Annotated in this window: 44 protein-coding genes and 1 other RNA gene (1 of these 45 running past the window's edge); 18 read left to right on the top strand and 27 right to left on the bottom strand. The window is 72.0% G+C overall.

Features of this window, described 5'->3' with window-relative positions; all coding sequences use genetic code 11:
- From M5362_RS22975 to M5362_RS22945, 7 genes are all read right to left on the bottom strand, one after another.
- Positions 1-1,553 carry the 5' portion of a UvrD-helicase domain-containing protein gene (locus M5362_RS22975; protein WP_260229776.1) on the bottom strand. The gene continues 787 nt to the left of window position 1, outside the view, so the window shows 1,553 of its 2,340 coding nt (coding positions 1-1,553); it begins with the start codon at positions 1,551-1,553; the stop codon falls past the left edge of the window.
- 89 nt (positions 1,554-1,642) lie between these two features.
- Positions 1,643-2,509, bottom strand: a complete 867-nt coding sequence (locus M5362_RS22970; protein ID WP_260229602.1) for a zf-HC2 domain-containing protein — start codon at positions 2,507-2,509, stop codon at positions 1,643-1,645.
- Positions 2,506-3,093, bottom strand: a complete 588-nt coding sequence (locus tag M5362_RS22965; RefSeq protein WP_260229775.1) for a sigma-70 family RNA polymerase sigma factor — start codon at positions 3,091-3,093, stop codon at positions 2,506-2,508. Before M5362_RS22965 ends, M5362_RS22970 begins: the two co-directional genes overlap by 4 nt.
- Positions 3,094-3,187: 94 nt before the next feature.
- Positions 3,188-3,739 carry an ABATE domain-containing protein gene (locus M5362_RS22960; RefSeq protein ID WP_260229601.1) on the bottom strand — a complete coding sequence of 184 codons (552 nt, stop codon included), beginning with the start codon at positions 3,737-3,739 and terminating at the stop codon, positions 3,188-3,190.
- A gap of 223 nt (positions 3,740-3,962) precedes the next feature.
- Positions 3,963-5,099 carry a uroporphyrinogen-III synthase gene (locus M5362_RS22955; protein ID WP_260229600.1) on the bottom strand — a complete coding sequence of 379 codons (1,137 nt, stop codon included), beginning with the start codon at positions 5,097-5,099 and terminating at the stop codon, positions 3,963-3,965.
- A gap of 75 nt (positions 5,100-5,174) precedes the next feature.
- Positions 5,175-6,539: a NarK/NasA family nitrate transporter gene (locus M5362_RS22950; RefSeq protein WP_260229599.1), complete on the bottom strand. Its 1,365-nt coding sequence runs from the start codon at positions 6,537-6,539 to the stop codon at positions 5,175-5,177.
- 202 nt (positions 6,540-6,741) lie between these two features.
- Positions 6,742-7,707, bottom strand: a complete 966-nt coding sequence (locus M5362_RS22945; protein ID WP_260229598.1) for a LysR family transcriptional regulator — start codon at positions 7,705-7,707, stop codon at positions 6,742-6,744.
- A gap of 82 nt (positions 7,708-7,789) precedes the next feature.
- Here M5362_RS22945 and M5362_RS22940 point away from each other — a divergent pair, with 82 nt between their 5' ends.
- A complete protein-coding gene (locus M5362_RS22940) occupies positions 7,790-9,085 on the top strand; it encodes an MFS transporter (RefSeq protein ID WP_260229597.1) in 1,296 nt (431 codons plus the stop codon).
- A gap of 29 nt (positions 9,086-9,114) precedes the next feature.
- Here M5362_RS22940 and ssrA read toward each other — a convergent pair.
- The 5 genes from ssrA to ftsE all read right to left on the bottom strand — a co-directional run bounded on the left by ssrA (position 9,115) and on the right by ftsE (position 13,098).
- Positions 9,115-9,507, bottom strand: a transfer-messenger RNA (tmRNA) gene (gene ssrA, locus M5362_RS22935).
- Positions 9,508-9,633: 126 nt separating this feature from the next.
- On the bottom strand, positions 9,634-10,173 hold the full coding sequence (gene smpB, locus M5362_RS22930) for an SsrA-binding protein SmpB (protein WP_260229596.1): 540 nt from the start codon (positions 10,171-10,173) through the stop codon (positions 9,634-9,636).
- 18 nt (positions 10,174-10,191) lie between these two features.
- The gene (locus M5362_RS22925) at positions 10,192-11,391 is read right to left on the bottom strand and encodes a S41 family peptidase (protein ID WP_260229595.1); all 1,200 of its coding nucleotides are present in this window, start codon (positions 11,389-11,391) and stop codon (positions 10,192-10,194) included.
- A 78-nt stretch (positions 11,392-11,469) separates the two neighbouring features.
- Positions 11,470-12,387, bottom strand: a complete 918-nt coding sequence (gene ftsX / locus M5362_RS22920) for a permease-like cell division protein FtsX (RefSeq protein ID WP_260229594.1) — start codon at positions 12,385-12,387, stop codon at positions 11,470-11,472.
- 21 nt (positions 12,388-12,408) lie between these two features.
- Positions 12,409-13,098 carry a cell division ATP-binding protein FtsE gene (gene ftsE, locus M5362_RS22915; protein WP_260229593.1) on the bottom strand — a complete coding sequence of 230 codons (690 nt, stop codon included), beginning with the start codon at positions 13,096-13,098 and terminating at the stop codon, positions 12,409-12,411.
- 247 nt (positions 13,099-13,345) lie between these two features.
- Here ftsE and M5362_RS22910 point away from each other — a divergent pair, with 247 nt between their 5' ends.
- The gene (locus tag M5362_RS22910; protein WP_260229592.1) at positions 13,346-13,531 is read left to right on the top strand and encodes a hypothetical protein; all 186 of its coding nucleotides are present in this window, start codon (positions 13,346-13,348) and stop codon (positions 13,529-13,531) included.
- A 103-nt stretch (positions 13,532-13,634) separates the two neighbouring features.
- On the opposite strand, the gene M5362_RS22905 is transcribed toward M5362_RS22910, so the two are convergent.
- From M5362_RS22905 to M5362_RS22890, 4 genes are all read right to left on the bottom strand, one after another.
- Positions 13,635-14,315, bottom strand: a complete 681-nt coding sequence (locus tag M5362_RS22905; RefSeq protein ID WP_260229591.1) for an LPXTG cell wall anchor domain-containing protein — start codon at positions 14,313-14,315, stop codon at positions 13,635-13,637.
- Positions 14,316-14,737: 422 nt separating this feature from the next.
- Positions 14,738-15,841, bottom strand: a complete 1,104-nt coding sequence (gene prfB, locus M5362_RS22900; protein ID WP_260229590.1) for a peptide chain release factor 2 — start codon at positions 15,839-15,841, stop codon at positions 14,738-14,740.
- A 95-nt stretch (positions 15,842-15,936) separates the two neighbouring features.
- Positions 15,937-17,178: a serine/threonine-protein kinase gene (locus M5362_RS22895; protein ID WP_260229589.1), complete on the bottom strand. Its 1,242-nt coding sequence runs from the start codon at positions 17,176-17,178 to the stop codon at positions 15,937-15,939.
- A gap of 107 nt (positions 17,179-17,285) precedes the next feature.
- Positions 17,286-19,001, bottom strand: coding sequence for a serine/threonine-protein kinase (locus tag M5362_RS22890; RefSeq protein ID WP_260229588.1), 1,716 nt, complete (start codon positions 18,999-19,001; stop codon positions 17,286-17,288).
- A gap of 428 nt (positions 19,002-19,429) precedes the next feature.
- Between M5362_RS22890 and M5362_RS22885 the strand changes: the two genes are divergently transcribed.
- The 4 genes from M5362_RS22885 to M5362_RS22870 all read left to right on the top strand — a co-directional run bounded on the left by M5362_RS22885 (position 19,430) and on the right by M5362_RS22870 (position 26,849).
- The gene (locus tag M5362_RS22885; protein WP_260229587.1) at positions 19,430-22,951 is read left to right on the top strand and encodes an FHA domain-containing protein; all 3,522 of its coding nucleotides are present in this window, start codon (positions 19,430-19,432) and stop codon (positions 22,949-22,951) included.
- A gap of 268 nt (positions 22,952-23,219) precedes the next feature.
- Positions 23,220-24,593 carry an ABC transporter substrate-binding protein gene (locus M5362_RS22880; RefSeq protein WP_260229586.1) on the top strand — a complete coding sequence of 458 codons (1,374 nt, stop codon included), beginning with the start codon at positions 23,220-23,222 and terminating at the stop codon, positions 24,591-24,593.
- Position 24,594: 1 nt separating this feature from the next.
- The gene (locus tag M5362_RS22875; RefSeq protein WP_260229585.1) at positions 24,595-25,899 is read left to right on the top strand and encodes a carbohydrate ABC transporter permease; all 1,305 of its coding nucleotides are present in this window, start codon (positions 24,595-24,597) and stop codon (positions 25,897-25,899) included.
- Positions 25,896-26,849, top strand: coding sequence for a carbohydrate ABC transporter permease (locus M5362_RS22870; RefSeq protein ID WP_374214508.1), 954 nt, complete (start codon positions 25,896-25,898; stop codon positions 26,847-26,849). The genes M5362_RS22875 and M5362_RS22870 overlap by 4 nt, the downstream gene beginning before the upstream one ends.
- 156 nt (positions 26,850-27,005) lie before the next feature.
- Here the strand turns inward: M5362_RS22870 and M5362_RS22865 are convergent, their stop codons facing one another.
- Positions 27,006-27,611, bottom strand: a complete 606-nt coding sequence (locus tag M5362_RS22865) for a TetR/AcrR family transcriptional regulator (RefSeq protein WP_260229584.1) — start codon at positions 27,609-27,611, stop codon at positions 27,006-27,008.
- Between the two features lie 145 nt (positions 27,612-27,756).
- On the opposite strand from M5362_RS22865, the gene M5362_RS22860 reads away from it, so the two are divergent.
- Genes M5362_RS22860 through M5362_RS22850 form a run of 3 tightly spaced genes read left to right on the top strand, consistent with a single transcriptional unit; the run spans position 27,757 to position 31,015 of the window.
- On the top strand, positions 27,757-28,665 hold the full coding sequence (locus M5362_RS22860; protein WP_260229583.1) for an ABC transporter permease: 909 nt from the start codon (positions 27,757-27,759) through the stop codon (positions 28,663-28,665).
- A 34-nt stretch (positions 28,666-28,699) separates the two neighbouring features.
- The gene (locus tag M5362_RS22855) at positions 28,700-29,509 is read left to right on the top strand and encodes an ABC transporter ATP-binding protein (protein WP_260229773.1); all 810 of its coding nucleotides are present in this window, start codon (positions 28,700-28,702) and stop codon (positions 29,507-29,509) included.
- Between the two features lie 45 nt (positions 29,510-29,554).
- Positions 29,555-31,015 (top strand): glycosyltransferase family 87 protein, encoded by a 1,461-nt coding sequence (locus M5362_RS22850; RefSeq protein ID WP_308354897.1) that lies wholly within the window; start codon positions 29,555-29,557, stop codon positions 31,013-31,015.
- 59 nt (positions 31,016-31,074) lie between these two features.
- Here M5362_RS22850 and M5362_RS22845 read toward each other — a convergent pair whose 3' ends face one another.
- Positions 31,075-36,033, bottom strand: coding sequence for an NAD-glutamate dehydrogenase (locus M5362_RS22845; protein WP_260229582.1), 4,959 nt, complete (start codon positions 36,031-36,033; stop codon positions 31,075-31,077).
- 414 nt (positions 36,034-36,447) lie between these two features.
- Here M5362_RS22845 and M5362_RS22840 point away from each other — a divergent pair, with 414 nt between their 5' ends.
- The gene (locus tag M5362_RS22840) at positions 36,448-37,002 is read left to right on the top strand and encodes a DJ-1/PfpI family protein (RefSeq protein ID WP_260229581.1); all 555 of its coding nucleotides are present in this window, start codon (positions 36,448-36,450) and stop codon (positions 37,000-37,002) included.
- A 297-nt stretch (positions 37,003-37,299) separates the two neighbouring features.
- On the opposite strand, the gene M5362_RS22835 is transcribed toward M5362_RS22840, so the two are convergent.
- Together M5362_RS22835 and M5362_RS22830 are read right to left on the bottom strand one after the other, a co-directional pair.
- Positions 37,300-37,959, bottom strand: coding sequence for an HAD family hydrolase (locus tag M5362_RS22835; RefSeq protein ID WP_260229580.1), 660 nt, complete (start codon positions 37,957-37,959; stop codon positions 37,300-37,302).
- A gap of 40 nt (positions 37,960-37,999) precedes the next feature.
- On the bottom strand, positions 38,000-38,506 hold the full coding sequence (locus tag M5362_RS22830; protein ID WP_260229579.1) for a hypothetical protein: 507 nt from the start codon (positions 38,504-38,506) through the stop codon (positions 38,000-38,002).
- Between the two features lie 277 nt (positions 38,507-38,783).
- On the opposite strand from M5362_RS22830, the gene M5362_RS22825 reads away from it, so the two are divergent.
- On the top strand, positions 38,784-39,299 hold the full coding sequence (locus tag M5362_RS22825) for an Rv3235 family protein (RefSeq protein ID WP_260229578.1): 516 nt from the start codon (positions 38,784-38,786) through the stop codon (positions 39,297-39,299).
- An 89-nt stretch (positions 39,300-39,388) separates the two neighbouring features.
- On the opposite strand, the gene secA is transcribed toward M5362_RS22825, so the two are convergent.
- The gene (gene secA / locus M5362_RS22820; protein WP_260229577.1) at positions 39,389-42,190 is read right to left on the bottom strand and encodes a preprotein translocase subunit SecA; all 2,802 of its coding nucleotides are present in this window, start codon (positions 42,188-42,190) and stop codon (positions 39,389-39,391) included.
- 275 nt (positions 42,191-42,465) lie between these two features.
- Here secA and M5362_RS22815 point away from each other — a divergent pair, with 275 nt between their 5' ends.
- Both M5362_RS22815 and M5362_RS22810 read left to right on the top strand, forming a co-directional pair.
- Positions 42,466-43,047 carry a GNAT family N-acetyltransferase gene (locus tag M5362_RS22815; RefSeq protein ID WP_260229576.1) on the top strand — a complete coding sequence of 194 codons (582 nt, stop codon included), beginning with the start codon at positions 42,466-42,468 and terminating at the stop codon, positions 43,045-43,047.
- Positions 43,048-43,117: 70 nt separating this feature from the next.
- Complete coding sequence (locus M5362_RS22810) at positions 43,118-44,281, top strand: winged helix-turn-helix domain-containing protein (RefSeq protein ID WP_260229575.1); 1,164 nt, start codon at positions 43,118-43,120, stop codon at positions 44,279-44,281.
- Between the two features lie 37 nt (positions 44,282-44,318).
- Here the strand turns inward: M5362_RS22810 and M5362_RS22805 are convergent, their stop codons facing one another.
- From M5362_RS22805 to mtrA, 6 genes are all read right to left on the bottom strand, one after another.
- The gene (locus M5362_RS22805) at positions 44,319-45,074 is read right to left on the bottom strand and encodes a response regulator transcription factor (RefSeq protein WP_260229574.1); all 756 of its coding nucleotides are present in this window, start codon (positions 45,072-45,074) and stop codon (positions 44,319-44,321) included.
- A 208-nt stretch (positions 45,075-45,282) separates the two neighbouring features.
- Complete coding sequence (hpf, locus tag M5362_RS22800) at positions 45,283-45,963, bottom strand: ribosome hibernation-promoting factor, HPF/YfiA family (RefSeq protein WP_260229573.1); 681 nt, start codon at positions 45,961-45,963, stop codon at positions 45,283-45,285.
- Between the two features lie 295 nt (positions 45,964-46,258).
- Complete coding sequence (locus M5362_RS22795) at positions 46,259-47,062, bottom strand: ComF family protein (RefSeq protein WP_260229572.1); 804 nt, start codon at positions 47,060-47,062, stop codon at positions 46,259-46,261.
- 68 nt (positions 47,063-47,130) lie between these two features.
- Complete coding sequence (locus tag M5362_RS22790; RefSeq protein ID WP_260229771.1) at positions 47,131-48,948, bottom strand: LpqB family beta-propeller domain-containing protein; 1,818 nt, start codon at positions 48,946-48,948, stop codon at positions 47,131-47,133.
- A gap of 85 nt (positions 48,949-49,033) precedes the next feature.
- Entirely contained in the window at positions 49,034-51,052 is a 2,019-nt protein-coding gene (gene mtrB, locus M5362_RS22785) for an MtrAB system histidine kinase MtrB (protein ID WP_260229571.1), read from the bottom strand.
- Position 51,053: 1 nt separating this feature from the next.
- Positions 51,054-51,731 carry a two-component system response regulator MtrA gene (mtrA, locus tag M5362_RS22780; RefSeq protein ID WP_009333493.1) on the bottom strand — a complete coding sequence of 226 codons (678 nt, stop codon included), beginning with the start codon at positions 51,729-51,731 and terminating at the stop codon, positions 51,054-51,056.
- Positions 51,732-52,193: 462 nt separating this feature from the next.
- Between mtrA and M5362_RS22775 the strand changes: the two genes are divergently transcribed.
- From M5362_RS22775 to M5362_RS22755, 5 genes are read left to right on the top strand one after another with little or no spacing between them, the layout of a single operon-like run.
- Entirely contained in the window at positions 52,194-53,420 is a 1,227-nt protein-coding gene (locus tag M5362_RS22775; RefSeq protein WP_260229570.1) for a glycerophosphoryl diester phosphodiesterase membrane domain-containing protein, read from the top strand.
- Positions 53,421-53,424: 4 nt separating this feature from the next.
- Entirely contained in the window at positions 53,425-54,114 is a 690-nt protein-coding gene (locus tag M5362_RS22770) for a DUF4129 domain-containing protein (protein WP_260229569.1), read from the top strand.
- Positions 54,111-55,322 carry a DUF4350 domain-containing protein gene (locus M5362_RS22765; RefSeq protein WP_260229568.1) on the top strand — a complete coding sequence of 404 codons (1,212 nt, stop codon included), beginning with the start codon at positions 54,111-54,113 and terminating at the stop codon, positions 55,320-55,322. Before M5362_RS22770 ends, M5362_RS22765 begins: the two co-directional genes overlap by 4 nt.
- A complete protein-coding gene (locus M5362_RS22760; RefSeq protein WP_260229567.1) occupies positions 55,319-56,302 on the top strand; it encodes a MoxR family ATPase in 984 nt (327 codons plus the stop codon). The genes M5362_RS22765 and M5362_RS22760 overlap by 4 nt, the downstream gene beginning before the upstream one ends.
- Positions 56,303-56,314: 12 nt before the next feature.
- Positions 56,315-57,625, top strand: a complete 1,311-nt coding sequence (locus M5362_RS22755; RefSeq protein ID WP_260229566.1) for a DUF58 domain-containing protein — start codon at positions 56,315-56,317, stop codon at positions 57,623-57,625.
- Positions 57,626-57,671: the final 46 nt, after the last annotated feature.

Raw genomic sequence — 57,671 nt, 5'->3', positions numbered from 1 at the left:
GGCCGGGCCGGGGCGCCGAGGAGGGTGTTCAGCTCGTCGAGGAGCGCCACGTCGTGCACGGAGAGACCGTCGCGGCGCAGCGAGCGGGCGAGCCGACGGACCTCGCCCTGGTTGAGGACGCGCCGGGCCCAGCGGCCCAGGCGCTTCTCGTCGCCCATCGCGTCGAGGACCTGCCGGGGGGTGAGCTCGGGCCACCAGGCGTCGAGGAAGGACAGGAAGGAGTCCTCCGTGGAGACGTCCTCGTCGAAGGAGGAGCGCAGCTCGGCGGCGAGCTCGGGGTCGCTGTGCCGGCCCACGGCGCCGGACTTGGCGTACAGGGCGTCGAGCAGCAGCCTGCGGGCGCGCGGGCGCAGCAGGTTGACGGGGGCGGAGCCGCCCAGGACGTTGTGCCGGATGCGCTGGAGGTCGTCCGCCTCCAGCTCCAGGCGGCGCCCGAAGGCGACGACCCGCAGGCGGGTCGGGGTGCCGGCGGGCGCCGGGGCGGCCTCCTCCTCGCCGAGGGAGAGCTGGGCCTGTGCCCTGGGTGCGGGGGTCTCCAGCGCTCCGCGGGCCGCCTTGCGCAGGACGGCGAGCATCCGGGAGGAGCCCTTGATCCGGGCGACGGCCGGATCGTCGTACGTGGTGGCCTCGATGCCGTCCACCAGCGAGCCGAGCGCGCGGATGGCGACCTGGCCCTCCTCGCCCAGCGAGGGCAGCACGCCCTCGGTGTACGAGACGAGCAGCGGCGTCGGGGAGACGATCAGGATGCCGCCCGCGTAACGGCGCCGGTCCTGGTAGAGCAGGTAGGCCGCCCGGTGCAGGGCGACCGCCGTCTTTCCGGTGCCCGGGCCGCCCTCGACGTACGTGACGGAGGCGGCGGGCGCGCGGATGACCAGGTCCTGCTCGGCCTGGATGGAGGAGACGATGTCGCGCATGGTGTGGCTGCGGGCCTGGCCGAGCGCGGCCATCAGGGCGCCGTCGCCGATCACCGGCAGCTCGTGCCCGTCGAGGGTCGCCTTCAGCTCGGGGCGCATCAGGTCGTCCTCGACGCCGAGGACCTTGCGGCCCTTGGAGCGGATGACCCGGCGGCGCACCACGCGGCCGGGGTCGACCGGCGTGGAGCGGTAGAAGGGCGCCGCGGCGGGTGCCCGCCAGTCGATGACCAGCGGCGCGTAGTCGGAGTCGAGGACGCCGATCCGGCCGATGTGGAGGGTCTCGGCGATCTCGGCCGTGCCGTCGGGCCGTACGGCGTCCTCTGCGGGCTCGACGGAGGTGTACGCGCCGTCGGGGCCCTTCTTGCCGTCCTTGCCGTACAGCAGGTCGATCCGGCCGAAGAGGAAGTCCTCGAACTCGTTGTTGAGCCGGTTCAGGTGCACGCCGGCCCGGAACACCTGGGCGTCCCGCTCGGCGAGCGCTCCCGGCGTGCCGACCTGGCCGCGTTTGGCGGCGTCGTTCATCAGGAACTCCGCCTCGTGGATCTTCTCCTCGAGGCGGCGGTAGACCTTGTCCAGATGTTCCTGCTCGACACCGATCTCACGGTCCCGGACCGTATCGGTGGCGTCCATGGCGACCATGGCCTCCACGGCTTCCTGCGCGGCCACTGAGGCCCCCTTCTGACGTGCACTGGGCAGCCGTCGAGCGTACGCCACAGGGGGGCAAAATGTCAGGCCTCGACCTCCACGAGGCGTTCGCCGTCGAAGGTCCGGACCTCGAAGTGGTCGATGTCGTTGCGGTCCATGGCCGCTCCGCCGTGCACGTACAGCGGGTTCTTGGCGCTCTCCAGCGTGGCGCCGGGGATGCCGTACCCCCACTTCGGCACCGCCCAGGAGGTCACCGTCTCCTCCTCGCCGCTCTTGGAGACGGCGACGAGCCGGCACTTCAGGGGGCCCTTGACGTTCTTGAGCTCCAGGACGGTGTGGGTGCCCCAGCCCTTCTTCTCCAGGCCGACGGTCGCGCTGATCTTCGTCGTCGGGTCGGTGGCCTCGATCTTCTCGTCCATGTGGTGGAAGAAGGCGTCCTCGGCCGGGCTGGTGGGATGCGGTTCGACCGCCTGGTTCTCCCGCTCGCCGCCGGAGGTGGCGACGACCGCGACGGCGGGCCCGCCGATGACGAGGACCGCGGCGGCCGCGACGAGGTACAGGGAGCGGCGGCGACGGCTCGCGCGCTTGGCACCCACCTCGTCGATCAGCCGGTCGAGGAGCTCCGGACCGGGCGGGGCGCCGACGGCGTGCAGGGCCACGGGAGCGCCCGGGGCGCGGCGGGGGCCGGGCGGGGCGGGCGGCCGGGGCGCGAAGTCGTCGAAGGCCTTCTCGGCGTACGGGTCGATCATCGACGGGCCGAAGGCGGCCGGGGCGTCCGCGTCCGCCAGCATGGCGAGCATCGGCTCCATCCCGGCGAACTCCTCCACGTGCGCGGCGCAGAGCTCGCAACCCGCCAGGTGCGCCTCGAAGGCGACGGCTTCGACATCGTCAAGGATGCCGAGTACGTACGCACCCGCGGCGTCGTGCGGCGGTGTCATGCCGCTGCTCATGCCGAAACCCCCCTCTCCTCCAGCGCGATTTTCATGGAACGAAGTGCGTAGAACACTCGGGAACGCACGGTCCCGGCAGGTATGCCGAGGGTCTCGGCCGCCTCATTGACCGTACGCCCCTTGAAGTAGGTCTCGACCAACACTTCCCGGTGGGCGGGCGTCAAATCTTCGAGAGCGTCAGAGAGCGTCATCAGCCACAGCGCCTTGTCGATCTCGTCCTCCGCGGGCAGGACCTCGAGCGGTGACGGATCGACCTCCTGGGGCCGGGCCTGCCGGCTTCGGTGGCCGTCGATGACGATGCGCCGGGCAACCGTCACAAGCCAAGGTCTGACGGAGCCGGTAGCCCGGTTGAGCTGGCCGGCGTTCTTCCAGGCACGGATGAGCGTCTCCTGTACGACGTCCTCGGCACGCTGGCGGTCGCCGGCGACGAGGCGGAGTACATAGGCGAGCAGGGGCCCGGCATGTTCGCGGTAGAGAGCACGCATCAACTCCTCGTCAGGGACGTCGGGGCGGTTGCGTGACACCTCGCTGCGATGCCGGGCCCGATGCGGACGTTCATCGGCCACGGCCGCATCCTTGCGCACCACGAACCTCCCGGTCGAGACCCTGTCTGTCGTGGAGAGGTACGGAGCCCGGGCGGGTTCGACTCAACGACGTGCGAACTTTTTCCGGGATTCCTCAGACGGTCGCGTTCGCCCGCCGGGCTGCCCGATGCCGGGCAACACGCTCCCGGTTTCCGCACGCCTCGCTGGAGCACCAGCGGCGGCGGCGCCCCCGTGAGGTGTCGAGGTAGCAGCGGCGGCAGTCGTCGCCCTCGCAACGGCGGAGCAGGGCACGGGCGTCCGGGTCGGTGAGCAGGTCGACGGCGTCGCGGGCGACGGCGGCGAGCAGCGCGCGGCAGTCGGGCACGTCGCTCAACGCCCGTACGAGCCCGCCGGTCTCGGTGCGTACGGCGCGGGGGGCGGGGGGCGCGGAGGCTGCGGCGAGGGCGTTGAGCCGCTCCAGGGCACGGTCGGCGCGGCGGCCGTCGAGCTGGGAGTGGACCAGTTCGCCGACGCAGTCGCGCAGTTCGCGGAAGCGCACGACCCAGGCGGTGTCGAGCGCGCGCAGCGGCGTGGCGGCGGGAACGAGTCCGGTGGCACGCAGGAAGACGTCGAGGTCCCGGGTGTGGTCGAGCGGCTCTGCGGCCAGGTCCAGGCAGATCCGGCCGGACTCGAACCGTACGGTCATGACCCTGTCACCACCTCGCGCATCGGAAGCGGGCGCCCAGCCAGGGTGCTCCCGATCGCCGGGTTCGGCTAGGGGGCGTGTTACGGAGGATGCGTCGGGCCGGACTGTGCGCGGGGGCACTTGTCCTGACGGCAGTGGCGGCGTGGCAGCTGCGGGGCGGGGCGCGGGCGGGGGCGGTCGCCCGTACGCCGGGCCCCGTACCCCCGTACGGCCAACCGCCCTGCTAGCCGTCGTACTTGGTGTCCGCCGCCGGGTCCAGCGCCAGCCGGTAGCCGCGCTTGACCACCGTCTGGATCAGCTTCGGCGTGCCCAGCGCCGTCCGCAGCCGGGCCATCGCCGTCTCCACCGCGTGCTCGTCCCGGCCCGCGCCGGGCAGGGCGCGGAGCAGGTCGGCCCGGGAGACGACCCAGCCCGGGCGCCGGGCCAGCGTGGCGAGCAGCGCCATCCCGGCGGGCGGGACCGGGCGCAGGGAGCCGTCCACCAGGACCGCGTGCCCCCGGATCTCGATGCGGTGGCCGGCCACCGGAAGGACGCGCGCCCGGGACGGGAGTTCCTGGCAGAGCAGCTGCACCAGCGGCCCGAGCCGGAACCGCTCGGGCTGGAGGGTGTCGATGCCGTGCGCCTGGAGCGGCAGCGCCGTCACCGGCCCCACGCACACCGCGAGCACGTCGTGCCGCAGCGCTTCGAGGAGTTCGGCCCTGGCCCCCCGGTCCTCCGCCCGGGTCAGCAGGGACGCGGCGGCCGGTGCGCTGGTGAAGGTCACCGCGTCCAGCGTGCCGGACAGGATCCCGTCCAGGAGCCGGTCGAGCGGGCCGATGTCCTCGGGCGGCATCCACCGGTAGACCGGTACGCCGACGACCTCCGCGCCGCCCGCCTCCAGCGCCTCCACAAAGCCCGGCAGCGGCTCCCCGTGCAGCTGGAGCGCGATCCGCCGCCCCGCCACCCCCTCGCCCAGGAGCCGGTCGAGCACCTCGGCCATGGACTCGGAGGACGGCGACCACGACTCCGTGAGCCCCGCCGCCCGTACGGCTCCCTTGACCTTGGGACCGCGGGCGAGGAGTTCCACGCCCCTGAGGCAGTCGAGGAGTGCCTCGCCGTGCCCCCAGCCGTCCGCCGCCTCGACCCAGCCCCGGAAGCCGATCGCCGTCGTGGCGACGACGACGTCCGGGGCGTGGTCGATGAGTTCCTTCGTCGCGGCGAGCAGTTCCGTGTCGTCCGCGAGCGGCACGATCCGGAGTGCCGGGCCGTGGACCACGGCCGCGCCCCGGCGGCGGAGAAGCGTGCCCAGCTCGTCGGCGCGGCGGGCCGCGGTGACGCCGACGGTGAACCCGGCGAGGGGCCCCTGCTCTTGCTCGTTCATGACGACCGAGCCTGACGCCGATGCGTGTCGGGCTCGGTTCGCCGGTATTTCCTGGCCGTTACGGACCACTCCGGATCACACCTCGGCGTAGCCGAGCTGCGGCTTCGTCTCTCCCGAGGCACCCGCGCCCTCGGCCGTGTCCGGGACGACGGCCGGCCGGCGAAGGTATACCGCCCAGGTGACGACCATGCAGGCCGCGTAGAAGAGCAGGAAGGCGACGAAGGCCGCCGTGCCGCTGCCGACGGTCTGGAAGGACTGCCGGAAGGCCAGGTTGATACCGAGCCCGCCGAGCGCGCCCACGGCCCCGATGAGGCCCATGGCGGCCCCGGAGAGCCTGCGGCCGTACGCCTCCGCCTCCTCGCCCCTCAGGCCCTTGCTGTGCCCCTGCGAGAGGAAGATCGCGGGGATCATCTTGTACGTGGAGCCGTTGCCGAGTCCGCTGAGGACGAAGAGTGCGGTGAAGCCGACGAGGAAGACGGTGAGCGACTCGACGACGGAGGCGTAGACAACCACTCCGGTCGCCGCGGCCATCCCGGCGAAGTTCCCCAGGGTGATGCGGGCACCGCCGTACTTGTCGGCGAGCGAACCGCCGAAGGGCCGGATCAGCGAGCCGAGGAGCGGGCCGATGAAGGTGAGCGAGGCGGCCTGGAGCGGGGTGCGTCCGAACTGGGTCTGCAGGACGAGGCCGAAGGCGAAGCTGTAGCCGATGAAGGAGCCGAAGGTGCCGATGTAGAGGAAGGCCATGATCCACGTGTGGCCGGCCCTCACGGCCTCCTTCGCGGCTCCCGTGTCGTTCTTCACCGGGGCGAGGTTGTCCATGAAGAGCGCGGAGCACAGCGCGGCGACGACGACGAGCGGGATGTAGACGCCGAGGACGATCCGCGGGTGCAGGGCGCCGGCGGTGCCGATGACGAGCAGGCCGACGAGCTGGACGACGGGGACGCCGATGTTGCCGCCGCCCGCGTTGAGCCCAAGCGCCCAGCCCTTCTTGCGCAGCGGGAAGAAGGCGTTGATGTTGGTCATGGAGGAGGCGAAGTTGCCGCCGCCGACCCCGGTGAGCGCGGCGACCAGCAGGAAGGTGCTGTACGAGGTGCCCGGCTCCATCACCGTGTAGGCGACGCCCGTCGGCAGGAGGAGCAGCAACGCGCTGAAGACCGTCCAGTTCCGGCCGCCGAAGCGGGCGACCGCGAAGGTGTACGGGATGCGGATGAGCGCTCCGACGAAGGTGGCGGTCGCGATCAGGAAGAACTTGCCCGCGGGGTCGATGCCGTACTGCGGTCCCATGAACAGGACCATGACCGACCACAGGCTCCATATGGAGAACCCGATGTGCTCGGAGAAGACGGAGAAGAGGAGATTGCGCCGCGCGATCCGCTCCCCTTGTTCACGCCAGAAGGTCTCGTCCTCCGGCTCCCACCGTTCGATCCACCGGCCGCCCATCACGTACCTCCACGGTGTCGGGTCCCGAGCGTCCAGATGCTCTGGACCTCTTGCGGAAGAGGCTAGTCAGACCGCGTTTCAGACCGGTGGCGGGAAGTGACGGGTGCGGAACCTTGCTCTCACCCGGGGCGGGGGCGGGGTGTGAGTACGGACCGGGGGCGCCGTCGGCCGCGGGACCCGGCGCGGGCCGCCGCACCCCCGCTCAGGGGCCGGGGACCCCCGGCTCGTCCTCGGGGAGCCAGAAGTTCGCGGGGCGGTCCAGCCAGCCCTCGCGCCCGCCGATCTCGGCCGCGGCGGTGCGCAGCGCGTCCAGGCCGGGGTGGCGCAGTCCCTTGCGCCAGACCAGGCTGACCGGGGAGAGCGGGACCGGGTCGACGAGGGGCCGCAGCACGCAGCCCGGCATCGGCGGGAAGTCGACGACCGCCAGGACGGGCACGCGGAGCTTGGCCATGATCCGCTGGAACTCCTCCTTCCCCACCGCCATCGGCGCGGGCGGCGCGACGGCTATGCCGTGCCCCGCGAAGAGCCGGGCGGCCAGGTCGGTCCACTCCGGGGTGCGGTCGTTGCCGGCGCCCGCGTAGACGCTCTCGCCCCGGAGTGCGGCGAGCGGCACCGCCGCCAGGTCCGCGAGCCGGTGGTCCTCGGGCAGGACCACCGCCATCGGCTCGTACCGGACGAAGTGCGAGGCGAGCCGCCCTCGCGTGCCCGCGTCGAGGCCCCCGAACCGCCCGAAGGACACATCGAGCGTGCCGGCGAGGATCTGCGCCGCGGCCCCGGTCAGCCCGCTCTCGTAGCGGGCCATCAGCTCCTGCTCGGGGGCGAGTTCGCGCGCCCGCTCCAGGACCCGGCCCTGGGCGAGGCCGGTGCTGTTGAGGTCGACGAGCAGGGGCCTGGCGGACGCCCGGAACGCGTCGGCGAGTTCGTCGCAGGCGGCCAGCACCCGGCGGGCGTACGGCAGGAGCCGGACGCCGTCCGGGGTGAGTGCCACCTGACGGGTGGTCCGTACGAACAGCTCCGTGCGCAGGTCCCGTTCCAGCCGCCGGATGTCGCGGCTGAGGGCCTGCTGGGCGATGTGGAGGCGGGCGGCGGCACGGGTGAAGTGCAGCTCGTCGGCGACGGCGGTGAAGGCGCGCAGGAGCCGGGGTTCGACGGCGTACGAAGTGACCACCCGGCATTTAACAACACTGCCGCGTGAATGGCCACGGATCAGGTGTTGGACCGGGGCAGGGGGCTCCCCGGAGGCTTGTCGCATGCCGCACCACGACCTCACGCTCACCCCCGCGGGCCCGGCGCTCGCCCCGCGCTTCCACGAGCCCCACACCCCCGCGGGCCCGGCGCTCAACGGCGTCCCCTCGACGGAACGCCCCGCCCGCACCGGCCCCTACCGGCGGCTCTTCGCCACCCCCGGCGCCCGCGCGTTCACCCTCGGGAACCTGATAGCCCGGCTGCCCATGGGCATGTTCGGCGTCAGCGCGGTGATCATGATCGCGGGGGCGTACGGCTCGTACGCGCTCGCGGGCGCCGTCACCGCGACGGGGATGGCCGCCACCGCCGTCGTCGCCCCCTGGACCGCGCGGCTCGTCGACCGGCACGGACAGGCCCGGATCGCCGTCCCCGCGACGGCGCTGGCCGCGCTCGGCTCGCTGGCACTGCTGCTGTGCGTGCACCACCGGGCGCCGGTCTGGACGCTGTTCGCCGCGTACGCCGCGACCGCGACCTGCCCCAACACCGGGGGGATGTCCCGCGCCCGCTGGGCCCATCTCCATCGGAACGACCCCGCGGCGCTGCACACGGCCAACGCCTTCGAGCAGGCCGTCGACGAGCTGTGCTTCATGCTGGGCCCGGTCCTGGCGGCGTTCCTGTGCGCGGCGCTCTTCCCGGAGGCGGGCACGCTGGCCGGCGCGGTCCTGCTGTTCACCGGCGTCCTGGTCTTCGCGGCCCAGCGCTCCACCGAGCCCCCGGTCACACCCCGCTCCGCCACCACGCCCGGCTCCCTCCTGCGCGTGCCGGGCACCGCTCCCCTGCTGGGGGTCTTCCTGGCGACGGGCGCGGTCTTCGGCGCGATGGAGGTCGTGACGCTCGCGCACGTGGACGGCCCGCTCGCCGGCCCGGTCCTGGCCCTGCAGGCCACGGGCTCCTGCGTGGCCGGTCTGGTCTACGGCCGTAGGGGCCGCGCGGTCCGGCTGCGCAGCTGCCTCCTCGCGATGACCTGCCTGATGACGCTGCCGTTCCTGGGGGCCTCGACCGGCTCCCTGCTCGCCCTGGCGGCCGGTCTGCTGGTGGCGGGCATGGCGACGGCCCCGACGCTGGTCACCGGCATGGCGCTGGTCCAGCGCCTGACCCCGCCGGGCCGGCTCAACGAGGGGATGACCCTCGCCGTGACCGCGCTCCTCGCGGGCATCGCGGTCGGTTCGGCCACCGGCGGCTGGACGGCCGAGAACGCCCCGTCGACGGTGTACGCCTTCCTGGTCCCGGCGACCGCGGCGGCTCTGGCCCTCGTACAGGAGGCGGCCCGGGGAAAGACAGAGGCCCGGCGGTCGTCGTGACGACTGCCGGGCCTGTGCCCACATGGGATGAGTGGAGATGGCGGGAATCGAACCCGCGTCCAACGGTGCAGAATCAGGGCTTCTCCGTGTGCAGTCCGCTACGAGTTTCTCAGCCCCGGAGATCACGCGGACAAGTCTCCGACGGGCTCAGTCACTGTTTGATTTCCCTCAGGCCCCCGTGACCGGGGCTAGAGGTTTAGATCCCTGAATGACGCCAGGATCCGGGTCGGGACCATCCCCGGGCTGACGCTCCTCACAGAGGCTTCGTCTCGTTACCTAAAATTAGGCAGCGAGGGCGAAGCGGGAGTTATCGCTCTTGGAGTTGGCGATTATTGGTTGCGACATATGGTTTACGAGATCATTGCCGCTTCCTCGACACGCTTCCCCTGCTTCGACATCCGCTGTCGAAACCGATCATCCCCATGTTGATTTTTCAATGCGTGCACCCGCTGTGAGGTGCGAGTCCCATGGTACGTGACGACCGCGTACGGTTGCCAGCGTATTAAGGGGCCCCGGCCGGACGGTGGCCGGACGGCCGCCGCCGTGGCCTAGACGGCCGCAGCCCGCTGACGCCGCTTCGCCGCCGCGATCGCCCGGTTCGTCTCGCGCGTGTCCTGCTTCTCGCGCAGGGTCTGGCGCTTGTCGTACTCCTTCTTGCCCTTGGCGAGCGCGATCTCGACCTTGACCCGGCCCTTCAGGAAGTACAGGGCGAGGGGCACGATCGTGTGACCCGTCTCCTGGGACTTCGCCTCCAGCTTGTCGATCTCGGCGCGGTGCAGGAGCAGCTTGCGCTTCCGCTTCGCCGAGTGGTTGGTCCAGCTGCCCTGCATGTACTCGGGCACATGGATGTTGTGCAGCCACGCCTCATGGCCGTCGATCTGGACGAAGCCGTCGACCAGCGACGCCCGGCCCATCCGGAGCGACTTCACCTCGGTGCCCATGAGCACCACACCGCACTCGTAGGTGTCGATGATGTGGTAGTCGTGGCGCGCCTTCTTGTTCTGCGCGATGATCTTGCGCTCAGGACCCTTCTCGGGGTCCTTCTTCTTGGCAGGCTTGCCCTGCACGTTCACGAGTCCCTTTGCCATAGTGCGGCCATTTTCGCACTACGAGCCCCCTCCGAGGCCACTCAATACTGTTCTCGCCCGTGCCTCGGCCCGCTCGCCCGTGGTGTCGCTGACCACCAGGTCGGGCGTGATGCCCAGGCCGTCGACGCCGTGTCCGGCGGGGGTGCGGTAGTGGCCGACGGTCAGCTCGGCGACGGAGCCGTCGGGCAGCCGGCTCGGCATCTGCACCGAGCCCTTGCCGAAGGTGCGCGAGCCGACGGTGACGGCCCGGCCGCGGTCCTGAAGCGCTCCGGTGAGCAGCTCGGCGGCGCTCATCGTGCCCCCGTCGACCAGCGCCACCACGGGCCGGTGGGTGTCCCCGCCGCTCTGCGCGTACAGCGCCCGCTGCTCGCCGTCGACGTCGTACGTGGCGACCAGACCGCCGTCGAGGAAGGCGGAGGCGGCGACGGTGGCCTCGGCGACCAGGCCGCCGGCGTTGCCCCGCAGGTCCAGGAGGACTCCGGAGCCGGCCGGGGCGTGCCGTACCGCGTTCCGTACGCGCTCGCCCGCGCCCTTGGTGAAGGCGGTCACCTTGATCAGGACGGTCCCGTCGTCGAGGCGCCGCACGGTGACGTCGTCGGTGGCGAGCCGGGCCCGGGTCAGCGTCTGCGTCCAGGCGGAGCGGCCGCGCTCGACGCCGAGGGCGACGGTGGAGCCGGCCTGGGCGGCGCCGTCGCCGCGCAGGAGGGAGACGACCTCGGAGACGGAGAGAGCGCCGATGTCGCGCCCGTCGAGGGTGACGAGACGGTCGCCGGCCCGCAGACCGGCCCGGGCCGCCGGCCCGCCGGCCTGGACGCGGCTGATCTCGATCCGGCCTTCCGCGGACTTCCGCGCGGAGAGCCCGACACCGGTGTACGAGCCGTCGAGCGCCTGCTCGAACTCCTCGTACTCGGCCGGGCCGTACACCGCGCCCCAGCGGTCGCCGCTGCGGCTGACGAACTCCTCGGCCGCCTGCTTGCCGGACTTGCCGTCGGCCATCGCCTCGGCGGCGGCGCGGGAGAGGTCGGCCGGGTCGACGGTGCCGCTCGCCGGGGCCTGCTGCGCGCGCTTCACGGAGGCGGCCTCCTGCCGGGGCAGGGACCCGGTGGCCGCGGCCGTGGCGAGCACTCCGGCGAAGACCAACGTCAGGGCAGCCCCGCGGAGGACTCCGCGGGGCCGGATACAGAACTCGGGGCGGGACCCCGGGCCGACGGCCGACATGGCGCCCACTCTAGGACAAGCGAAAGGCGCCGTACGGTCGTTGACCGCACGGCGCCCGGGGTACTCGGAGGTCTCTTCTCACACCTTCAGGTACTTGCGCAGCGCGACGAATGCGGCAAGGGCCGGCATCAGCAGGCCGATGGCGATGACGAGCGGCAGCTTGGCGAGGACGGCGTCCCAGCCGATGAAGTTGACGAGCTGCATCTTGTCGGCGAGCGCGATGCCGTGGTCGATGAGGAAGTACCGCCCGACCAGGAGCATGATGCAGGCGACGGCGCCGCCGAGGAGTCCGGCGAAGGCGGCCTCCATGATGAACGGCATCTGGATGTAGAAGCTGGAGGCGCCGACCAGTCGCATGATGCCGGTCTCGCGCCGTCGGCTGAAGGCGGAGACGCGCACCGTGTTGACGATCAGCATCAGCGCGATGACCAGCATCAGTCCCATGACGCCGAGGGCGGCGATGTTCATGCCGTTCATCAGGTCGAAGAGGTTCTGCAGGATGTTGCGCTGGTCCTGGACGGACTCCACGCCGTCCCGGCCCGCGAAGGCGGTGGCGACGACCTTGTACTTCTCCGGGTCGTCCAGCTTGACCCGGAACGACTCCTGCATCTGGTCGGGCGTGATGACCGACGCGATGGCGGTGTCGCTGTACTGCTCCTTGTAGTGCTTGTAGGCCTCGTCGGTGGACTCGTGGTGCACGGTCTCGACGATGTCCATCTTCTTCAGATCGGCCTCGATCTGCTCCTTCTGCTGCGCGGTCACCGCGCCCTTGGCGCACTTGGTGGAGGTGGCCGCGTCGTTCTTGTTGCAGAGGAAGATGGAGACGTTGACCTTGTCGTACCAGTAGTCCTTCATCGTGCTGACCTGCTCGCGCATGAGCAGCGCGCCGCCGAACAGGGCGAGCGAGAGGGCCACGGAGACGATGACGGCGAAGGTCATCGTGAGATTGCGCCGGAGACCGACGCCGATCTCGGAGAGCACGAACTGAGCGCGCATGGTGTTCTATCCCCTACCTGCTCAGTGCTGGTATCCGTAGACGCCGCGCGCCTGGTCGCGGACGAGACGGCCCTTCTCGAGCTCGATGACGCGCTTGCGCATCTGGTCGACGATGTTCTGGTCGTGGGTCGCCATGACGACGGTGGTCCCTGTCCTGTTGATGCGGTCGAGCAGCTTCATGATGCCGACGGAGGTCTGCGGGTCGAGGTTGCCCGTGGGCTCGTCCGCGATCAGCAGCATCGGGCGGTTGACGAAGGCCCGGGCGATGGCGACGCGCTGCTGCTCACCACCGGAGAGTTCGCCGGGCATCCGGTCCTCCTTGCCGCCGAGGCCGACGAGGTCGAGGACCTGGGGCACGGCCTTGCGGATCTCGCCGCGCGGCTTGCCGATGACCTCCTGGGCGAAGGCGACGTTCTCGGCGACGGTCTTGTTGGGCAGCAGCCGGAAGTCCTGGAAGACGGTTCCGAGCTGGCGCCGCATCTGGGGCACCTTCCAGTTGGACAGCCGGGCGAGGTCCTTGCCGAGGACGTGCACCTGGCCGTGGCTGCAGCGCTCCTCGCGCAGGATCAGCCGGAGGAAAGTCGACTTTCCGGAGCCGGAGGAACCGACGAGGAAGACGAACTCCCCCTTCTCGATCTCCAGGGATACATCCCGGAGCGCGGGGCGGTTCTGCTTCGGATAGGACTTGGAGACGTTGTCGAATCGGATCACGGATGCACCACGGTCGGCCGGGAGTAGGTGTGCGCGACCTTACGCGACCGGCGATGGCCTGCGCAGTCGCGGTCCCGGCTTGCGTGCTTTATCCTTTTCGCCCTTCGGGGCGGAAGCGATGCGATCCGGGTGTAATCCGACGGGGCGCGCCGAAACGACGTGGAGCTGGCACAGTGGTAGGGGGAACGCTCGGGTACGACCGGGCGTTGTCCCTGATGTGGATCCCTGTGCGGGAGGAGGAGAGCGCATGACCTATGACCGACTGGTGTGCGCCAACTGCGCGGCCCCCGTCGCGGAGGGCCGCTGCCCCGTCTGCCGCGCGAACCGGGAACGTCTGGACCCGTCGACGGGCCTGACCCCGGCGATGCTGCTGGCGCTCGTCGTCGCCCTGGTGGCGATGGTGGCGCTGCTCGCGGCCCTGCAGACCGCGTAGGGCTTCCGCGCTCCCCGCATACGAGCCGGACAAGGGGAGAGGGCCGGGGGAACGCCCCCGGCCCTCTCTTCATGCTTCTACGACCTGACGGTCACCGAGCCGCTCAGACGGCGGCGCGGCCACCGCCGACCAGACGCGGGAGCATCCGGAAGCCGATGCCACCGGCGATCATGGTGGCGGCACCGATGATCAGGAACGAGGTCTCGGCGGCGCCGGTCTCAGCCAGCTCCTCCTTGGCCTTGCCCTGCTCGACGGGCTGCGAGCCGGCGTTGTCGGTGTCGGGGTTGTTGTTGACGCACTCGGCGCCGTCGACGTCGACGGTGCAGTCGCCGGCGTCCGAACCGCCGTCATCCGGCGTGGTCGGGCTGGTGGTCGGCTCGCCCGTCGGCTTCGGGCCGTCGGTCGGCTTCGGGCCGTCCGTGGGCGTCGGCTTCGGGTCGTCGGTCGGCGTCGGGTCCGGGTCGTCGGTCGGCGTCGGGTCCGGGTCGTCCGTGGGCGTCGGGTCCGGGTCGTCGGTCGGCGTCGGGTCCGGGTCGTCCGTCGGCGTCGGGTCCGGGTCGTCGGTCGGCGTCGGGTCCGGGTCGTCCGTCGGCGTCGGCTCCGTCTCGCACCCGGGCTCGCCCGGGATGCAGGTGGGATCCGCCTCGGGCAGCTCGGCCTGGACACCGATCGTCAGATCGACACCCACGGCCGAAGCGGCGCCCGCCGCAGTGAGCGACGCGCCGGCGGCGATGACCGCACCGGCAGCTATCCGCGCAACGCGGATCCGCGTCTTCTTCGTCATCTGGCTGCTACCCCCAGTAGCTCAATCTCGTCATTGGAGCAGCGCTCGGGGCCTCGGGCACGAAGGGCGTTCTCACCATGTCGAACCTGCCCCCGTCTCACACGCGCCCCAGAGATACGCATGCCGCATGTCACCCTTCCGAGTTTCCGCATACGCGTCAAGGTCGTTGCGCGTGCGATGCCCGAAAGATCACCAGATGCCTGCCATGCGGGGATGCAACTGTGACGTAAACGTGGAACTACCGCCCCTCCCAAGCCAGTTCCCATGTCGACAAAGCGTCAGAGACGTCAACTTGCCGCTTGCGCCCGCGAAGTGGTGCTTCTCGGCCGGAGGGGTGTGCGCCACCGTCCTCGCGCCCCGTACGACGACGGCGCCGGGCCCCGTGTCTTCACGTGGGGCCCGGCGCCGTCAGGTCGGGAGGGTTACTTGTCCTGCTGCTTGCGCCAGCGGATGCCCGCCTCCAGGAAGCCGTCGATCTCGCCGTCGAGGACCGACTGCGGGTTGCCGACCTCGAAGTCCGTACGGAGGTCCTTGACCATCTGGTACGGGTGCAGGACGTACGAGCGCATCTGGTTGCCCCAGGAGCTGCCGCTGTCCTTCAGGGCGTCCATCCTGGCCCGCTCCTCCTGGCGCTGACGCTCCAGCAGCTTGGCCTGGAGGACGTTCATGGCGCTCGCCTTGTTCTGGATCTGGGAGCGCTCGTTCTGGCAGGAGACCACGATGCCCGTCGGGATGTGCGTGATGCGCACCGCCGAGTCCGTCGTGTTGACGCCCTGGCCGCCGGGGCCCGACGCGCGGTAGACGTCCACGCGCAGCTCGGACTCGTCGATCTCGACGTGGTCGGACGACTCGACGACCGGCAGGATCTCGACGCCCGCGAAGGACGTCTGGCGGCGGCCCTGGTTGTCGAAGGGGGAGATGCGCACCAGGCGGTGCGTGCCCTGCTCGACGGAGAGCGTGCCGTAGGCGTACGGGGCCTTGACCACGAACGTGGTCGACTTGATGCCGGCCTCTTCCGCGTACGAGGTCTCGTAGATCTCGGTGCCGTAGCCGTGCCGCTCGGCCCAGCGCAGGTACATGCGCTGGAGCTGCTCCGCGAAGTCGGCGGCGTCGACGCCGCCCGCCTCGGCGCGGATGTTGACCAGCGCCTCGCGCTCGTCGTACTCGCCGGAGAGGAGCGTACGGACCTCCATCTCGTCCAGCGCCTTGCGGACGGAGGCCAGCTCCGTCTCCGCCTCGGCGCGGGTGTCCGGATCGTCCATCTCCTCGGCGAGCTCGAAGAGCACCCCGACGTCGTCGATCCGGCTGCGCAGGGCCTCGGCCTTGCGGACCTCGGCCTGGAGGTGCGAAAGCTTGCTGGTGATCTTCTGCGCCGCCTCCGGGTCGTCCCAGAGGGACGGGGCCGCGGCCTGCTCTTCGAGCACGGCGATGTCTGCCCTCAACTGTTCGAGGTCCAGCACGGCCTCGATCGACCCCATGGTCGAGGAGAGGGACTTCAGCTCTTCGGATACATCGACGACTGCCACGCGTCCAGCGTAACGGCTCGGCGCAAATGCCAGGCCCCGCCGGTCTCGGTGACAAGCGGTGACAAGCGGCGGGGAGGGGCGGGGAGCGGCGCTGGCTACGGCTGGGTGGAGGTCTTCGAGTCCTGCGGCGGCGGTACGGCGGTGTCCTCGGCGGTCGCCAGGTAGCCGCCGACGCCCAGCGCGCCCGCGACGAGGACCGCCGCGACCGACAGGGTGATCCGGCGCTTGCGGACCGTCTCCGCCTTGTGACGGGCCGAGCCGGGGCGGCGGGCGCCCGCCGAGCGCGGGGCACGGGCGGTGCCCAGGGGGCCGCCCGCGAGCTCGTCGGGGGCGGGGACGCGCATGGAGGTGTGGGTGTCCCGGTTGGAGTCGGGAGTGGCGCCGGGGACCAGGGGGACGGCGGCCCGGCGCGGGGCGGTCCCCGTGGGCCCCGTCGGGTAGGGGTCCTCCTCGCGCGGCTCCTGCGCCGGCTGCTCCGCGTCGTCGGGCTCGTCCACGTCCAGCGGGGGCAGGCCGGCCAGGAGCGGCAGGCACTCCCGTAGCCGGCTGGCCAGTTCCGAGGCGCGCAGCCGGGAGGCCGGTGCCTTGGCCAGGCACTGGACGATCAGCTGCCACAGCTCCTCGGGGATGCCCGGCAGGGGGACGACCGTCTCGGTGACGTGGCGGCGCAGCACGGCGCCCGGGTGGCCGCCGCCGAAGGGCGTGAAGCCGGCCAGGAGCTCGTACAGGACGGTCGCGAGGGCGTAGATGTCGACCGCGGCGCGTGGCGGCAGGCCCTCGACGATCTCCGGGGCGAGGTAGTCCGGCGTTCCGATGATCCGCGTGGCCTTGGTGCGGCCCGGTGTGTCGATGAGCTTGGCGACGCCGAAGTCGGTGAGGAGGGCCGGGTGCGCTCCGGCGGGGCCGAGCGGGCCCTCCATGTCGAGCAGGATGTTCTCCGGCTTGACGTCCCGGTGGACGACCCCGGCGGCGTGCGCGGCGGCGAGTCCGTCGGCGACGTCGGCGATGATCGCGACGGCCGCCTCGGGGGCGAGCCTGCGCTCGCGGTCGAGGCGGGTGCGCAGGTCGGTGCCGCGGACCAGGTCCATGACGAGCGCCAGGTCGTTGCCGTCGACGACGAGGTCGCGGACGGAGACGACCCGCGGGTGGTCGAGACCGAGGAGAGCGGTGCGCTCCTGGACGAAGCGGCCGACGAGCTCCTGGTCCGAGGCCAGGTCCTCGCGCAGCAGCTTGATGGCGACGGGGCCCTCGGGGCCCTCGCCGAGCCACACCGTGCCGGCGCTGCCCCGACCGAGGATCTGGTGGGCCGTGTAGCGGCTGCCGATATTCCGTGCCAAGACTGCTCCCTCAGCGGCTGGCGGACGCGTCAAAGTTACGCGTCCGCAGCCGCCGGTCGTCACTTCCGCGGGGAAATCACCCCTCGGAAGTCGATAAATCGGCAGTACTACTGCCCCGTACCGCCGGTAGTAGTACCGGTCTCGGCGCCCGAGCCGGATCCCGTCAGCTCGGAGACCCAGTCGGTGAAGGACGAGATCCCGTCGCCGAGGGCCTCCCAGTAGCCCTTGCCTTCGGCGATCCAGCCCTGGAGCGGGGTCAGCTCCCAGATGAGCCAGCCCGCGACCACGAAGAGCACGATCGTGAACAGACAGCCCTTCAGGCAGCCGAGTCCCGGGATGCGCATCGGGTTGGCGCTGCGCTGACGCGGCTGACGCGGCTCGCGCGGGGCCGGCGGCTGCGGAGCCTGCGGGGGCGGCTGCGGCGGGTTGTACGCCTGCTGGGGCCGCGCGTACTGCTGCTGGGGCTGCCGCTGGTGCTGCTGAGGCTGCTGAGGCGCGTACTGCTGCGGCTGCTGCTGGTACCGGGGCGGCTGCTGGGGCTGCTGGTACGGCTGCGGAGGCCGCTGCTGGTGCTGCGGGGGCTGCTGATGCTGCGGGGGCTGCGGCTGACGCTGCGGGCGGCGGCGCAGCGGGTCCTCGCTCGGGTCCAGGTACTGGACCTGCGTCTGCTCGTTGCGGTCGCGGGCCGCACGCAGCTGGCTCTGCCAGGGGTGCGGCTGCTCCTCGTTCGGCGCGCCCTGCGGTGGCTGCGGCGGTACGGGGGGCATGACCGCGGTCGGGTCGGCGCCGCCCATCGGGCCGCTCGTCTGCATGACGCTGGTCGGCGCGGCGGGGTCGTAGTGCGCGCCCGCTCCGCTGGGCAGCACCTGGGTCGGGTCCGCGGCTCCGGGCGTCTCCGGGACCGGCGCGGGCGCCGGGTCGGGGGCGAGGAGCGCGCCGACGCCGTCGGCGGCCTCGATCTGCGCGGGCGTGGCGTGGACGCCGATGCCGGCGGCGACGGCACGCAGACCGCGGGCCAGGTTCTCGGCGCTGGGACGCCGGTCGGGGTCCTTGCTCAGGCAGCGCTCTATCACCGTCCACAGCGGGCCGGGCACGGTCGACGGGCGCCGGGGCTCCTCGCTGAGGTGCCGGTGCAGCACTTCGAGGGCGGTGCCGCCGGCGAACGGGGGTCGGCCCGTGACCAGCTCGTAGAGCAGGATGCCCGCGCCGTAGATGTCGACGGCGGAGGTCTGCGGGCGGCCCTCGGCGGACTCCGGCGCGACGTACGCGGGCGTGCCGACGAACTCGTGCGTACGGGTCAGGCCCGGGGAGTCGGCGAGCCGCGCGATGCCGAAGTCCGTCAGCATCGGGTGCATCTGGCCACCCTGCTCGGCGAGGAGCACGTTGGCGGGCTTCAGGTCGCGGTGGACGACGCCGTCGGCGTGGCTGGCGGCGAGCGCGTCGGCGATCTGGGCCGTGAGGAGCGCGGCGGCGACCGGGGTGAGCGGGCCGTTCTCGCGGATGTACCGGTGGAGGTCCGGGCCCTCGACGAGGTCCATGACCAGGGCGAGGACATCGCCCTCGACGACCAGGTCGCGGGTGCGCACGATGTTGGGGTGGGTGAGCCGCAGGAGCACGGACCGCTCGCGCAGGAAGCGCATCACGATGTCCGCGTCGTTGGCCAGCTCCTCCTTGAGGACCTTGATGGCCACGGTCTCGCCGGGCTGGCCCTGCACGGCCGCCTCGGCGCCCGCGGCCTCCCTCTGGCGGGCTCGCCAGACGGTGCCCGTGGCGCCGCGTCCGAGCGGCTCCTCGAGCAGGTACTTGCTGCCGATTGGCCGCACGTCACGCGCTCCCTGCTGATCGTGGTCCTGGGGGTCCCGGGGTCCTGTCGTGTGTGGTGACCCGTCCGGGTGTCCGACCCACTTTAGTGCCGCCGATCGGGTCGGGGGTCGAACGCAAGGCGGCCGATTCCCGCGCCGGACTTGTCCGAAACAAGACGCTCCTGGCGCCCCGGCGGTTGCCGCGGACGTCGGAAGGCGTACCCAACCAGGCACTTTTACGTCCACAGCCGACCATTCAAGATCACTTGAGGGCGACCCGCGGGCGGGTTGTCGGTGGCAGGTGCGAGGATGCACACAGCACGCGCGTCGAGGGTCGGGAGCCCCCGTGCCGTGCCGACCTGTACCGGACGACGCGTCCGTGCCGGGTGGGGGGAGGCACCGGGCGGTTCCCCTGCCGGGCACACGCGCAGAAGGGACCGCTGACGGCGATGCAGATCCGGCTGACCGTCCTCGCGCCGCACGCCGGCCACGGCGCCGGGCGCGCCTGCGATGTGCTCGTCACCGCTCCGGCGGGGACGGCGCTGGCCGCCGTGGCCTCCGGTCTGGCCGCGGCCGTCTCCGGGCCCGACACGTCGCTTTCCGGTTCGACCGTGCTCTACGCCGGGCGGGAGCGGCTGGACGCCCGGCGCTGCTCGCTCGGGGAGCCCCCGCTGGTCGACGGCGCGGTGCTCACGATCCAGGTCCCCGGCGAGGGCGACCTGCCCGGCGAGGGCGCCTCGGCCCGGCTGCACGTGGTCGCGGGGCCCGACGCGGGCGGTGTGCACCTGCTGCACCGCGGCCCGATCGGAATCGGCCGGTCCCTGGACGCGGACGTCCCGCTCGACGACCCGGACGTCTCCCGGGTCCACTGCACGGTGACGGTCGGGGACGACGGCCGGATCACGGTCGCGGACCTCGGCTCCACGAACGGGACGACGCTGGACGGCGTCGCGGTCGGCGACCGCCCCGTCCGGCTGCGGCCCGGGGCGCTGCTGCGCCTCGGCGAGTCCGCCCTCCGCCTGACGGGCCCGGGCTCCCCGGACACGGACTCCCTCCCGACGGCCCCGGACGGCGAGGGCCACCTGCGGGTGGACCTCGGGACGGGCGGTGGAGAAGACCCGGACGCGTACGGACCGGGCGCGGGGACCACCGGCGCAGGGCGGGGGCCAGGGCCTGGCACCCCCGCCTCCGGGACCGGCTCCTCGCCGTACGGGACGGGTGCCCGTACGGAATCGGGGACGGGACGTCCGAGCGCGGTCGGGGACGGAGCCCACGGGCACGGTGCCCGGCCGGACGGGGACGCTCCCGGAGCGCGGGACGCGACGCACGGGGGCTATGGCGGTTCGCCCGCGCACGCCCGTGCCGCGGAGCCTGTGGACGACGAGGGCGAGGGCCACAGCAGGACCCGGCAGACCCCGCGCTTGGCCGCTCCCCCGCGCGGCAGGCGCGGGATAGGAGCCTGGGCCCGCCGGTTCGCCGGCACCAGGGAGGAGCCGCCGGCCCCCGGTGCCGTCGCCGGGGCGGAGGCGGAGGGCTCCGGTGCCGACCGGGCCGCCGGTCCCGCGCCGAGCCCCGACACCTGGCCCGACCCGGCCGCCGTGCTGCTCACCGCGCTCGGCCCCGGCCCACGGCTCTGGGAGCGCGGGCAGGACCATCCCGAGGCCCTCGTCGTCCGGCTCGGCACGACCGACCGCGCCGAACTGTCGGGGGTGCCGGTCACCGTCGGGCTGCGCGAGGCGGGTTCGCTCGGACTCGCGGGCCCGGGCAACCGGCTGGCCGGGCTCGCCCGCTCCGTCGTGGCCCAGCTCGCGGCCCTGCACTCCCCCTCCGACCTGGAGATCGTGCTGATCAGCGCGGACCGGAGCCGTTCCCTGGAGGAGCGGCGGCGGGCCTGGGGCTGGCTGGGCTGGCTCCCGCATCTGCGTCCGGCGCACGGCCAGGACTGCCGCCTCCTCCTCGCGTACGACCGCGACCAGGCCCATGCCCGTACGACGGAGCTCACCCGGCGGCTCGACGACGGCCCGCTCGGACCCGGCTGGCCGAGCGCCGACCGCGCGGCCGTCACCGAGGCCGCGGCGCGGTACGAAGGTCCGGTCACGGTCGTGATCGTGGACGGCGACCCCGGGTCCGCGGCGCTGCGCGAGACCACCGCGCGGCTCGCCGGAGCGGGTGCGGCCGCGGGCATCCATCTGATCTGTCTGGCCGAGGCGCCGGCCGCGTCGCCGGTCTCGCCGGTCGCCGCGACGTACGAGAGCGCGTGCGCGGTCTCCCTCGCCTTCCGCGAGTGCGGAGCCGTCGCCCTGCTGAGCGGCGACGTGGCGACGGCGCTGCGGCTGCTGCGTACGGCGGGGGGCCGGGCCGCGGGCCACGGGACCGTCGGCGTGGTGGACGCGGTGTCGGTCGCGTGGGCCGAGCGTTTCGCGCGGGCGGTCGCGCCCCTGCGTACCGACGCCCCCGCCGCGCAGGGACGGACGGCCGCGACGGCGCTGCCCCGCTCCGCCCGGCTGCTCGACGAGCTGGGCCTGGCGCGGGCCACGCCCGCCTCGCTGCTGGCGCGGTGGGCGGCGGCGGGCGACGGGACGGCGGTCCTGGGCGCCGGGCCGCGCGGGCCGGTCTCGGTCGACCTGACGGAGGAAGGCCCCCATCTGCTGATCGAGGGGCCCGCGGGCAGCGGTCGCACGGAGCTGCTGCGCTCGATCGCGGCGTCCCTCGCGGCCGGGGGCCGTCCGGACCGGCTGGGGCTGCTGCTCGTGGACGGCGCGGGCGGTGAGCGCGGCGAGGGTCTCGCGGCCTGCACGGAGCTGCCGCACGTCACCGAGCACCTGGTAGCCGCCGACCCGGTGCGGATGCGGGAGTTCGCCCAGGCGCTGGGCGCCGAGCTGAAGCGCCGGGCGGAGATCCTGGGCGACGGGCACTTCGCGGACCGCCAGGCCGCCGCGCGCATGATCGGCCAGCGTCGGCCGAGCGCGGCGGAGACCATGCCTCCGGGCGCCCGCGCGACCGCCCGCATCCCCGACGCCCGCACGGCGGAACCAGGCGACCGCCCGAGCGGCCGCACCCTCCGCACGGGCGAGGGCCTGGTCGGCGACCGCCCGGGCACCGACGACCTGACGTATCTCCCGAGCGCCCGGACCCCCCGCACGGGCGCCGGCACCGAGAGCCGCGCCGCGCGCCCCGGCGCCGACGATCTCACCGACCGCCCCAGCAGCCGCACCCCACGCGCGGGCGCCGACGACCTCACGTACCTCCCCAGCGGCCGCACCCACCGCACGGGAGCGGACGAACTCGCCGACCGGCCCAGCAGCCGCACCCACCGCACCGGCGAGGGGAGCCTCGGCGACCAGCCCAGCGGCCGCATCCCACGACCCGGCGCCGGCGATCTCGCCGACCGGCCCAGCGGCCGCACCCACCGTCTCGGCGCCGACGACGAGGCCGCCGCGCTTCCCCGGCTCGTCGTGCTGGTCGACGACTACGACGCGCTCGTCGCGCCCGCGCTCGGCTCGCCCGGGCGGCCCGCCGCCGGGTCCGTCGTACGGGCCCTGGAAGCCGTGGCGCGCGGCGGTGCGCGCCTCGGCGTGCACCTGGTCGCGACGTCAGCGCGCCCGGACCGTACGGCGGACACGGAGCTGGCCCACGGCGCGCGCCTGCGGATCGTCCTCGACGCGCCCCCCGTGGCGGCCGGGCCCGACGACCCCGCGCCCGGCCGGGGGCGGCTCGGGCACCCGGACGGCCGGGTGACCCCGTTCCAGGCCGGCCGGGTCACCGGCCGCATCCCGCGCACGGCGACGCTCCGCCCGACCGTCGTCCCGCTCGAATGGGAGCGCATGGGCGACCCGCCCACCCGCAGACCCGTGCGCGAACTGGGCAACGGCCCGACCGATCTGGCGCTCCTCGCGAGCGCCCTCGAACGAGCCGCCCGCTCCCTCGACGCCACCCCGATCTCGCCCCTCAGCCCCGCGACCCACCCCTGACGGCCACCTGACGGCCCCCGAGGCCCCTGACGGCACGTCACCGGCCACTTGACGGCCCCCGACGCCCCTGACAGCACGTCACCGGCCACCTGTCGGCCTCCTGACGGCCCCCGAGGCCGCCTGACGCCCCCCGACGCCCCCTGACGACACGTCACGAGCCCATCACGATCACCCGCTTGACGCGGAAGGCGGTATTGCGGGCCCGGGGCCCCCGGCGTAGACCTGAGCGCACGGGACACGCACCGCGCACAGGAGAGACGGGGCAGAAATGCGTACAACTCTTCGTACACGCAGGACCGCACGGACCGTCGCCACGGTCACCGCACTCACCCTCGGGCTCGCTCTCGCCGGCTGCGGCGGCGGCGAGGACAGAGACACGGGCACGAAGGAGCCCGGCCCGCCGGGGGCTTCCCCGAGCTCCGTGACCCTGCCCTCGCTCAAGGGCGAGAAGATCGAGGTCGCCGCCGTCTGGACCGGCCCCGAGCAGGAGAACTTCACCAAGGTCCTGAAGGAGTTCGAGAAGCGCACCGGCGCCACCGTCACCTTCGTGCCCGCGCAGGACCCGATCGTGAACTTCCTCGGCACGAAGATCGCCGGTGGCTCCCCGCCCGACGTCGCGATGCTCCCCCAGGTCGGAGCGATCCAGCAGGCCGCCGCTCAGAAGTGGCTGAAACCGGTCGGCCCCGACGCCAAGGCACAGCTGGCCAAGAACTACTCCCAGGGCTGGCGGGACCTCGGCGCCGTGGACGGCACCCAGTACGGCGTGTACTTCAAGGCCGCCAACAAGTCCCTGATCTGGTACAACAACGCCGCCTTCGAGAACGCGGGCGCCACCGAGCCGAAGACCTGGAAGGAGTTCCTGGCCACGGCCGAGACGATCTCCGCCTCCGGTGTCACCCCGGTCTCCGTCGGCGGAGCGGACGGCTGGACGCTGACCGACTGGTTCGAGAACATCTATCTCTCCCAGGCCGGCCCGGCCAAGTACGACCAGCTCGCCAAGCACGAGATCAAGTGGACCGACGCGTCCGTCACCCAGGCCCTGACCACCCTCGGTGAGCTGTTCGGCAAGCCGGCCCTGATCGCGGGCGGCGCGGACGGCGCGCTGCAGACGGAGTTCCCCACCTCGGTCACCCAGACCTTCACGGGCGGCGACCAGCCCAAGGGAGCGATGGTCTTCGAGGGCGACTTCGCGGCCGTCAACATCGGGCAGACCAGCGCGAAGATCGGTACGGACGCGAAGGTCTTCCCGTTCCCCGCCGTCGGCTCGGCCTCCCCGGTCGTCACGGGCGGCGACGCGGCGGTGGCCCTGAAGGACACCAAGGGCGCCCAGGCCCTGCTGACCTTCCTGGCCTCCCCCGACGCGGCCGCGATCTGGGCGGGCGCGGGCGGCTTCCTCTCCCCCAACAAGAACCTGGACCTGGCCGCGTACCCGAACGACGTCCAGCGCGAGATCGCCAAGGCGCTCCTGGAGTCCGGGGACGACTTCCGCTTCGACATGTCGGACCAGATGCCGCAGTCCTTCGGCGGCACGCCCGGCAAGGGCGAGTGGAAGGCGCTGCAGGACTTCCTGAAGAACCCCAAGGACGTCGCGGGGACCCAGGCGCGCCTGGAGGCCGACGCGGCCAAGGCGTACAAGAGCTGACGTGGTGGCCTCCGCCTCCAGGGTCACCGGCACGCGCAGGACGGTCGCGGCGGGGTTCCTCCTCCCCGCGCTCGTCCTGCTCGGCGCGCTCGTCGTCTACCCGATCGGGTACTCCGTCCACCGCTCGTTCTTCGACAGGTCCGGGGACTCCTTCGCCGGGCTCGACAACTACACCGCCCTCTTCACCGACGACACGATCCTCACGGCCGTCAAGAACAACGCGGTCTGGGCGGTCCTCGCCCCGGCCGTCGCGACCGCCCTCGGCCTGATCTTCGCGGTGCTCACCGAACGGGTGCGCTGGGGCACGGCGTTCAAGCTGATCGTCTTCATGCCCATGGCGATCTCGATGCTGGCCGCCGGAATCATCTTCCGGCTCGTGTACGAGCAGGATCCGGACCGCGGTGTCGCCAACGCCGTCTGGGTCGGCGTCCACGACACCTTCGCCGAGTCCTCCGTCTTCCCCCGGGCGCGCCCGCTGCCGGTCCACCCGCTCGAAGCCGCCGGCGGCGGCGCGTTCGTCACCAAGAGCCCGGTCCGCACGGGAGAGACGGTACGGCTCCCCCTGATCGGCGTCGCGCCGGCGCAGATGCCGGAGGGCGCACGGCCGGCGCACGAAGCCCCGCCGGGGGACGGTGTGATCACCGGCACCGCCTGGCTGGACTTCACCAAGGGCGGCGGCGGGAAGCCGAACGCCGTCGACCCGACCGAGGCCGGTCTCAAGGGGCTGCGGATCGAGGCGGTGAAGGACGGGCGGGTGGTGGCCACGACGCGGGCGGCCGCCGACGGCTCCTTCACCCTTCCGGCCTCCGCCGACGGCGCCCTGCTGCGGCTGCCCGCGAGCAACTTCCGCGAGCAGTACAACGGCGTGGAGTGGCTGGGCCCCTCGCTCGTCACCCCGGCGGTGATCGGCAGTTACGTGTGGATGTGGGCCGGGTTCGCGATGGTCCTGATCGCGGCCGGTCTGGCGAGCGTGCCGCGGGAGCTGATGGAGGCCGCGCGCGTCGACGGGGCGAACGAATGGCAGGTCTTCCGCCGGATCACCGTCCCGCTGCTGGCTCCGGTCCTCGCCGTCGTCCTGGTGACCCTGATGATCAACGTGCTGAAGATCTTCGACCTGGTCTTCATCATCGCGCCGGGCTCGGCACAGGACGACGCGAACGTGCTCGCGCTCCAGCTGTACCGCTCGTCCTTCGGCACGGACGCGGATCTCGGGGTCGGCTCCGCCATCGCCGTCCTGCTGCTCCTGCTGGTGATCCCGGTGATGGCGTTCAACATCCGCCGGATGCGAAGGGAGGCCCGCAGGTGACGGCGACCAACGAAGGCGGCCAGGGCTCTCGGCTCGGCGCTCCGCGGGCCGCCCGCGCCGGCTCCCCGACGGCCGCCGCCCGCGTGGGCGCTCGGCCGGCCCCCCGGCTCGGCTCCCGACTGGCCGCGCGCGCCGCCGGAGGCGCGATGCGGGTCTTCCTCGTCCTCGTCGGCCTGTTCTGGCTGATGCCGACGGTCGGGCTGCTGCTCTCGTCGCTCCGCGGCCCCACCGACATCAGCGAGAGCGGCTGGTGGCAGGTCTTCACCTCCCCGGCCCAGCTGACCGTCGAGAACTACTCGGCGCTCCTCTCCAACGAGACCATCACCCACTCGCTCGTCTCCACCGTCCTGATCACCGTCCCCGCCACGGTCCTGGTCCTCGTCATCGGCTCGCTCGCCGGATACGCCTTCGCCTGGCTGGACTTCCCCGGCCGCGACTGGTGGTTCCTGGTGGTCGTCGGGCTGCTGGTGGTGCCGGTGCAGGTGGCGCTCGTACCCGTCTCGAAGCTCTTCGGCGCGATCGGCGTCTTCGAGACGACGCTCGGGGTCGTCCTCTTCCACACCGCCTTCGGACTGCCGTTCGCGATCTTCCTGCTGCGGAACTTCTTCGCGGAGATCCCCAAGGAGCTCCTCGAAGCGGCCAGGCTGGACGGAGCGGGCGAGATCCGGCTCTTCACCCGGGTGGTCCTGCCGCTCGGCGGGCCGGCGATCGCCTCGCTCGGCATCTTCCAGTTCCTGTGGGTGTGGAACGACATGCTGATCGCGCTGATCTTCGCGGACTCCGAGTCGCCGCCGATCACGGTGGCGCTCCAGCAGCAGGTACGGCAGTTCGGGAACAACATCGACGTGCTCGCGCCGGGCGCGTTCCTGTCGATGGTGATCCCGCTGGCGGTCTTCTTCGCGTTCCAGCGGCAGTTCGTGTCGGGGGTGATGGCGGGGGCGGTGAAGTAGCCCCGGAGGACGACCGCAGGCGTACGGGTGGGGGCTCCGCGGCCGTACGGGCGACCGCACGCGGACGGGCGACCGCAGGCGTACGGGCGAGGGCTCCGCAGCCGTACGGGCGACCGCACGCGGACGGGCGGGGGCCGTGCCCGGGCCTGACCGCCCCTACGCCGTGAGGGCCGCGACCGCCGAGCGCGCGAGGTCGTCCACGTACCCCTTCGGCAGCTCGCCGCGCACCACCACGAGCCGCCAGTAGAGCGGCCCCACCACGAGGTCGAGGGCGCGCTCAGGGTTCGTGCCCTCCGGCAGTTCGCCGCGCGCCACCGCCTCGCGGACGATCTGCGCGACGACGCCCTGCTGGCTGTCGAGCAGGGCGGCCTTGATCGCGTCGGCGATCTCCGGCTGCCGGGCGGCCTCGACCAGCAGGTCCGGGATGACCTGGGAGGCCACGGGGTGGCGCAGGGCGTGCGAGGCGACTTCGAGGAGCGCGCGCACGTCCCCGTACAGCGAACCGGTCGACGGCGCCGGCAGCCCCTGCGTGGCGAAGGCTCCGAGGAGGTCGAGGACGAGCGAGAGCTTCGACTTCCAGCGGCGGTAGACGGCGGTCTTGCCGACGCCCGCGCGGCGCGCGATGCCCTCGATGGACATCCGGGCGAAGCCCACGGCGGCCAGCTCCTCGAAGACGGCGGCGCGGATGGCCTCGGTCACGTCCTCTCGGAGCACGGCGGCCCCGGCGGGGGCGCGGCGGGGGGATCCGGGGCGTGTCGTCATGAACGGGATCCTAACCAACCGTGAACCTCGACGTCACGACGGAACGGTTGCGTTGCGACGTCGGATCGCCCTACGCTCCACGTAGCGACGATACGGACCCGTTCCGTCGTCAGCGCCGCCCTGCACCCTCGTCGAAAGCGACGTCGTGACCACCGAGACGCTCACGAAACCCGACTCCGGGACCGCGCCCGACCTGCACGCGCTCGCCCTGCGGCACGGACTCTCGGTCAGCGGCGCCCGCCCGGGCCTCCCCGCGTACGTCCGACAGCTCTGGTCCCGCCGCGCCTTCATCGGCGCGTTCGCGACCGCCCGGCTCACGGCCCAGTACAGCAACGCGAAGCTCGGCCAGCTCTGGCAGGTGATGACCCCGCTGCTCAACGCGGCGGTCTACTACCTGATCTTCGGCATCCTCATGAACGTCCAGGAGGGCATCCCGGACTACGTGCCGTTCCTGATCACCGGCGTCTTCGTCTGGACCTTCACCTCCCAGTCGATCATGACCGGCACCCGTGCGATCAGCGGGAACCTCGGCCTCGTGCGCGCCCTGCACTTCCCCCGCGCGAGCCTCCCCCTCGCCCTGGCGCTGCAACAGCTCCAGCAGCTCGTGCTCTCGCTCTGCGCGCTCGTCGGGATCCTGTTCTGCTTCGGGGAGTTCCCCCGCTGGAGCTGGCTGCTCGCCGTGCCCGCGCTCTTCCTCCAGGCGCTCTTCAACGCCGGGGTCGCGCTCGCCATGGCCCGTCTCGCCGCCCGCACCCCGGACCTCGCGCAGCTCATGCCCTTCCTGCTCCGGACCTGGATGTACGCCTCCGGGGTCATGTGGTCCCTCGACCACCTGGCGCGCAGCGGCCGGATCCCCGACCTGGCGATCACGCTCCTCCAGTGCAATCCGGCGGGCGTCTACATCGACCTGATGCGCTTCGCGCTGATCGAGAGCTTCACCGCCGACCGGCTGCCCCCGCACCTCTGGGCGCTCGGCGCCGGCTGGGCGCTCGTGGCCTTCGTGGGCGGATTCATCTACTTCTGGAAGGCAGAGGAGACGTACGGCCGTGGCTGAACAGACCTTGACGACGAGCACCCCGGCACAGGACCTGCCGACGACCAGCCCGACACACCCCACGGATCCGGCCGCCGCGCCGGAGCGCGTTCCCACCGTCGTCGCCGACGGCGTCCACATCACGTACACCGTCAACGGAGCCCGTTCCGGCAAGGGCGGCGCCACCGCCGCGCTCGACCGGATCCTCGGCCGCCACGCCACCCCCGGCGCCCGCACGGTGCACGCCGTCAGGGGCGTCAGCTTCGCCGCGTACCGGGGCGAGGCGATCGGCCTGATCGGTTCGAACGGATCCGGAAAGTCCACCCTCCTCAAGGCCGTCGCGGGGCTGCTGCCCGTCGACCGGGGCAGGATCTACACCGGCGGCCGGCCCTCCCTGCTCGGCGTGAACGCGGCGCTGATGAACGACCTGACCGGCGAGCGGAACGTGATCCTGGGCGGGCTCGCGATGGGCATGGCCCGCACCGAGGTCGACGCCCGCTACGACGACATCGTCGACTTCTCCGGGATCAACGAGAAGGGCGACTTCATCTCGCTGCCCATGCGGACGTACTCCTCCGGCATGGGCGCCCGCCTCCGCTTCGCCATCGCTGCGGCAAAGAGCCACGACGTCCTGCTGATCGACGAGGCGCTGGCCACGGGCGACGCCCGCTTCCGCCGTCGCAGCCAGGAGCGGATCGACGAGCTGCGGGCCGAGGCGGGCACGGTCTTCCTGGTCTCCCACTCCCACTCGACCATCACCCGGACCTGCGACCGGGCGCTGTGGCTGGAGGCGGGGACGCTGCGGATGGACGGCCCGGCGAAGGAGGTGGTGGCGGCGTACGAGGCGTTCACCAAGAAGGACTGACAAAACACCCGAAATCCACTCAGACAGCAATAGAGTGCGGTTTCGATGACGACGCATCGCAACCGCACCCCGCCGCCCCCGCCCGAACCGGATCCGGGCCCGGACGCCGCCCAGGCCGCGCGCTCCGGCCCCGGTGGCCCGACCACGGCCGCCTCCGGCCCCTCCCCGGGACCGGCCGCCGAACCGGGCGCCCAGGCCACGTGCGCCCCCGCGCCCCCCGCCCTGACCGGCTCACCCTTCGACTCGGACACCTTCACCTCGGCCACCTTCGTCAAGGTCGGCCGCGGCCCCGCCCTCGCCCTCACCGTCGTGTGGGCGGTCACCCGCGCCGGCATGCTGCTGCTCCTCCTGCGCGACAGCCTGGGCGTCGGCGGGGTCGGCCGCGAGGTGTACGTCCTCTACCAGCACTGGTACCGGCAGTTCGGCCACGGCACCTTCCCCGTGAACGACGTCACCTGGCAGTACCCGCCGGGCGCCGGCCTGGTGATCATGTCCCCCGGCGTCCTGCCCTGGCTCACGTACTTCCAGGCCTTCGTCGCCCTCACCCTCCTCGCCGACGCCGCCGTCACCCTGGCGCTCGCCCGCGCCGACAGCAGCCGCGTCACGCACGGCGCGTGGGTCTGGGTCTGCGGTCTCCCGCTGCTCCTGCACATCCCGCTGGCCCGGTACGACGTCCAGGTCACCGCCCTCGCCGTGTTCGCCCTGCTCGCGCTGGGCTCCCGCTCGGCCGTCGGGCACCGGCTCGGCGGCGTGCTCGCCGGGCTCGGCGCGCTCGTCAAGGTGTGGCCGGTTCTCGCCCTGATCGGCACGCCCCGGGGCCGTACCACCCGCGACGCCTGGGTCTCCGCCGCCGCCACCGCCGCCGCCCTGCTCGCGACCCTCGCGCTCTGCTTCTCGCACTCGCTGGGCTTCCTGCGCCAGCAGGGCAGCCGAGGCGTCCAGATCGAGTCGCTGGGCGGCACCGCGCTCGCCCTCGCCCGGGCGGCCGGAGTCTGGCCGGGCACGGTCCAGTACCGCTACGGCGCCTACGAGTACGTCGGCCCGTACGTCTCCAGCGTCGGCCGTCTGGCGCTCCTCCTGACCGCGATCACCTTCGTCTGGCTGCTGGTGTGGCGGCTGCGGGCCCGCACCTGGACCCAGGCAACCCCGCTCGACGCGGCACTCGCCGCCGTCCTGCTCTTCACCGTCACCAGCCGCGTGATCAGCCCGCAGTACATGATCTGGCTGCTCGGCCTCACCGCCGTCTGTCTGACCTCACGCCGGACCGTGATGCGGCCGGTGGCACTGCTGCTCCTGCCGGCCGCCGGACTGAGCTCGCTCGCGTACCCGCTCCTCTACGACGACGTGGTGGCCGGCGCCTGGCCGGGCGTGACCGTCATGGTGGCCCGCAACGGGCTGCTGCTCGCGGCGGCGCTGCTGGCGGCCCGCCGCCTGTGGACCTCGACGACACCGCCGACCTCACCGGAACGGACACCGAGGAAACGGACCCCGACGACCGCGACCTGAACGACAAGGGCCCCGCCGGACGACCGGCGGGGCCCTTCGCGCATACCTGCCTGCGGCGCCTAGCTGTGCGCGCGCAGAAGCTGGCGCATCGTCCTCATGGCCACCGACAGGTTCGCCAGGTCGAAGGTCTCCGAGCCCTGGATCTCCTCCAGCGTGCTGCGCGCCCGGCCGAGGATCGCCGCGTTCTTCTGCTCCCAGTCCTTGAACCGCTGCTCCGGCGTCGAGGCCCCGTCGCCCGCCGACAGCACGTCCGCCGTGAGGGCGGCGTGCGCGGCGAACAGGTCCTCGCGGATGGAGGCGCGGGCCATCGACTGCCACCGGTCGGCGCGCGGCAGTTCGATGATGCGGTCCATGAGCTGGGTGATCCGCAGCCGGTCGGCCAGGTCGTAGTAGACCTCGGCGACCGCCATCGGGTCCTTGGCGGTGCGGTCCGCGATCGCGACGATGTCGAGCGTCGGGAAGGCGGAGGAGAAGCCGGCGACCCGCAGGGCGAGCAGCTCCGGCACACCGAGGCCGGTCAGCTCCTCCAGGATCGACTGGTACCACTCCAGGTCCGCGCCGCGCAGCAGCTGCGGCAGCTCGCCCCAGACCTCCTCCACGCGCTCGCCGAAGAACTCGATCGTCTCGGCGAGCCGGAGCGGCTGCGGACGGTTACCGAGCAGCCAGCGCGTACCGCGCTCGACCAGACGGCGGGAGTGCAGGCGCATCCGGGTCTGGACGTCGGCCGGGACCTCGTTGTCGAGCGCCTCGACGGCGTCCCAGACCTCGCCGAGCCGGAAGATGGCGCGGGCGGCGGTCTGCGCGCGGACGATCTCCTCGATCGACGCGCCGGTCTCCTCGCGGAGGCGGTGCAGGAAGGTCGAGCCACCGGTGTTGACGGTGTCGTTGACCAGGACCGTGGTGACGATCTCGCGGCGCAGCGGGTGACTGTCCACCGCGTCGGCGAACTTCTCGCGCAGCTGCGTCGGGAAGTACGCGTGGAGCAGTCCGCGCAGGTACGGGTCGTCCGGCAGCTCGGTGCCGATCAGCTCGTCGGCCACCGTGATCTTGGTGTACGCGAGGAGGACCGCGATCTCCGGCTGGCTCAGGCCCTTGCCGTTGTTGAGCAGCTCGCGGATCTGCCGGTCGTTGGGCAGGAACTCCAGCGAACGGTCCAGGGCTCCGTCGCGGCCCAGGCGGCGCATGAAGCGCTGGTGGGCGTGGAGGAGGGACGGCGACTGGGCGACCGCGTTGGCCAGGGCGACGTTCTGCGCGTAGTTGTTGCGCAGAACGAGCGAGCCGACCTCGTCGGTCATCTCGGCGAGGATCTTGTTGCGCTGCTTGACGGTCATGTCGCCTTCGGTGACGAGCCCGTTGAGCAGGATCTTGATGTTGACCTCGTGGTCGGAGGTGTCCACACCGGCGCTGTTGTCGATGGCGTCGGTGTTCACCTTGCCGCCCTCGCCCTCGGGGCCGCCCTTGCGGGCGAACTCGATGCGGCCGAGCTGGGTCAGACCGAGGTTGCCGCCCTCGCCCACGACCTTGACCCGCAGGTCCTCGCCGTTGACGCGGATGGCGTCGTTCGCCTTGTCGCCGACGTCCGCGTTCGACTCGGTGGACGCCTTGACGTACGTACCGATGCCGCCGTTCCAGAGCAGGTCGACGGGCGAGTGGAGGATCGCCTGCATCAGCTCGGCCGGGGTCATCTTGGTGACGCCGTCGTCGATGCCGAGGGCCGCGCGCATGTGCGCGTTGACCGGGATCGACTTGGCGGTGCGGGGGTGGATGCCACCGCCCGCGGACAGGGCATCGGACGTGTAGTCGGCCCAGGAGCTGCGGGGCAGCTCGAAGAGGCGGCGCCGCTCGGCGTACGAGACGGCCGCGTCCGGGGTCGGGTCGATGAAGATGTGGCGGTGGTCGAAGGCCGCGACGAGGCGGATGTGCTCGGAGAGCAGCATGCCGTTGCCGAAGACGTCGCCGGACATGTCGCCGACGCCCACGACGGTGAAGTCCTCGGTCTGGGTGTCGTGGCCGAGCTCGCGGAAGTGCCGCTTGACGGACTCCCAGGCGCCGCGGGCGGTGATGCCCATGCCCTTGTGGTCGTAGCCGGCCGAGCCGCCCGAGGCGAAGGCGTCGCCGAGCCAGAAACCGTAGGAGACGGCGACGTCGTTGGCGATGTCGGAGAAGGTCGCGGTGCCCTTGTCGGCGGCGACGACGAGGTAGGTGTCGTCCTCGTCGTGGCGGACCACGTCGACCGGGGGCACGACCTCGCCGGCGACCAGGTTGTCGGTGATGTCGAGCAGCGCGGAGATGAAGGTCTTGTAGCTCGCGATGCCCTCGGCCAGCCACGCGTCGCGGTCCACGGACGGGTCCGGGAGCTGCTTGGCGACGAAGCCGCCCTTGGCGCCGACGGGCACGATGACGGTGTTCTTCACCATCTGCGCCTTGACCAGGCCGAGGATCTCCGTCCGGAAGTCCTCACGCCGGTCGGACCAGCGCAGACCGCCTCGGGCGACCTTGCCGAAGCGCAGGTGGACACCCTCGACACGCGGCGAGTACACCCAGATCTCGTACGCCGGGCGGGGCGCGGGGAGGTCGGGGATGGCCTGCGGGTCGAACTTCATCGACACGTAGGAGTGCGGGGCCCCGTCCGCCGCGTTCTGGAAGAAGTTCGTCCGCAGCGTGGCCTTGATGACGGTGAGGAAGGAGCGCAGGATGCGGTCCTCGTCCAGGCTGGCGACCTGGTCGAGGGCGGCGTCCAGCTCTTCGAGCAGCGCGTCGATCAGCTCGACCCCGGCCCGCTGGCGCTCCGGCGACATCCGGGCCTCGAAGAGGGAGACGAGCAGCCGGGTGGTGTGGACGTTGTTACGGAGCGTGTCCTCCATGTAGTCCTGGCTGAACGTCGCACCCGCCTGGCGCAGGTACTTCGCGTAGGCGCGCAGCACCATGGCCTGGCGCCAGGTCAGCCCGGCGCTCAGCACCAGCGCGTTGAAGCCGTCGTTCTCGGCCTCGCCGGTCCAGGTCGCGGAGAACGCCTCCTGGAACCGCTCACGGGCGTCGTCGCTGAAGGAGGCGCCGTTGGCGGTCGGGGCGGGCATCCGCATGCCGAAGTCGTAGATCCACGCGTGCGTACGGTCGGCGCAGCGCAGCTCGTACGGGCGCTCGTCGATGACCTCGACGCCGAGCCGGTTGAGCACCGGCAGCACGGCGGAGAGGGAGATCTGGTCGCCCGACTTGTAGATCTTGAAGCGTCGCTCGCCGGGACGGGCGCCGACCGGCTCGTACAGCGAGAGCTCGAACTCCTTGCCGGTGCGGCTGAGCTGCTCGAGGTGGCCGAGGTCGGCGACGGCGGCGCGCGGCGAGTGATCGGCCTTGTAGCCCTCGGGGAAGGCGTTGCCGTACCTGCGCAGCAGTTCGGCGGCGCGCTCCTCGCCGGTCTCGGCGTTGAGGGCCTCGGCGAAGCCGTCGGCCCACGAGCGGGCGGCCTCGACGAGCCGGGCCTCGATGCGGTCCCGGTCGGCGTCGGTGAGGTGGCTCAGCTCGGTGCCGGGGGCGACGCGCACGACGAAGTGCAGCCGGGTGAGCACCGACTCGGTGCTCATCAGCGTGAAGTCGACGCTGGTGCCCTGGAGCTCTTCCTTGAGGATGTCGGTCAGACGCTCGCGGACGGTGGTGTTGAAGCGGTCGCGCGGCAGGTAGACGAGGGCCGAGTAGAACCGGCCGTACTCCTCCTGGCGCAGGTAGAGCCGCAGCCGGCGCCGCTCCTGGAGGTACAGGACGCTGGTGACGATCTCGCGCAGTTCTTCCGGCGGGGTCTGGAAGAGCTCGTCGCGGGGGTACGTCTCCAGGATCTGGAGCAGGTCGCGGCCGTCGTGGCTGTTCGGCGAGAAGCCGGCGCCGTCCAGGACCTCCTGGACCTTGCGGCTGATGACCGGCACGCGGCGGACGGACTCGGTGTAGGCGGCCGAGGAGAACAGGCCGAGGAAGCGGCGCTCCCCGATCACGTTGCCGTCGGCGTCGAACTTCTTCACGCCCACGTAGTCGAGGTACGAGGGGCGGTGGACGGTGGAGCGGCTGTTGGCCTTGGTGAGGATCAGCAGCTTGTGCTCGCGCGCCTTGGCGCGTGCGTCGTCGGGCAGCCGGCTGAAGGACGGCGAGACGGGGTGGGCGTGGTGCTCGTCGTCGCCGCCGTGGTGCGGGTCGGAGCGCAGGACACCGAGGCCGGTGCCCGGGACGGCGGCCAGCGCGTCCCCGTTGACCAGCTCGTACTCGCGGTAGCCGAGGAAGGTGAAGTGGTCGGCGGCGAGCCAGCGGAGCAGCTCACGGGCCTCTTCGACCTCGGTGGGGCGCAGATCGTCGGCGGTGGGCTCGTCGGGGAGGTTGTCGGCGATGCGCAGCGCGGCGTCGCGCATCTTCTCCCAGTCCTCGACGGTCTCGCGGACGTCGGACAGGACGCGCAGCAGGTCGGTGGTGATCTGCTTGAGGTCGGCGCGGTCGGTCTCGCGGTCGATCTCGACGTGGATCCAGGACTCGATGAGCGCGTCGTGGGGCAGCTCGCCCTTGGGCTCGGTGGTCAGGACCTCGATGAGCTTGCCGGTCACGTCACGGCGGACGAGGACCTGCGGGTGGATCACGACGTGGATGCCGCGGCCCTGGCGGGAGAGCTCGTTGGTGACCGAGTCGACGAGGAAGGGCATGTCGTCGGTGACGACCTCGACGACGGAGTGGCTGCAGGTCCAGCCGTTCTCCTCGACCGTCGGCGTGTGGACGCGGACGCTCGCGGTGCCCTGCGGGCGGTTCTCCGCGAGCCGGTAGTGCGAGAGAGCGGCGCCGAAGACGTCCACCGGGTCGCGGTCGGTGAGGTCCTCGGGCGCGGTGTGCAGGTAGTAGCGCTGGAGGTAGTCGAGCACGGTGTCCCCGTCCGGGCGCTTCCCGTTCTCGGGCCCCGTCGGAAGTTGCCCCCCGACCGGGCCGGTCTCAGCAACCCGGGCGGCCCGTGCGAGCAGCTCGGCCTTGGCTTCGTCCAGCTTGGTCTGCATGTCCTCTGGCTCCTGTCGCGCGCCGTTGCGTGACGTCGGTGGAAGAAAGGACACAACGCCACGACGCGGTGTTACCGGTCGGAGTCGACGTTATGCCGCGATGAGAGATGTCCGAGCCGTTATCGGCCATTTCTGGCGCCGTGCCCAGGACGGGAGAATCGGCGAACGCCATGTCCGCCCGGACGCCGTGGCGCTCCGGGCGATGGCCGGGGGCTTCGCTGCCCCCTCGGCGTATCGCGCTGATCACGGGAAAAGCCTATCGCTCCCGCCCCCCGGCTCGTCATGGTCCGTATGTGTACAAAAGAGGGGGTGGAAGTTTGACGTTATGGACAGCGACACATGTCCTCTTGGCAAAGCGGCCCGCTGCGGGCAGCGTGGCAGGAGCCGTTCAGAAGCCGATATCCGGGAGTCGCCATGGCGAAGATCTTGATCGTGACGGGGGACGCGGCGGAGTCGCTGGAGGTCATGTACCCGTACCAGCGGCTCCTCGAGGAGGGGTACGAGGTCCACATCGCGGCTCCGGCGCGCAAGCAGCTGCGCTTCGTGGTGCACGACTTCGAGCCGGGCTACGACACGTACACCGAGAAGCCGGGCTACACCTGGCCCGCCGACCTGGCGTTCTCCGAGGTGGACCCGGGCGACTACGTGGCGGTGGTGATCCCGGGCGGCCGGGCGCCGGAGTACCTCCGCAACGACCCGGAGCTCCGCAAGATCCTGAAGTCCTTCTTCGACGCGGACAAGCCGGTGGCCCAGATCTGCCACGGCCCGCTCCTGACGGCGGCGATCGGCAGCCTGGAGGGGCGCAGGGTCACGTCGTACCCGGCGCTGGAACTGGACATGCAGGCGGCGGGGGCGACCTTCCAGGACACGGAGGCGGTGGTGGACGGCACCCTGGTCTCCTCCCGCGCCTGGCCGGACCACCCGACCTGGATGCGAGAGTTCCTGAAGATCCTCCGCGCGACGGGCTGACACCAGGGACGGCTGCGGCACCCCACCGGACCCGCGGACCCGGTACCGCCGACCGCCGCGGTCGGCCATCGCCGACCCGGGGGCCGTCGGCCGTCGCCTGGCACGGGCCCGCGGCCGGCGACGGCGCTGTGCCACCCACGGGGAGACCCGCACCTCTGTCATCCCAGTTGTACGGGTGGTGCGGGTGGGAACGCCAGCCCGGCCGAAGGCCGGGCGCACCCCCACCGGGCCGCACCGGCCCGGCCCCCCGCACCGCCCCCGAGCACGACACCCCGCACCACCCCAGCCGTACGCCCCCTAGACCAGCTCCTCCGCCACAGCGACCGCCTCGGTCAGCGAGTCCACCACCGGCACCCCCGCCACCTCCAGCGACGCCCGGCTGTGCGACCCGCCCGTGTACAGGACGGCCCGCGCCCCCACATGCGCCGCCGCCCGCGCATCGTCCGCCGCGTCGCCGATGACGACGATCCGCGCGGGGTCCACGCCCTTCAAGGCGGCCAGGTGACGGACCATGTGCGCCGACTTCCCCTCCGTCGACGCCCCGACCCGCCCGTCCACCCGCAGGAACCGCGCCTCGATCCCGTGCCGCCGCACGAGCGGCACCAGCTCCGTGTGCGGCGCCAGCGAGAGCAGGGACTGGGTGAACCCGGACGCCTGCCGCGCGGCCAGCAGCTCCGCCGCCCCCGCGGTCAGCACGCACGCCTCGGCCCGCTGCCAGTAGTGCCGGTGGAACGCGGCGTCCATCAGCACCCACTCGGCGTCCGTGGGCAGCCGCCCCATCAGCCGCTCGTAGAACTTCGGCACCGGCACCGTGTACAGCTCCCGGTACCGGGCGAGCGTGATCGGTTCGAGCCCCAGCTCGGCGAAGGCGGCGTTCGTCGCGCCGATGACCGCCTCGATGTCGTCGAGCAGTGTGCCGTTCCAGTCCCAGACCAGGTGCTTCCCGTGCTTCCCCATGCCACGACGGTACCGGGCCCCGCCGACAGTCCGAGGACGGTCAGCCCAGCAGCCCGGGGATCTCCTGCACGCCGAACCAGAGCAGCTCGTGGTCCTCCGCGCCTTCCACCGTGAACTGCGCGTCGTCGTCGCCCTGGTCCGCCGCGCCCAGCGCGTCGGCCGCCGCCGAGACGTCCGGCTCTGCGTCGTCCGCGTCGGCGTGCACGGCGGCCGCCTTGGCCAGCGGTACGGCTCCGGCGATACGGACCTCGCCCAGCGAGCCGGCGTCGAGCCCCCGGTCGGGGTCGACGACCGCTTCCTTGTCGGGCACGTCGACGGCGACGACGATCCGGCGCCGCGCGGCCGACGGGTCCCCGGCGAGCCGGCGCAGGGAGGCGGCCGCGGCCCGGTTGAGCGCCGCGTACTCCAGCTCCTCGATGTCGTCGGAGACGTACCACTCGCGCAGGGCGGGGGTGACGGCGTAGGCGGTCAGCGGGCCGGGGCCCAGTTCGCCCGCCTTGTGCGCCTGTGCGAGACCGGGGAGGGTCAGGGGGACGTACACGCGCATGGCTGGCCGCTTTCGTAGTCGGAAACGCCCTCAGGATACGTGCGGAGTCCCCCTTCGGGGTCTCCAGGCCGCCGTCTCGTCGGTCCACCCGAGGCATCCCCCCACCCTGTGGCGACAGACCCGGCAGGCCGCCTCCTCACTCTGATAGGTGAACCTGTCGGACGGCCGCCCGGGCGCCCCCGCCGCCTTGCGAGGCAGCGAGCCACCCCCGTACAAGATCCTCAACAGAAGTTACCGCCCGGTAGACGCCCGGGTGCGAGGGAACGGGGAAACGTCCATGACCACCGCCGCCACCAGCCCGAGGACCGCCCGCACCGCCCCGCGCGGCCCCGCCGGAACGGGCCCCCGCGGCCGCGCGGGGAAAGCCCCCGGAGCGCGCCCCGGAATCGCCTCCCGCACCACGGCGACGACACCCCGCGCCCTGCCACCGCACGCCTTCTTCGCCGAGCGTCTCCTCGCCGTCCTGACCGGCGAACGGCCCGTCCACTGGATGCTCGGCCAGACCGTCGGGGAGGCGTACGAGCAGCTCGTCCAGCTCGCCCCGCAGACGCCCCTGCGGATCCACGGGGCCCGGCCGGTCCTGCGCACCTGCCACTTCCACCCACCCAGGACGGACGCCGTCGAGGTCTTCGCGACCGTCGCCGCCGGCGAGCGGATCCGGGCCATGGCCTTCCGCCTGGAACGCGGCGCCGACCGCCGCTGGCGCTGCGCCGCCGTCGAGCTGGACGGCCTCCACGCCCGTGCGACGCAGGCGCCCCAGCCACGCGTCCCCGCCCAGGCCGCCCACCGATGACAAAGGGCCCGCCCACGACGAAAGGCCAGCCCACGACGAAGGGGCCGGACACCTCACCAGGTGCCCGGCCCCTCCCACCCCACCAGGGGTTACTTCTTGCGGCGACGCCCGCCGCTGCTCTTCTGCGCCTTGCGACGCTCCGCCCGCGTCAGACCGTCACCGCCGGCGGAGGCGTCCTCGCTCACGAAGTCGCCCTCGACGACGCTGCCGTCGCCGTCCACCTTCGGCGCGGTGAAGTGCAGCCGGTCCGGACGCTGCGGGGCCTCCAGGCCCTTCGCGCGGATCTCCGGACGCCCGGCAGGCACCGCGTCCTTGGTGAGGGACGGCGCCGCGTCCTGCACCGGGACCTCCTCGACCTGCTGCTCGACCTGGACCTCCAGGTTGAACAGGTAGCCGACGGACTCCTCCTTGATGCCCTCCATCATGGCGGTGAACATGTCGAAGCCCTCGCGCTGGTACTCGACCAGCGGGTCCTTCTGCGCCATCGCCCGCAGGCCGATGCCCTCCTGGAGGTAGTCCATCTCGTAGAGGTGCTCGCGCCACTTGCGGTCGAGCACGGAGAGGACCACGCGGCGCTCCAGCTCACGCATGATGTCCGAGCCGAGGGACTTCTCACGGGCGTCGTACTGCTCGTGGATGTCGTCCTTGACGGACTCGGCGATGAACTCGGCGGTGATGCCCGCGCGGTCACCGGCCGCGTCCTCCAGCTCCTCCACGGTGACCTTCACCGGGTAGAGCTGCTTGAACGCGTTCCAGAGCCGGTCGAGGTCCCACTCCTCCGCGAAGCCCTCGGCGGTCTCCTGGCGGATGTAGTCGTCGATCGTGTCGTCCATGAAGTGCTGGATCTGCTCGTGCAGGTCCTCGCCCTCCAGGACGCGGCGCCGCTCGCCGTAGATGACCTCACGCTGCCGGTTGAGGACCTCGTCGTACTTCAGGACGTTCTTACGCGTCTCGAAGTTCTGGGTCTCGACCTGGGACTGCGCGGAGGCGATGGCGCGCGTGACCATCTTGTTCTCGATCGGCACGTCGTCCGGCACGTTGGCCATGGCCATGACGCGCTCGACCATCTGGGCCTTGAACAGGCGCATCAGGTCGTCGCCGAGGGAGAGGTAGAAGCGGGACTCGCCCGGGTCGCCCTGACGGCCGGAACGGCCGCGCAGCTGATTGTCGATCCGGCGGGACTCGTGGCGCTCGGTGCCCAGCACGTACAGCCCGCCGAGCTCCTTGACCTCCTCGAACTCCGCCTTCACGGCCTTCTCGGCACGCTCCAGGGCGCCGGGGAGGGCCGCGGCCCACTCCTCGACGTGCTCGACCGGGTCCAGGCCCGCCTGGCGCAGCTCGGCCTCGGCGAGGTCGTCCGGGTTGCCGCCGAGCTTGATGTCGGTGCCTCGGCCGGCCATGTTCGTGGCGACGGTGACGGCGCCCTTGCGGCCGGCCTGGGCGACGATGGTCGCCTCACGGTCGTGCTGCTTGGCGTTGAGCACCTCGTGCTGGATGCCGCGCTTGGAGAGCTGCTGGGAGAGGTACTCGGACTTCTCGACCGACGTCGTACCGACGAGGATCGGCTGGCCCTTCTCGTGCTTCTCCGCGATGTCGTCGACGACGGCGGCGAACTTGGCGACCTCGGTCCGGTAGATCAGGTCCGACTGGTCCTTGCGGATCATCGGCCTGTTCGTCGGGATCGGGACGACGCCCAGCTTGTAGATCTGGTGGAATTCGGCGGCCTCGGTCATGGCCGTACCGGTCATGCCGGAGAGCTTGTCGTAGAGGCGGAAGAAGTTCTGCAGGGTGATCGTGGCGAGCGTCTGGTTCTCGTCCTTGATGTCCACCCCTTCCTTCGCCTCGATCGCCTGGTGCATGCCCTCGTTGTAGCGGCGGCCGGCGAGGATACGGCCGGTGTGCTCGTCGACGATCATGACTTCGCCGTCGATGACGACGTAGTCCTTGTCCTTCTTGAAGAGTTCCTTGGCCTTGATGGCGTTGTTCAGGTACCCGACGAGCGGGGTGTTCACCGACTCGTAGAGGTTGTCGATGCCCAGCCAGTCCTCGACCTTGGCGACGCCGGACTCGTGGATGGCGACGGTGCGCTTCTTCTCGTCGACCTCGTAGTCGCCCGTCTCCTCGATGCCCTTGAGCGGGACACCGGCCTCGCCCTTGGTGAGGCGGGTGACCAGCTTGGCGAAGTCGCCGTACCACTTGGTCGCCTGGTCGGCCGGGCCGGAGATGATCAGCGGCGTACGGGCCTCGTCGACGAGGATGGAGTCGACCTCGTCGACACAGGCGAAGTTGTGGCCGCGCTGGACGAGCTCGTCCTTGGACCACGCCATGTTGTCGCGCAGGTAGTCGAAGCCGAACTCGTTGTTCGTGCCGTACGTGATGTCGCAGGCGTACTGCTCACGGCGCTGGGCCGGCGTCATGTTGGCGAGGATGCAGCCGACTTCCAGGCCCAGGAACTTGTGGACGCGGCCCATCATCTCGGAGTCGCGCTCGGCCAGGTAGTCGTTCACCGTGATCAGGTGCACGCCCTTGCCGGACAGCGCGTTCAGGTAGGCCGGGAGCGTACCGACGAGGGTCTTGCCCTCACCGGTCTTCATCTCGGCCACATAGCCGAGGTGGAGGGCGGCGCCGCCCATCAGCTGCACGTCGTAGTGACGCTGGCCGAGGACGCGCTTGGCGGCCTCGCGGACGGTCGCGAAGGCTTCGGGGAGCAGGTCGTCGAGGCTCTCACCGTCGGCGTACCGCTGCTTGTACTCATCCGTGAGCGCCCGCAGGTCGGCGTCGGAGAGGTTGACGAAGTCCTCTTCGATGGAGTTGACCTGGTCCGCGATGCGGTGCAGTTTGCGCAGGATCTTGCCTTCGCCTGCACGCATGAGCTTGTTGAAGACGGACACTGAGGCTGGTCTCCTTGCCGGTCGGGCCTGGCACTGGGTCTTGTGATGGACTCGGGCGCGGGCACGGCAGGTGGTCCCCACCGCAACGGCCATCGTAAGCGAGACCGCCGCCGCGCCGGGAGGCCCGAAGGGCCGGAGCGTCACCGCTGCCCGGAATGAGAACGCGCGAGACGCGCCGAAGGTGCCGCAGCGCCCGAAAAGTGTTCGCACCGCGGCCCGGCTCGCGGATCCGAAAAGTGTTCGCCTCCGGGCGGTCCGGTCACCAGAATTCCGTCATGGAGCCGACGACACTGACCACGGAACGTCTCACCCTCGCCACGTTCGGGCCGGAGGACGCCGCGGAGGTCCACGCCATCTGCCAGGACCCCGACATCCAGCGCTGGACGACCGTCCCCTCGCCGTACGGTCTTCAGGACGCCGAGTTCTTCCTGAACCGTCTCGTCCCCGACGGCTGGCGCAACGACACGGAGTACACCTTCGCCGTACGGCTCCGGGAGGGCGGCCCGATCCTCGCCGCCGCCGCGCTGCACAACCCGCGCGCGGGCGGCTGGGAGGTCGGCTTCTGGACGGCGAAGGAGCACCGCGGCCGCGGCTACATGACGGAGGCCGTCCTCGCCCTGGCCCGCTGGGCCTTCACCGACCTGGCCTGTGCGCGTCTGGAGTGGCGGGCCGAGGTCGGCAACGTGGGTTCGAGGGCGACGGCCGAGAAGGCCGGTTTCCGGATCGAGGGCGTCCTGCGGGCCGCCCTGCCGAACAAGGGGGTCCTGCGGGACGTCTGGGTCGGCGCGCTGCTCCCCTCGGACCTGGGCCTGCCGGGCCCGCTGCCGTATCTGCCGGCCCCGTGGTCCGGCGTGTGACCGGCGCCCGGTCCGAGCGGTTCCGCGGTCCGGGGCCCGGGTGTCAGTGCCGCCATCTAGTCTGCGGATCATGACCACTGTGCCGCCGCCCGTCGCCGAACTGTCCGCGGACGAAGCCCGCCGGATCGCCCTGCGGGCCCAGGGATTCCTGGGCGCGCCCGACCGCCGGGCGGGGGTGCGGGGCGTCCTGCGTCATCTGGGGCAGGTGCAGCTCGACACGATCTCCGTCCTGGCGCGCTCGCACGAGCTGATCCCGTACGCCCGCCTGGGCTCCGTGGGCCGTACGACGGTCGAGGACGCGTACTGGACCGACGCCCACGCCTTCGAGTACTGGTCGCACGCGGCCTGCATCCTGCCCGTCGAGGAGTGGCCGCTCTTCGCCTTCCGCCGCCGTGCCTACCGCTCCCGCCCGCAGTGGTACCACCACCTGCCGGACGGCGCGTACGACGCGGTGATCGCCCAGCTGCGCTCCGAGGGCCCGCAGACGGCGACGGAGCTCGGCGGCGCGAAGAACAAGGGCGAGTGGTGGGACTGGTCGGAGTCGAAGATCGCCGTCGAGCGGGCTCTGATGTACGGCGAGGTGGTGTGCACCGAGCGGCGCGGTTGGAAGCGGGTCTACGACCTGGCGGAGCGGGCCGTCCCCAGCGCGGTGCTCCATGACGACCTGGACGACACCGAGTGCCTCCGGCGCCTGGTGCGGCAGGCCGGCGAGGCGCTGGGCGTGGGCACCCGGGCGGACATCGCCGACTACCACCGGCTGAAGACGGAGCAGTTCGACACGGTCGTGGAGGCCTCGGGCCTGGTCCCGGTGACGGTGGCGGGCTGGTCCAAGCCGGCCTGGGCGGATCCGGCGGCGCTCGCGAGCGAGCCGCGCGGCCGGCACCGTACGACGCTGCTGTCGCCCTTCGACTCGCTGATCTGGGAGCGGGCGCGGACGGAGCGGATCTTCGGCTTCACGCACCGCCTGGAGGCGTACGTGCCGAAGCAGAAGCGCGTGCACGGCTACTTCGCGATGCCGCTGCTCTCGGGCGGAAAGCTGCTGGGCCGGGTCGACCCCGCGCGCGAGGGCAACACGCTGGTGGCCCGGCAGGTGTCGCTGGACACCGCCAAGGCGGTCGGCCCGATGGCTCGGGCGCTGCGCGAGGCGGCCGAGTGGGTGGGCTGCGACGCCGTACGGATCGAGCGGACCAACCGCCCGGACCTGACCCCCGCCCTGACCGCGGCCCTCACCTGACCCCGCGGGCCGCCGTCACCTGACCCCCGACCGGCCCTCACCTGATCTCGAGGATCTTCTCCCGCATCGCGTAGACCACGGCCTCCATCCTGGAATGCAGCTGAAGCTTCTCCAGGATGTTCCGGACGTGGTTCTTCACCGTGTTCTCGGAGATGAACAGTTCCTTGGCGATGTCCCGGTTGTTCATCCCGGTCGCGACGAGCTTGAGAACCTCCAGCTCGCGGTCGGTCAGCCGGGGTGCGGGGACGAGCCGGCGTTCGTCGGTCCGCTGAATCATCGACTTGAACTCGGTGAGGAGTTTGGACGCCATCGAGGGGCTGATCTGCGACTGGCCGTCGGCCACCGCGCGAATCGCGGTGGCGACCTCGTCGGTGGAGATCTCCTTCAGGAGATAGCCGGTCGCGCCCGCCTTGATCGCGTCGTAGAGATCCGCCTCCTCGTCGCTGATCGTCAGCATGATGATCTTCGCGCTGGGAGCCACCTCCTTGATGGAGGTGCAGGCCTCGATGCCGCCCCGCTTGGGCATCCGTACGTCCATCAGGACGATGTCGGGCAGCAGATCAGCGGCCTTGTCGACGGCCTCGGCGCCGTCACCCGCCTCGCCGACGACCTGGATGTCCTCCTCCTGCGCGAGGACGATCTCCAGGCCCCTGCGGAAGAGGGCATGGTCGTCCACCACGAGGACCCGGATCGGCTCTTTGCGGGACTCCCCGCTGTCCGGATCCGATCCCTCGGGGATGGCCGCGCCCTCGGACTCCCGCCCGCTGTGCACCGGCCCGAAGCTGTCCGCCATCGTTCCTCCCCCTGAAGGCCGTGGCCTGAATTCGTGTTCGGTCCTTCAACCGCTGCTCTTTGAGCAGCGGTTGGCGTGCAGGCCATGATTTCATGCCCGGGCGACGAAGCGGTGATCCCGTGGTAGCACGGGGGTGCCCCTGGGGGCGCAAGGGGCGCTCCAGGGGCACCGTGACGGTCGGATATGGGTGTGGTCCTGCGGCTGTGGGTCAGCCGCCGAGGGCACCACCGGCGCCGCCGCCCTCGGCGAGCGGGTCGCTCTCCAGATGGATGACGCCGTAGTCGTACGCGTGTCGCCGGTAGACGACGCTCGGCTGCTTCGTGTCGGAGTCGACGAACAGATAGAAGTCGTGCCCGACGAGCTCCATTTCGTAGAGCGCCTGGTCGAGGGTCATGGGGGCGGCCCCGTGCGTCTTCTCGCGGACCACCAGGGGACCTTCGCCCTGCACTTCGATCGAGCCCATCATCGTGGTGGGCACTGCACCGGCCTCGTCGGCGATCAGCTCGCCGTTCCCGTTGAGCTGGGCGACGCCCGGCACCACATCGGCCACCTCGGCCGCCGACAGCCTGCCGTTGCCACGGCGCGTGTACCTCTTGTCGTGCTGCTTGCGCAGACGCGCCTCGAGCTTGCCGTGGGCGAGGTCGAGCGCTGCGTACGGGTCGCCTGCCGCCGCCTCCGCCCGGATGACCGGGCCTCGGGAATGGACGGTGATCTCCACACGGTCTGACCGGTCGGCCTGCCGCGGGTTGTGCTCCTTGGACACCTCGACGTCGAGGCTGATCACCTTGCCGTCGAGCTTCTGGATCTTCTCCAGCTTCAGCTTCTCGGCCACGTGCTTGCGGAACCGCTCGGGCACCTCGGTCTTGCGGCCCTTGACGACGATGTCCACGCAGAACTCCGTTCCCGGATCACTCAGATCGGCTCCTGGGCCGATGAGCATCTCCCTTTGCACCAGACTCCGGTGAATGCCGGAGCCTCGGACTTGGCGACTTTCACCTCCTCCTCCCCAGTCGGCAAGATCCCCACCCCACCAACCTGAGGTTAATTCGCCCTGAACTCCTGTCCTGTAGGCGCACCCGTGCATTCTCTGAGGCGTAGCATTCGCCACCCCTCACAACTCGAACATAGCTCGTTCGGTCGGGTGTCGGCACCCGCTGCAGCCACATACCTCCGTACGGGTGTTTTCACCTCTCACCACCTGCAACGATGCAAGTCGCCCGTGGGTTCCGGTTTATATCGAACGACGACGGTGAACAGGCGACCACCGCCGCCGCGGGGTGTACGAATCCCCTTTCCACACCGCCTCCTTCCAATCCTGGAATGAACGGCGGATGTACGACGGGACGTACGGCACTCAGTGCCCGGGCCGCTTCCGCCAACGAGGCGCCCGTGGTCATGAGATCGTCCACCAGGACGACCCGGCCGCGCTCCATGAGCCGCGCTCCGCCCGGCACGACCTCCAGCGCCCCGGCCAGGTTGGCGAACCGCCCCTGGGCTCCGAGCCCCGACTGGTCCGCGACACCGCGGCGCTGACGCAGGACCGGAATCACCCGTGCGGCCCACCCCCGACGGCGCAGCCGGCCTGCCGCGGCCAGGGCGACGCGCCGGGTCGGATCGTGGCCACGCGCCCGCACCGAGCGACGGGAGGAGGGCACCGGTACGAGGAGAAGGGGGCTGGTCCCCGAGCCGCCACAGTGCCCGGCAGCCGCCTCCACGGCACTCGCGAGCGCGGACCCGAGCGGCCCGGCCAGGGAGAGGGCGCCGCGTTCCTTGTGGGCCAGGAGGACGGAGCGCACGGAATCGGCGTACGGCGCGGCGGCATGCACCACCGGCAGCCCGGCCGGCTCGGGAAGGGGCCGGACCCGGCGCGGCCCCCGGCCGGTCAGCTCGGCGCGGCAGTGCGGGCACAACTCCGTACGGGGCCTGCCGCAGCCTCCGCAGGCGACCGGCAGAACCAGTCCGGCGATCTCGCGCCACCACCCCCGCATGGCTCCACTGTCCTCCTGCCGGACACACCCGGCCACCCCTGTGGACAACGGGCGGCCGGGGAGTGTGGCTACCCCGGGTACACGGGAGAGGAACCGGCGATCTTCACCAGCCGCTGCCAGTTCGCGCCCGGCATCAGCCGCACGATCCCGTCATTGCCGGAGTCGGCGACCACCGGGGCCTTGTCGTCGTTGGGCGCGGCCACCGCGGCCACCCCGTTGAGCCCGGGCAGCACCGAGGTCGCCGACGTCGCCCCGTCCGTCTGGACGTACCGGACCTGCTGGACGCCCCCGGACTCCTTGCCGACCACGACGAGCCTGCTCGGACCGGCCCAGGACACGGCGGTGACCGTCTCCATCCGCGGCGCCACCGGCTGCAGGTCGACGACCGACACGGCGGCCCCCGGCGCCTCGCCGTCGCGCTCCACGCGACCGATCTTCAGGGTGGTGCTGCCGTCCTTCTCCTTCAGGAGCAGGGCCATCCGCACACCGTCCGCCGAGAGCCGCAGCGACTCGACGCGCGCCCCGCCCGTCAGCCACGGCGCCCGGACCTCCACGGGCGTGCCCTCGCCGTCCGGAACCATCCACAGCCGCGGCTTCACAGGGTTGCGGTCCGCGACCCACAGGTCCCCACGGCCGTCCCAGCTCGGCGCGGAGAGCCGGTCCTCGGGCCGGGCCGCAGTGCTCGTCACCAGCGCCGGGCGCAGTTCGTGGTCGGAGAGGATCGAGGCCACGCGCAGGTCGCGCCCGTCCTTGCCGACCCCGGCCGCGCGGCTCTCGTCCCGGTCGACGGCGACCGACCGCAGCGGGGTGGCGCCCTTGCCGAACGGCCCGAGCGTCGCGTCCGCCTCCGCGTCCTCCTTGCCGCCGACCGGCAGCGTCTTCAGCGTGCCCTGGTCGTCGACGAAGAACGGGTTCTCCGCCCGGCCCGAGTCGCGCACCGGCGCGAACTCCTCGGCCTGCTCCTTGGACAGCACACACAGCCGCGACCCGTCGGAACCCCGCTGGAGCTCCACCTGCTCGACCCGTACGGACGTCAGATCGCCGAGTGTGAACAGCAGCTGAGCCGCCATCCGCCGGCACACCTCGCCGCCCACCCGGTCGGCCTTGGCGTTGAGCGGCACCTTGAGCGTCGACTGGTCGTCCGTCGCGAGCGAGGTGACGCCCTCCTTCAGCTCCGTACCGGAGGGGAAGCGCGAATCGACGGCCGGCTTCAGCCAGTTCGTCGGGCCCTCCAGCAGCGCCTTGACCGTCTGGGTCACCGGATCCATCCGGGTCACCGGGTCCTGTCGCTGCCGGATGTACACCGGGTCGGCGACGACCCAGTCCTCCCCGGAGGCGAAGTAGTACGTGTTGACCGAGCGGTAGTTGCGCTGGAAGTCGGCCTCACTGAGGACGAGGCCGGGCGGCAGGTGGTCGATGCGCCACTCCTTGCCCTTGCCGTCCGCGGCGGGCTGTTGCACGACGTGGATGAAGTCCTTGTACTCGGACGGCGTCCTCGGCTGGTACGCGTGCCGGGCGTCCACGGTCGCGATCTGCCGACCGCGGATGGGGTAGGACCGCCCCTGGTTCTCGGGGTCGGCGAGCCGGTCGGCCTGCTCTCGGTCCGGGGCGGTCGTGAGCACGGTGATGCTCTGCTCCGGCTTCCAGGTCGCCGCGGCCTGCTTCGTCAGATACTTCCGGGCCGTCGCGAAACCCGGATCGTCGCTGGTCATCGCCTCAAGGAAGCCATCGACGATCTCGTCGGGCTCCGCGTTCTCCCGAGGCTGCACGGCATAGACCCGGACCTGCGAGTCGCCCGGGTTGGACGCCTTCACCTGCTGTACGCCCCCACTGTCGGGCATCGTCGCGCAGCCGGCCACCAGCAGCCCGCCGCACGCCAGCAGCATGCTCGTCCGCGCGGTGCGGGTGGCCGAGCGCGCGGCGCAGGCAGCCCCGCCCTCGTCACCCGCCGTCTTCCGCTCTCCTCGGAAGTCAGCGCCCACGTGTCCCGTCCTCCCCCTCGGCGTGCGTCGACGCCCTCGCCTCGCTGCTGTCGGCCTCGGAAGCCGCCCGCGCCACCACCCGGGCGCCGCTGCCCGGCAGCGCCGTCGGGTCCGCCGTGGCGCGCGGCGCCGGAGGCAGCCGCGGCGGTCCGGGCAGGGCCCTGCGGTCTCCTGCGGGCTGCGCCGGCAGCGACATCTGGCGCTGCCCGCTCTCCCGTGTCCGCCCCTCCGTGCGCCCCTGGGCCGGGGGCCGTGCCTGTGCCTGCTCGCGGTTGCGCCGCGAGTCCTCCGGCTCCAGGGGGATCGGGGACCCCCGCAGCGGCTCGTCCGCGGTGCGCGGCAGGGTGAGCCGGAACTGCGAGCCGCCACCGGGCTCTCCCCAGGCCTGCAGCCAGCCGCCGTGCAGCCGCGCGTCCTCCACCGCGATCGACAGGCCGAGGCCCGTGCCGCCGGTGGTACGCGCGCGTGCCGGGTCGGCCCGCCAGAACCGGTTGAAGACGCGGGTCGCCTCGCCCGGCTTGAGGCCCACTCCGTAGTCCCGTACGGCGACCGCGACGGCGCCACCGGCCGAGGCCAGCCGGACGATCACGTCCTTGCCCTCGCCGTGCTCGACCGCATTGACCACCAGGTTGCGCAGCACCCGCTCGACCCGGCGGGCGTCGGCCTCGGCCACGACCGGCTGCTCGTCGCCGACGACCACGATCCGGCCGCCCTTGCGCTCGGCGAGCGGCTCGGCTCCGCCGATCACCCGCCGTACGACCTGGCGCAGGTCTATCGGCTCGGCCTCCAGGGCCGCCGCACCCGCGTCGAAGCGGCTGATCTCCAGCAGATCGGCGAGCAGCGACTCGAAGCGGTCGAGCTGGTCGCCGAGCAGTTCGGCGGAGCGGGCGGTGACGGGGTCGAAGTCGACACGGGCCTCGTGGATGACGTCGGCCGCCATCCGTACCGTCGTCAGCGGCGTACGCAGCTCGTGCGACACGTCCGAGACGAACCGCCGCTGCATCCGCGAGAGCTCCTCCAGCTGCTGGATCTTGAGCTGGAGGTTCTGCGCCATCTTGTTGAAGGCTTCACCGAGCCGGGCGATGTCGTCCTCGCCGGTGACCTTCATGCGTTCCTGCAGGCGGCCCGCGGAGAGCCGCTCGGCGACCCCGGCCGCCATCCGCACGGGGGTGACGATCTGGCGCACCACGAGCCACGCGATGGCACCGAGCAGCACGACCACGAACAACCCGGCGGTCGCCAGCGTGCCCTTGACCAGGGTGAGGGAGTCCTCCTCCTGCGCCAGCGGGAAGAGGTAGTACAGCTCGTACTGGGTGCCTTCGGCGTCGTTGAGACGCTTGCCGATCACGAGCGCGGACTCGGCGTCCCTGCCGTTGGTGTAGTGGATCCGCGTGTACTTCTGGAACGTGCCCGCGCCCTGGGCGACGGAGTGCCGCAAGTTGTGGGGGATGCTGGTGTCCGGATCGACCTCACCGGAGGCGCGCGCGCCCCGGCTCGCGGGCCCGTCGGAGTCCTCCAGGGAGAGCGCGACCACGTTGAACGCGCTCTGGCCACCACTGGCGAGCTGCTCGACCAGCGTGGAACGCCAGGTGAGCGAGGAGCCCGCCCGCCCGCCGTCCTGCCCGCCTGGTCCCGACGGCGTGGTCGCCGCCTTGTCCTGGGCGGCGGAGAACCCACCGGCGGCCTGGCTCTGGGCGCCTCTCTCCTTGGCGTCGAGGAGACCGTTGCGGACCTGGCCGATGACGACCAGGCCGAGCAGCAGCACCACACCGAGTGACATCAGCAGGGTGCCCGCGACCACGCGGAGCTGGATGTTCCGCCGCCACAGCCGTACGGCGGGGAGCAGGGGTCGACGCACCCAGCGGGCGAGGAGCCGGAGGGCTGATCCACCCGGCGCCCCGTCCTGGAGCAGACGGCCGAATCGCGAGCCCCCCCGCCCCGGTCCGGCAGCCCGCCCCGACCGGACTCCCGGCTCGCCGGGCTTCGGAGCAGTACTGCCTGCGCTCATGTCAGCTCGGCCCCGCCTTGTATCCGACGCCGCGGACGGTCACCACGATCTCCGGGCGCTCGGGGTCCTTCTCGACCTTCGAGCGCAGTCGCTGGACGTGCACGTTCACCAGCCGGGTGTCGGCCGCGTGGCGGTAGCCCCAGACCTGCTCCAGCAGGACCTCGCGGGTGAACACCTGCCACGGCTTGCGGGCCAGCGCGACGAGCAGGTCGAACTCGAGCGGCGTCAGGGCGATGGACTGCCCGTCCCGCTTCACCGAGTGACCGGCCACGTCGATGACCAGATCGCCGATGGCGAGCTGCTCCGGCGCGGGCTCCTCCGACCTCCGCAGCCGCGCCCGGATACGGGCGACGAGCTCCTTCGGCTTGAACGGCTTGACGATGTAGTCGTCGGCCCCGGACTCCAGGCCCACGACCACGTCGACGGTGTCGCTCTTGGCCGTGAGCATGACGATGGGCACACCGGACTCGGCCCTGATGAGCCGGCACACCTCGATGCCGTCCCTTCCGGGCAGCATCAGGTCCAGCAGCACCAGGTCCGGCTTGGCCTCGCGGAAAGCTGCGAGTGCCTTGTCGCCGTCCGCGACGAACGACGGTTCGAACCCTTCACCCCGCAGCACGATCCCGAGCATCTCGGCCAGTGCGGTGTCGTCGTCGACGACAAGAACGCGTCCCTTCATATCGACATCATCCCATTTCCGTATCAGTCTCAAGGCGGCTGGTGAGATACCTCACTGACCAGCGGCAACGTCCGTGATCGTCCACCGCCGGGTCACCGCTGTCCGTGGGTGTTGATGTCAGACATGAATGTCACCCCCGTAGCCCCCGTTGGCCGTCCTGAACCGTACCCTGCGCAGCCGCACCTGGCCCATGGAGCGACCCGGCCCCGCCCACGGACGCCCGTATGCGGACGCCCCCTGACCTGCACGCTTGTACGATTTGTCTGTACTGGTCAGGTATCCGCCCGGTCTGTGACCGGTAGCTTCGACAACGCAGGCCAGAAGGTGATAGCGGCCCCCGCCCACCGGTGGGCCCCGCGTGGCACGATGGCTCACGGCCCGCCGCCCCGCACGGGGATCGGCCACTGAGACCGTGCCGGCGCTCCGAGCCGGCCCCGCGACCATTCCTCGAGGTGGACTGCCGTGAACGACACTCCGGGCTGGACCTCGCCCGGATCTGCTCCCTCCGACGGCCAGGACGGTTCCGGGGTTCCCCGGCCCACGACGCCCGGTGACGCGAACGGCTCCGCCCCCCAGTGGTCCAAGGACCAGCCGCCCGCCGGACAGTGGTCCCCGCCGACCGCCCCCGTCCCCGGCCAGGCGCCCGCACCCCGGCCCGGAGCGGGCTGGGGCGGACCCCAGCAGCCCGGGAACTGGGGCAGGCCGCCGGCCGCCAAGCCCGGCGTCATCCCGCTGCGCCCCCTGGGCGTGGGCGAGATCCTCGACGGCGCCGTCTCGACGATGCGCACCTACTGGCGCACGGTCCTGGCGATCACGGTCACCGTCGCGGTGATCTCCCAGATCGCCGACATCCTCGTCCAGCGCTTCCTCGTCCCCACGCCGCCCGAGATCAACCCGGACGCGTCTCCGAGCGAGGCCTTGGCCCAGCTCGGCGACACCCTGCAGACGAGTCTCATCGCCTCCATCCCGGCGGTCCTCATCCTCATGATGGCCACCCTGGTGAGCGCCGCCCTGCTCACCGTGGTCATCAGCCGCGCCGTCCTCGGCCGCCCGGTCTCGATCGGTGCCGCCTGGCAGGAAGGCCGCCCCCGGCTGCTCAAGCTGCTCGGCCTGACGCTGCTGCTCCCCCTGATGAGCGCGGCTGTCATGTTCGTCGCCCTGCTGCCCGGCATCCTCGTCGGAGACGCGGCCGGCGGAGGGCTCCTCTTCCTCGGTGCGCTCGGCGGCCTGGCGATCGTCATCTGGCTGATGGTCCGCTTCAGCCTGGCCTCCCCAGCCCTGATGCTGGAGCGCCAGGGCATCGTCCAGTCCATGAAGCGCTCGGCCAAGCTGGTCCAGGGCTCCTGGTGGCGGATCTTCGGCATCACGCTGCTGACGCAGCTGATCCTCTTCATCGTGGCGATGATCATCGCCATCCCGTTCGCGATCATCGCGATCGCCGTCGACGGGGAGGGCTTCAGCGGCCTGCTCTCCGGCGCCGAACCCGAGTTCGGCTGGTCGTTCCTGATCATCACAGGCATCGGCGGAGTCATCACCAACGCGATCACCTACCCGATCTCGGCCGGCGTGACCGTCCTCCTCTACATCGACCAGCGCATCCGTCGCGAGGCCCTGGACCTCGAACTCGCCCGGGCCGCCGGCGTCCCCGGCTACGGCCCCGCCCCCGGCGACCCGTCCACCGGAGGCTGACGGGGTGATCGCCACGGGGGGCACGATCACGGCGAGGCTGCCGCAACGCGGCACCGACGACGTACCGGTGGACGTTCCCCGCGTCCCCGCACGGGAGGCGGCGGAGCGGGAACTGTCCAAACCGATGTACCACGAGAACGATCCCAGCCTGCTCGAACGCGGTCTCGACCGCTTCTGGGAGTGGGTCGGTCGCCTCTTCGACGCCGCCTCGGGCGCAACCCCCGGCGGCCTGCTCGGACTTCTCGTGATCGTCGTGGTCGTGCTCGCCGTGGTCGGCGCGGTCTGGTGGCGGCTCGGCACCCCGCAGCGCACGCCCTCCGCCGGGGACTCCCTGTTCGAGGACGGCCCCCGCACCGCCGACGAGCACCGGGCGACCGCCGCCCGGCACGCCGCCGCCGGCCGCTGGAACCAGGCCGTCCAGGAGCGGATGCGGGCGATCGTCCGCTCCCTGGAGGAGCGCACCCTGCTCGATCCCCGCCCCGGCCGTACCGCCGACGAGGCCGCCGACGAGGCGGCCCGCACCCTGCCCGCGCACACCGAGGAACTCCGCGCCGCGGCCCGCTCCTTCGACGACATCACATACGGCGGCCGCACCGCCGACGAGCCCGCGTACCGCCGCGTCGAGGAACTGGACACGGCGCTGGAACGGACCCGTCCCACGCTCGACACCGCTGCCACGGGAGCCCCCGAATGAGCCGGCCGAGCACCAGCGCCACCTCGACCTCGCTCGCCCCCCGTCAGATCTGGACCCGAGCCCGCGGGATCCTCCTCGTCCTCGGCCTGATCGTCATCGGCGGCGTCGGCCTGGCGACCCTGCGCTCGACCGACCACCACGGCCACCTCGATCCCCGCTCGGCCGACGCCAAGGGCAGCCGCGCCGTCGCCGAGATCCTCAAGGCCCAGGGTGTCACCGTCCGGGTGGTCACCACCCTCGACGAGGCCGCCACCGCCGCCGAAGCCGACACCACCCTCCTGGTCACCGCCCCCGATCTGCTGACCGGCCGTCAACAGTCCGTACTGCACGGGTCCATGACCGCCTCCGGAGGCCGCACCGTCCTCGTCGGCGCGGGCCAGGCCTCGCTCGACACCCTGGCGCCCGGCGTCACCGCCGCCACCAGCACCCCGGTGAAGAACCGCGAACCCGGATGCTCCCTCCCCGCCGCCGTCCGCGCCGGCAGCGTCGACATCGGCGGCGAGCGCTACACCACCGGCACCACCGCCGCGGACACCTGCTACCCCGACGACGGTCTGCCCACCCTGGTCGCCCTTCCGGCCTCCGGCGGTGGCGACACCGTCCTCCTCGGCTCCGCCGACATCCTCTACAACGAACGACTCGACCAGCAGGGCAACGCCTCGCTCGCCCTGCAACTCCTCGGCTCCCGCCCTCATCTCGTCTGGTACCTCCCCTCTCTCTCCGATGCTTCCGCCACCGAGGGCACCCCTGACGGGGAGACCCCCGAGAGCGCCACCGACGGCTTCCTCGCACTCGTCCCCTCGGGCTGGCTCTGGGGCACGCTCCAACTCGCCCTGGCCGCCGTCCTCGCCGCCGTCTGGCGAGCCCGACGCCTCGGCCCGCTGGTGACCGAACCCCTCCCGGTCGCCGTCCGCGCCTCCGAGACCACCGAGGGCCGCGCCCGCCTCTACCGCAAGGGCAACGCGCGCGACCGCGCCGGCACCGTCCTGCGCACCGCGACCCGCACCCGTATCGCCCCTCTCCTCGGCGTCGCCTCCCAGGACGCCCACTCCCCCGACACCCTGATCCCCGCGCTCTCCGCCCGGCTCTCCAAGACCCCCGCGGACCCCAGGGACCTTCTCTTCGGCCCGGCTCCCGCCGACGACGCCGCTCTCATCCGCCTGGCTGACCAACTCGACGCCCTCGAAAGAGAGGTACGCACCTCATGAGCGCCCCGACCCCCGAGACCGCCACGAACTCGGACAGCGCCCGCGCCTCCCTGGAGGCCCTGCGCACCGAGATCGGGAAGGCGGTGGTCGGCCAGGACCCCGCCGTCACCGGACTCGTCGTCGCTCTCCTCTGCAGGGGCCACGTCCTCCTCGAAGGAGTCCCCGGCGTCGCCAAGACGCTGCTGGTCCGTGCGCTCGCTGCCACGCTCGAACTGGACACCAAGCGCGTCCAGTTCACCCCCGACCTGATGCCGAGCGACGTCACCGGCTCACTGGTCTACGACGCCCGCACGGCGGAGTTCTCGTTCCAGCCCGGCCCGGTCTTCACCAACCTGCTGCTCGCCGACGAGATCAACCGCACGCCGCCCAAGACTCAGTCCTCCCTCCTTGAAGCCATGGAAGAGCGTCAGGTCACCGTCGACGGAACCCCCCGTCCGCTGCCCGACCCGTTCCTCGTCGCCGCAACCCAGAACCCGGTCGAGTACGAGGGGACCTACCCCCTCCCCGAGGCCCAACTCGACCGTTTCCTGCTCAAGCTGACGGTCCCGCTGCCCTCTCGCGAGGACGAGATCAACGTCCTGACCCGGCACGCGAACGGCTTCGACCCCCGCGACCTGAGAGCCGCCGGAGTCCGCCCGGTCGCCGGCCCCGCCGAACTCGAGGCCGCCCGCGATGCCGTAGCCAAGACCTCGGTCTCCCCCGAGATCGCCGGCTATGTCGTCGATATCTGTCGTGCCACGCGTGAATCCCCCTCACTCACCCTCGGTGTCTCCCCCCGAGGTGCCACCGCCCTGCTCTCCACCGCCCGCGCCTGGGCCTGGCTCACTGGCCGGGACTATGTCACCCCGGACGATGTGAAGGCCCTGGCACTGCCCACTCTCCGCCACCGCGTCCAACTGCGGCCCGAGGCCGAGATGGAGGGCGTCACCGCCGACTCCGTCATCAATTCGATCCTCGCCCACGTCCCCGTACCCCGCTGAGAACGGCGCCCCATGGCCCTCACCGGACGAACCGCGCTGCTCGCCGCCCTCGGATCGCTCCCCGTGGGCATCCTCGCCCCAAGTTGGACGGGGATGCTCGCGGTGAACGCGCCCCTCTCACTCGCAATTCTGTGCGACTACGCGATGGCCGCGCCAGTGCGAACGCTCCAGTTCACCCGAAGTGGTGACACAACAGTTCGACTGGGTGACGCAGCGGACGTGCAGCTCACCGTCACCAACCCGTCCCGCCGCCGCCTCCGCGCCCAGCTCCGCGACGCCTGGCCGCCCAGCAGCTGGCTCCCCGGCACCGAACAGACCGCGTCCCGCCAGAAGGTGGCCGTCCCCGCGGGGGAACGCCGGCGCATCACCACCTCGTTGCGTCCCACCCGCCGCGGCGACCGCCAGGCCGCACGCGTCACCGTCCGCTCGTACGGCCCCCTCGGCCTTGCCGCCCGGCAGGGCAACCACACGGTGCCGTGGACGATCCGCGTCCTGCCGCCGTTCACCAGCCGCAAGCACCTGCCGTCCCGGCTGGCCCGTCTCCGCGAGCTCGACGGCCGCACCAGCGTCCTCACGCGCGGCGAGGGCACGGAGTTCGACAGCCTCCGCGAGTACGTCCCCGGTGACGACACCCGCTCCATCGACTGGCGGGCCACCGCCCGCCAGACCACCGTCGCCGTCCGCACCTGGCGCCCCGAGCGGGATCGGCACATCCTGATCGTCCTCGACACCGGGCGCACGTCGGCCGGCCGCGTCGGCGACGTCCCCCGCCTCGACGCGGCGATGGACGCCGCCCTTCTCCTCACCGCCCTCGCCTCACGCGCCGGCGACCGCGTCGACCTCCTGGCCTACGACCGCCGTCTCCGCGCCCAGGTACAGGGCCGTTCCGCCGGTGACGTCCTGCCTGCCGTGGTGAACGCCCTGGCACCGATCGAACCCGAGCTCGTCGAGACGGACGCCCGCGGCCTCGCCGCCACCGCCCTGGCCCGAGCCCCGCGCCGCTCGCTCCTGGTCCTGCTCACCAGCCTTGACGCCGCCCCGGTCGAGGAGGGCCTCCTCCCGGTCCTCCCACAGCTCACGCAGCGCCACACGGTGCTTCTCGCCTCCGTCGCGGACCCGCACACGGACCATATGGCGGGCAAGAGGGGCACGATCGACGGCGTGTACGAGGCCGCTGCCGCCACGCAGGCCCAGGCCCAGCGCCATCGCACGGCGGACCAGCTCCGCCGCCACGGCGTCACGGTCGTCGACGCCACCCCGGAGAATCTCGCACCCGCTCTGGCCGACGCCTACCTGGCCCTGAAGGCAGCCGGCCGTCTCTGAGAAATGCTTCCGGGCTCCCGCGAGGGAGCCCGGAAGCGCGATATCA

The organism is Streptomyces sp. Je 1-79 (genome assembly GCF_025195125.1).
Classification (GTDB): domain Bacteria; phylum Actinomycetota; class Actinomycetes; order Streptomycetales; family Streptomycetaceae; genus Streptomyces.
The sequence above is the reverse complement of the archived record's forward strand: the minus strand, read 5'-3'. Positions and strand labels throughout refer to the sequence as shown.

Bases quoted from the DNA above. Each gene is read 5' to 3' on its own strand.
- M5362_RS22970 (WP_260229602.1), bottom strand. From the start codon at position 2,509: ATGAGCAGCGGCATGACACCGCCGCACGACGCCGCGGGTGCGTACGTA.
- M5362_RS22960 (WP_260229601.1), bottom strand. From the start codon at position 3,739: ATGACCGTACGGTTCGAGTCCGGCCGGATCTGCCTGGACCTGGCCGCA.
- M5362_RS22955 (WP_260229600.1), bottom strand. From the start codon at position 5,099: ATGAACGAGCAAGAGCAGGGGCCCCTCGCCGGGTTCACCGTCGGCGTC.
- M5362_RS22950 (WP_260229599.1), bottom strand. From the start codon at position 6,539: ATGGGCGGCCGGTGGATCGAACGGTGGGAGCCGGAGGACGAGACCTTC.
- M5362_RS22940 (WP_260229597.1), top strand. From the start codon at position 7,790: ATGCCGCACCACGACCTCACGCTCACCCCCGCGGGCCCGGCGCTCGCC.
- smpB (WP_260229596.1), bottom strand. From the start codon at position 10,173: ATGGCAAAGGGACTCGTGAACGTGCAGGGCAAGCCTGCCAAGAAGAAG.
- M5362_RS22925 (WP_260229595.1), bottom strand. From the start codon at position 11,391: ATGTCGGCCGTCGGCCCGGGGTCCCGCCCCGAGTTCTGTATCCGGCCC.
- ftsX (WP_260229594.1), bottom strand. From the start codon at position 12,387: ATGCGCGCTCAGTTCGTGCTCTCCGAGATCGGCGTCGGTCTCCGGCGC.
- M5362_RS22910 (WP_260229592.1), top strand. From the start codon at position 13,346: ATGACCTATGACCGACTGGTGTGCGCCAACTGCGCGGCCCCCGTCGCG.
- M5362_RS22905 (WP_260229591.1), bottom strand. From the start codon at position 14,315: ATGACGAAGAAGACGCGGATCCGCGTTGCGCGGATAGCTGCCGGTGCG.
- M5362_RS22885 (WP_260229587.1), top strand. From the start codon at position 19,430: ATGCAGATCCGGCTGACCGTCCTCGCGCCGCACGCCGGCCACGGCGCC.
- M5362_RS22880 (WP_260229586.1), top strand. From the start codon at position 23,220: ATGCGTACAACTCTTCGTACACGCAGGACCGCACGGACCGTCGCCACG.
- M5362_RS22865 (WP_260229584.1), bottom strand. From the start codon at position 27,611: ATGACGACACGCCCCGGATCCCCCCGCCGCGCCCCCGCCGGGGCCGCC.
- M5362_RS22850 (WP_308354897.1), top strand. From the start codon at position 29,555: ATGACGACGCATCGCAACCGCACCCCGCCGCCCCCGCCCGAACCGGAT.
- M5362_RS22845 (WP_260229582.1), bottom strand. From the start codon at position 36,033: ATGCAGACCAAGCTGGACGAAGCCAAGGCCGAGCTGCTCGCACGGGCC.
- M5362_RS22840 (WP_260229581.1), top strand. From the start codon at position 36,448: ATGGCGAAGATCTTGATCGTGACGGGGGACGCGGCGGAGTCGCTGGAG.
- M5362_RS22835 (WP_260229580.1), bottom strand. From the start codon at position 37,959: ATGGGGAAGCACGGGAAGCACCTGGTCTGGGACTGGAACGGCACACTG.
- M5362_RS22830 (WP_260229579.1), bottom strand. From the start codon at position 38,506: ATGCGCGTGTACGTCCCCCTGACCCTCCCCGGTCTCGCACAGGCGCAC.
- M5362_RS22825 (WP_260229578.1), top strand. From the start codon at position 38,784: ATGACCACCGCCGCCACCAGCCCGAGGACCGCCCGCACCGCCCCGCGC.
- M5362_RS22815 (WP_260229576.1), top strand. From the start codon at position 42,466: ATGGAGCCGACGACACTGACCACGGAACGTCTCACCCTCGCCACGTTC.
- M5362_RS22810 (WP_260229575.1), top strand. From the start codon at position 43,118: ATGACCACTGTGCCGCCGCCCGTCGCCGAACTGTCCGCGGACGAAGCC.
- M5362_RS22805 (WP_260229574.1), bottom strand. From the start codon at position 45,074: ATGGCGGACAGCTTCGGGCCGGTGCACAGCGGGCGGGAGTCCGAGGGC.
- M5362_RS22795 (WP_260229572.1), bottom strand. From the start codon at position 47,062: ATGCGGGGGTGGTGGCGCGAGATCGCCGGACTGGTTCTGCCGGTCGCC.
- M5362_RS22790 (WP_260229771.1), bottom strand. From the start codon at position 48,948: ATGCTGCTGGCGTGCGGCGGGCTGCTGGTGGCCGGCTGCGCGACGATG.
- mtrB (WP_260229571.1), bottom strand. From the start codon at position 51,052: ATGAGCGCAGGCAGTACTGCTCCGAAGCCCGGCGAGCCGGGAGTCCGG.
- mtrA (WP_009333493.1), bottom strand. From the start codon at position 51,731: ATGAAGGGACGCGTTCTTGTCGTCGACGACGACACCGCACTGGCCGAG.
- M5362_RS22765 (WP_260229568.1), top strand. From the start codon at position 54,111: ATGAGCCGGCCGAGCACCAGCGCCACCTCGACCTCGCTCGCCCCCCGT.
- M5362_RS22760 (WP_260229567.1), top strand. From the start codon at position 55,319: ATGAGCGCCCCGACCCCCGAGACCGCCACGAACTCGGACAGCGCCCGC.
- M5362_RS22755 (WP_260229566.1), top strand. From the start codon at position 56,315: ATGGCCCTCACCGGACGAACCGCGCTGCTCGCCGCCCTCGGATCGCTC.